General features: G+C 69.7%; 47 protein-coding genes and 6 pseudogenes (1 of these 53 running past the window's edge). 29 read left to right on the forward strand and 24 right to left on the reverse strand.

The window, feature by feature from the left end:
• Positions 1-171: 171 nt before the first annotated feature.
• The 4 genes from ACZ6TU_RS32115 (at position 172) to ACZ6TU_RS32130 (ending at position 4,741) form a co-directional block, all read left to right on the forward strand.
• Positions 172-741 carry a DUF3885 domain-containing protein gene (locus tag ACZ6TU_RS32115; RefSeq protein ID WP_467678653.1) on the forward strand — a complete coding sequence of 190 codons (570 nt, stop codon included), beginning with the start codon at positions 172-174 and terminating at the stop codon, positions 739-741.
• A gap of 253 nt (positions 742-994) precedes the next feature.
• Positions 995-2,287, forward strand: coding sequence for a tyrosine-type recombinase/integrase (locus ACZ6TU_RS32120; RefSeq protein WP_467678651.1), 1,293 nt, complete (start codon positions 995-997; stop codon positions 2,285-2,287).
• 200 nt (positions 2,288-2,487) lie between these two features.
• Positions 2,488-3,600 carry a hypothetical protein gene (locus ACZ6TU_RS32125; protein WP_467678650.1) on the forward strand — a complete coding sequence of 371 codons (1,113 nt, stop codon included), beginning with the start codon at positions 2,488-2,490 and terminating at the stop codon, positions 3,598-3,600.
• Between the two features lie 19 nt (positions 3,601-3,619).
• On the forward strand, positions 3,620-4,741 hold the full coding sequence (locus ACZ6TU_RS32130) for a tyrosine-type recombinase/integrase (protein ID WP_469552623.1): 1,122 nt from the start codon (positions 3,620-3,622) through the stop codon (positions 4,739-4,741).
• A 208-nt stretch (positions 4,742-4,949) separates the two neighbouring features.
• Here ACZ6TU_RS32130 and ACZ6TU_RS32135 read toward each other — a convergent pair whose 3' ends face one another.
• Positions 4,950-5,846: an aminoglycoside phosphotransferase family protein gene (locus ACZ6TU_RS32135; protein ID WP_467678646.1), complete on the reverse strand. Its 897-nt coding sequence runs from the start codon at positions 5,844-5,846 to the stop codon at positions 4,950-4,952.
• 242 nt (positions 5,847-6,088) lie between these two features.
• Between ACZ6TU_RS32135 and ACZ6TU_RS32140 the strand changes: the two genes are divergently transcribed.
• The gene (locus ACZ6TU_RS32140; protein ID WP_469552476.1) at positions 6,089-7,372 is read left to right on the forward strand and encodes a pentapeptide repeat-containing protein; all 1,284 of its coding nucleotides are present in this window, start codon (positions 6,089-6,091) and stop codon (positions 7,370-7,372) included.
• A gap of 268 nt (positions 7,373-7,640) precedes the next feature.
• On the opposite strand, the gene ACZ6TU_RS32145 is transcribed toward ACZ6TU_RS32140, so the two are convergent.
• Positions 7,641-7,841: a hypothetical protein gene (locus ACZ6TU_RS32145; protein ID WP_467678642.1), complete on the reverse strand. Its 201-nt coding sequence runs from the start codon at positions 7,839-7,841 to the stop codon at positions 7,641-7,643.
• Between the two features lie 172 nt (positions 7,842-8,013).
• Between ACZ6TU_RS32145 and ACZ6TU_RS32150 the strand changes: the two genes are divergently transcribed.
• From ACZ6TU_RS32150 to ACZ6TU_RS32170, 5 genes are all read left to right on the forward strand, one after another.
• Positions 8,014-8,922 carry a hypothetical protein gene (locus ACZ6TU_RS32150; RefSeq protein ID WP_467678640.1) on the forward strand — a complete coding sequence of 303 codons (909 nt, stop codon included), beginning with the start codon at positions 8,014-8,016 and terminating at the stop codon, positions 8,920-8,922.
• Positions 8,923-9,533: 611 nt separating this feature from the next.
• Positions 9,534-10,154, forward strand: coding sequence for an ArsR/SmtB family transcription factor (locus ACZ6TU_RS32155; protein ID WP_467678638.1), 621 nt, complete (start codon positions 9,534-9,536; stop codon positions 10,152-10,154).
• Complete coding sequence (locus tag ACZ6TU_RS32160; protein ID WP_467678637.1) at positions 10,151-11,404, forward strand: MFS transporter; 1,254 nt, start codon at positions 10,151-10,153, stop codon at positions 11,402-11,404. Before ACZ6TU_RS32155 ends, ACZ6TU_RS32160 begins: the two co-directional genes overlap by 4 nt.
• Positions 11,405-11,634: 230 nt before the next feature.
• Positions 11,635-11,979 carry a hypothetical protein gene (locus ACZ6TU_RS32165; RefSeq protein ID WP_467678635.1) on the forward strand — a complete coding sequence of 115 codons (345 nt, stop codon included), beginning with the start codon at positions 11,635-11,637 and terminating at the stop codon, positions 11,977-11,979.
• Between the two features lie 213 nt (positions 11,980-12,192).
• Entirely contained in the window at positions 12,193-12,660 is a 468-nt protein-coding gene (locus tag ACZ6TU_RS32170; RefSeq protein WP_467678633.1) for a hypothetical protein, read from the forward strand.
• Positions 12,661-12,710: 50 nt separating this feature from the next.
• Here the strand turns inward: ACZ6TU_RS32170 and ACZ6TU_RS32175 are convergent, their stop codons facing one another.
• Positions 12,711-13,631 (reverse strand): NucA/NucB deoxyribonuclease domain-containing protein, encoded by a 921-nt coding sequence (locus ACZ6TU_RS32175; RefSeq protein ID WP_467678632.1) that lies wholly within the window; start codon positions 13,629-13,631, stop codon positions 12,711-12,713.
• A gap of 390 nt (positions 13,632-14,021) precedes the next feature.
• Positions 14,022-14,576 (reverse strand): DUF3592 domain-containing protein, encoded by a 555-nt coding sequence (locus ACZ6TU_RS32180; protein WP_467678630.1) that lies wholly within the window; start codon positions 14,574-14,576, stop codon positions 14,022-14,024.
• A 661-nt stretch (positions 14,577-15,237) separates the two neighbouring features.
• On the opposite strand from ACZ6TU_RS32180, the gene ACZ6TU_RS32185 reads away from it, so the two are divergent.
• Both ACZ6TU_RS32185 and ACZ6TU_RS32190 read left to right on the forward strand, forming a co-directional pair.
• A complete protein-coding gene (locus ACZ6TU_RS32185; RefSeq protein WP_467678629.1) occupies positions 15,238-15,417 on the forward strand; it encodes a hypothetical protein in 180 nt (59 codons plus the stop codon).
• 115 nt (positions 15,418-15,532) lie between these two features.
• Positions 15,533-15,694: a hypothetical protein gene (locus tag ACZ6TU_RS32190; RefSeq protein WP_467678628.1), complete on the forward strand. Its 162-nt coding sequence runs from the start codon at positions 15,533-15,535 to the stop codon at positions 15,692-15,694.
• A gap of 92 nt (positions 15,695-15,786) precedes the next feature.
• Here ACZ6TU_RS32190 and ACZ6TU_RS32195 read toward each other — a convergent pair whose 3' ends face one another.
• Positions 15,787-16,266: a hypothetical protein gene (locus tag ACZ6TU_RS32195; RefSeq protein ID WP_467678626.1), complete on the reverse strand. Its 480-nt coding sequence runs from the start codon at positions 16,264-16,266 to the stop codon at positions 15,787-15,789.
• Between the two features lie 622 nt (positions 16,267-16,888).
• Between ACZ6TU_RS32195 and ACZ6TU_RS32200 the strand changes: the two genes are divergently transcribed.
• Positions 16,889-17,488 (forward strand): NUDIX domain-containing protein, encoded by a 600-nt coding sequence (locus ACZ6TU_RS32200; protein ID WP_469552480.1) that lies wholly within the window; start codon positions 16,889-16,891, stop codon positions 17,486-17,488.
• A gap of 331 nt (positions 17,489-17,819) precedes the next feature.
• On the opposite strand, the gene ACZ6TU_RS32205 is transcribed toward ACZ6TU_RS32200, so the two are convergent.
• The 7 genes and pseudogenes from ACZ6TU_RS32205 to ACZ6TU_RS32235 all read right to left on the reverse strand — a co-directional run bounded on the left by ACZ6TU_RS32205 (position 17,820) and on the right by ACZ6TU_RS32235 (position 24,724).
• Positions 17,820-18,572: an SDR family NAD(P)-dependent oxidoreductase gene (locus ACZ6TU_RS32205; protein ID WP_467678622.1), complete on the reverse strand. Its 753-nt coding sequence runs from the start codon at positions 18,570-18,572 to the stop codon at positions 17,820-17,822.
• Positions 18,569-19,546, reverse strand: a pseudogene (locus ACZ6TU_RS32210) (fumarylacetoacetate hydrolase family protein). The gene ACZ6TU_RS32205 and the pseudogene ACZ6TU_RS32210 overlap by 4 nt, the downstream one beginning before the upstream one ends.
• Before the next feature lie 105 nt (positions 19,547-19,651).
• Positions 19,652-20,590, reverse strand: coding sequence for a VOC family protein (locus ACZ6TU_RS32215; protein ID WP_469552482.1), 939 nt, complete (start codon positions 20,588-20,590; stop codon positions 19,652-19,654).
• 24 nt (positions 20,591-20,614) lie between these two features.
• Positions 20,615-21,613: an amidohydrolase family protein gene (locus ACZ6TU_RS32220; protein ID WP_469552483.1), complete on the reverse strand. Its 999-nt coding sequence runs from the start codon at positions 21,611-21,613 to the stop codon at positions 20,615-20,617.
• Positions 21,610-22,734: an FAD-dependent oxidoreductase gene (locus tag ACZ6TU_RS32225; RefSeq protein WP_469552485.1), complete on the reverse strand. Its 1,125-nt coding sequence runs from the start codon at positions 22,732-22,734 to the stop codon at positions 21,610-21,612. Before ACZ6TU_RS32225 ends, ACZ6TU_RS32220 begins: the two co-directional genes overlap by 4 nt.
• Before the next feature lie 23 nt (positions 22,735-22,757).
• Positions 22,758-23,726: a cyclase family protein gene (locus ACZ6TU_RS32230; RefSeq protein WP_467678616.1), complete on the reverse strand. Its 969-nt coding sequence runs from the start codon at positions 23,724-23,726 to the stop codon at positions 22,758-22,760.
• Positions 23,723-24,724: a fumarylacetoacetate hydrolase family protein gene (locus ACZ6TU_RS32235; protein WP_469552487.1), complete on the reverse strand. Its 1,002-nt coding sequence runs from the start codon at positions 24,722-24,724 to the stop codon at positions 23,723-23,725. Before ACZ6TU_RS32235 ends, ACZ6TU_RS32230 begins: the two co-directional genes overlap by 4 nt.
• Before the next feature lie 130 nt (positions 24,725-24,854).
• On the opposite strand from ACZ6TU_RS32235, the gene ACZ6TU_RS32240 reads away from it, so the two are divergent.
• The 3 genes and pseudogenes from ACZ6TU_RS32240 to ACZ6TU_RS32250 all read left to right on the forward strand — a co-directional run bounded on the left by ACZ6TU_RS32240 (position 24,855) and on the right by ACZ6TU_RS32250 (position 26,712).
• Complete coding sequence (locus ACZ6TU_RS32240) at positions 24,855-25,808, forward strand: LysR family transcriptional regulator (RefSeq protein ID WP_467678612.1); 954 nt, start codon at positions 24,855-24,857, stop codon at positions 25,806-25,808.
• A gap of 172 nt (positions 25,809-25,980) precedes the next feature.
• Positions 25,981-26,274: pseudogene (locus ACZ6TU_RS32245) on the forward strand (transposase); the annotation flags it as partial.
• Between the two features lie 75 nt (positions 26,275-26,349).
• Positions 26,350-26,712: a hypothetical protein gene (locus ACZ6TU_RS32250; protein WP_469552489.1), complete on the forward strand. Its 363-nt coding sequence runs from the start codon at positions 26,350-26,352 to the stop codon at positions 26,710-26,712.
• Between the two features lie 106 nt (positions 26,713-26,818).
• Here ACZ6TU_RS32250 and ACZ6TU_RS32255 read toward each other — a convergent pair whose 3' ends face one another.
• Positions 26,819-28,114, reverse strand: a complete 1,296-nt coding sequence (locus ACZ6TU_RS32255) for a phosphatase PAP2 family protein (protein WP_467678608.1) — start codon at positions 28,112-28,114, stop codon at positions 26,819-26,821.
• Between the two features lie 535 nt (positions 28,115-28,649).
• Positions 28,650-28,972, reverse strand: a pseudogene (locus ACZ6TU_RS32260) (transposase); the annotation flags it as partial.
• Positions 28,973-29,425: 453 nt separating this feature from the next.
• Between ACZ6TU_RS32260 and ACZ6TU_RS32265 the strand changes: the two are divergent.
• The 4 genes and pseudogenes from ACZ6TU_RS32265 to ACZ6TU_RS32280 form a co-directional block, all read left to right on the forward strand.
• Entirely contained in the window at positions 29,426-29,764 is a 339-nt protein-coding gene (locus ACZ6TU_RS32265) for a trypco2 family protein (protein ID WP_467678606.1), read from the forward strand.
• Positions 29,761-33,024, forward strand: coding sequence for an NACHT domain-containing protein (locus tag ACZ6TU_RS32270; protein WP_469552491.1), 3,264 nt, complete (start codon positions 29,761-29,763; stop codon positions 33,022-33,024). The genes ACZ6TU_RS32265 and ACZ6TU_RS32270 overlap by 4 nt, the downstream gene beginning before the upstream one ends.
• Before the next feature lie 213 nt (positions 33,025-33,237).
• Positions 33,238-33,453: pseudogene (locus tag ACZ6TU_RS32275) on the forward strand (IS5/IS1182 family transposase); the annotation flags it as partial.
• A 278-nt stretch (positions 33,454-33,731) separates the two neighbouring features.
• Positions 33,732-33,934, forward strand: a pseudogene (locus ACZ6TU_RS32280) (transposase family protein); the annotation flags it as partial.
• 703 nt (positions 33,935-34,637) lie between these two features.
• Here ACZ6TU_RS32280 and ACZ6TU_RS32285 read toward each other — a convergent pair.
• Positions 34,638-35,574: pseudogene (locus tag ACZ6TU_RS32285) on the reverse strand (TerC family protein); the annotation flags it as partial.
• A gap of 559 nt (positions 35,575-36,133) precedes the next feature.
• Positions 36,134-36,289, reverse strand: a complete 156-nt coding sequence (locus ACZ6TU_RS32290) for a DUF6131 family protein (protein WP_086173352.1) — start codon at positions 36,287-36,289, stop codon at positions 36,134-36,136.
• Positions 36,290-36,943: 654 nt separating this feature from the next.
• On the opposite strand from ACZ6TU_RS32290, the gene ACZ6TU_RS32295 reads away from it, so the two are divergent.
• The gene (locus tag ACZ6TU_RS32295; RefSeq protein WP_467678602.1) at positions 36,944-38,329 is read left to right on the forward strand and encodes an MFS transporter; all 1,386 of its coding nucleotides are present in this window, start codon (positions 36,944-36,946) and stop codon (positions 38,327-38,329) included.
• Positions 38,330-38,389: 60 nt separating this feature from the next.
• Here the strand turns inward: ACZ6TU_RS32295 and ACZ6TU_RS32300 are convergent, their stop codons facing one another.
• The 4 genes from ACZ6TU_RS32300 to lnt all read right to left on the reverse strand — a co-directional run bounded on the left by ACZ6TU_RS32300 (position 38,390) and on the right by lnt (position 43,423).
• Positions 38,390-40,330 (reverse strand): helix-turn-helix domain-containing protein, encoded by a 1,941-nt coding sequence (locus ACZ6TU_RS32300; RefSeq protein ID WP_467678600.1) that lies wholly within the window; start codon positions 40,328-40,330, stop codon positions 38,390-38,392.
• A gap of 73 nt (positions 40,331-40,403) precedes the next feature.
• Positions 40,404-41,204, reverse strand: a complete 801-nt coding sequence (locus ACZ6TU_RS32305; protein ID WP_467678598.1) for a 3-hydroxybutyrate dehydrogenase — start codon at positions 41,202-41,204, stop codon at positions 40,404-40,406.
• Between the two features lie 54 nt (positions 41,205-41,258).
• Complete coding sequence (locus ACZ6TU_RS32310; protein WP_467678596.1) at positions 41,259-41,738, reverse strand: NUDIX hydrolase; 480 nt, start codon at positions 41,736-41,738, stop codon at positions 41,259-41,261.
• A 68-nt stretch (positions 41,739-41,806) separates the two neighbouring features.
• Positions 41,807-43,423 (reverse strand): apolipoprotein N-acyltransferase, encoded by a 1,617-nt coding sequence (gene lnt / locus ACZ6TU_RS32315; RefSeq protein ID WP_467678594.1) that lies wholly within the window; start codon positions 43,421-43,423, stop codon positions 41,807-41,809.
• A gap of 378 nt (positions 43,424-43,801) precedes the next feature.
• On the opposite strand from lnt, the gene ACZ6TU_RS32320 reads away from it, so the two are divergent.
• On the forward strand, positions 43,802-44,827 hold the full coding sequence (locus ACZ6TU_RS32320) for an O-antigen ligase family protein (protein WP_469552625.1): 1,026 nt from the start codon (positions 43,802-43,804) through the stop codon (positions 44,825-44,827).
• 12 nt (positions 44,828-44,839) lie between these two features.
• Here ACZ6TU_RS32320 and ACZ6TU_RS32325 read toward each other — a convergent pair whose 3' ends face one another.
• Both ACZ6TU_RS32325 and ACZ6TU_RS32330 read right to left on the reverse strand, forming a co-directional pair.
• Positions 44,840-45,394 (reverse strand): hypothetical protein, encoded by a 555-nt coding sequence (locus ACZ6TU_RS32325; protein WP_467678592.1) that lies wholly within the window; start codon positions 45,392-45,394, stop codon positions 44,840-44,842.
• A gap of 116 nt (positions 45,395-45,510) precedes the next feature.
• A complete protein-coding gene (locus ACZ6TU_RS32330) occupies positions 45,511-46,296 on the reverse strand; it encodes a glutamate racemase (RefSeq protein ID WP_469552494.1) in 786 nt (261 codons plus the stop codon).
• 39 nt (positions 46,297-46,335) lie between these two features.
• On the opposite strand from ACZ6TU_RS32330, the gene ACZ6TU_RS32335 reads away from it, so the two are divergent.
• Entirely contained in the window at positions 46,336-47,529 is a 1,194-nt protein-coding gene (locus ACZ6TU_RS32335) for a glycosyltransferase (RefSeq protein WP_467678588.1), read from the forward strand.
• Positions 47,530-47,544: 15 nt separating this feature from the next.
• Here the strand turns inward: ACZ6TU_RS32335 and ACZ6TU_RS32340 are convergent, their stop codons facing one another.
• Positions 47,545-48,816 carry a TerD family protein gene (locus tag ACZ6TU_RS32340; protein ID WP_469552627.1) on the reverse strand — a complete coding sequence of 424 codons (1,272 nt, stop codon included), beginning with the start codon at positions 48,814-48,816 and terminating at the stop codon, positions 47,545-47,547.
• Positions 48,817-49,114: 298 nt separating this feature from the next.
• Here ACZ6TU_RS32340 and ACZ6TU_RS32345 point away from each other — a divergent pair, with 298 nt between their 5' ends.
• The 4 genes from ACZ6TU_RS32345 (at position 49,115) to ACZ6TU_RS32360 (ending at position 53,870) form a co-directional block, all read left to right on the forward strand.
• Positions 49,115-49,546 (forward strand): DUF6643 family protein, encoded by a 432-nt coding sequence (locus ACZ6TU_RS32345; protein ID WP_467678586.1) that lies wholly within the window; start codon positions 49,115-49,117, stop codon positions 49,544-49,546.
• Between the two features lie 45 nt (positions 49,547-49,591).
• Entirely contained in the window at positions 49,592-50,419 is an 828-nt protein-coding gene (locus ACZ6TU_RS32350) for an MOSC domain-containing protein (protein WP_469552497.1), read from the forward strand.
• A 175-nt stretch (positions 50,420-50,594) separates the two neighbouring features.
• The gene (locus ACZ6TU_RS32355; protein ID WP_467678582.1) at positions 50,595-51,200 is read left to right on the forward strand and encodes an Rv1733c family protein; all 606 of its coding nucleotides are present in this window, start codon (positions 50,595-50,597) and stop codon (positions 51,198-51,200) included.
• A 228-nt stretch (positions 51,201-51,428) separates the two neighbouring features.
• Positions 51,429-53,870 (forward strand): right-handed parallel beta-helix repeat-containing protein, encoded by a 2,442-nt coding sequence (locus tag ACZ6TU_RS32360; RefSeq protein ID WP_469552499.1) that lies wholly within the window; start codon positions 51,429-51,431, stop codon positions 53,868-53,870.
• Here the strand turns inward: ACZ6TU_RS32360 and ACZ6TU_RS32365 are convergent.
• Complete coding sequence (locus ACZ6TU_RS32365; protein ID WP_469552501.1) at positions 53,840-56,233, reverse strand: hypothetical protein; 2,394 nt, start codon at positions 56,231-56,233, stop codon at positions 53,840-53,842. The two genes, ACZ6TU_RS32360 and ACZ6TU_RS32365, sit on opposite strands and share 31 nt — an antisense overlap.
• Positions 56,234-56,525: 292 nt before the next feature.
• Here ACZ6TU_RS32365 and ACZ6TU_RS32370 point away from each other — a divergent pair, with 292 nt between their 5' ends.
• Both ACZ6TU_RS32370 and ACZ6TU_RS32375 read left to right on the forward strand, forming a co-directional pair.
• Positions 56,526-57,356 carry a DeoR/GlpR family DNA-binding transcription regulator gene (locus ACZ6TU_RS32370; protein ID WP_467678576.1) on the forward strand — a complete coding sequence of 277 codons (831 nt, stop codon included), beginning with the start codon at positions 56,526-56,528 and terminating at the stop codon, positions 57,354-57,356.
• A 63-nt stretch (positions 57,357-57,419) separates the two neighbouring features.
• A protein-coding gene (locus tag ACZ6TU_RS32375) for an SRPBCC family protein (RefSeq protein ID WP_469552503.1) crosses the window boundary here: on the forward strand, positions 57,420-57,671 show its 5' portion. It continues 219 nt past the right edge of the window; 252 of the gene's 471 nt are visible here — the first part of the coding sequence; its start codon is at positions 57,420-57,422; its stop codon lies off the right edge, out of view.

Genomic DNA, 57,671 nt, shown 5'->3' on the forward strand with positions numbered 1-57,671 from the left:
TACGAACGCAAAGCCGAGCACTTCCTCGCCTTCACCAGCATCGCCTGCACCCTCATCTGCTACCGCCGACTCACCAAATGAGATGGTGTCTAAGAAGTCGGTTTCTCTCGTGAGGGAGCCCAGACATCATGGTCGTCGGTAGGTTCACATGCGAGAGGACGAGTGCGGCGGGTGTCTGGAGACGGGCAGACAGATCTGACGGAGCTGTGGCCGCAGCGTTGGCCCAGTTGCCCTCCAGTCGGGTACAAGCTCCGCGACCCGTATCGGGATGTCTGGGTACGTTTTCACAGCCTGCCGGAGTCGAAGCGGTATGCGGAGGACGAGAGCGAGTACACCATCGTCCTGGAGCGTTACAACACCGTCCTCGATGAGTTGTTCGCTGATGCGGACGTCTATGTCATCACTCCGCTCTGGACGACCGAAGCCGAGGTTCCGTCAGTGGAACCCAGAACGGGGTATTGGCAGAGCCTGCTGGTGGAGGACGATCCTGACCCTGAGTTCCGCACGTACTGCCACCTCTTTGCCGTCCGCCGGCCCTGGCAGCGCGGCTGTATCGACGACCTGCTCCGAGATGCCGCCGACGACAAGGTGGCGGGAATCCTCATCACCGACACCCGCATGCAGCGCATCCACCACCCCTACGACGGTGGCGCCGACGTCTTCCTCGCCACACCCGACGAGCGGGACCAGATGCGCGATCGGCACGCCGACTGGCTTTCCAGTCATCCCTCGGGTCTCTGACCGGCTCGGATCGCCGCCCCGCTCAGGACGGTCTTCACCGCAAGTACCGGGTTTGAGAGGCTCCACGAGTTCCCTGGTGGCGACGGCCACGAGGCGGGCGGGTGCATCACCCTCCAGCAACGCGCTCACGTACTCGAGGCCTCCGCAGGCGAAAGCACAGGTTATCCAGGGTCCGATCAGAGCATCAGGTGTGTTGACCGAACTAACTCATGTGTTATCGCAGGTCAGTTGGGGTTTCTGCTAGCTTCCCGCCATGCCCGGTGAACAGCGTCCCGGAAGGGATCTGAAGAACTTCGTCCTGCCCGAAATAGGCAAGTTGCTAGAGACGGGAGATCCCTGGGAGCCGTACCAGGTGCTGGACCCGTTCGGAAGGCCGATCGAGCCGGCCGCGGTGTACCTCAAGGATTTGATGGCAGGGGACAGTTCGCCGCTGACACCGCGCTCGTACGGCATGGATCTGTTGCGCTGGTGGCGCTACCTGTGGGCATTTGAAATCGAGTGGGATCGCGCGGTTCGGGAGGATGCCCGGGACTTCATGCTGTGGATGAGGCTGGCGGACAAGCCGGTGCGCGTTCACTGGCGCCACCGCGGCAAGGACCCCGCCGAGATACCTCAGCCCTCTCGGGCCGGCAGGCCGGCGCCGGGAACGCCGAATCCGGTGACCGGGAAGCCCACCGTCGGCAAGAAGTACGCGCCGAACACCCGGGCACACTGCGAGACAGTACTGCGGTCGTTCTACGACTTCCACCTGGATCGAAACACTGGATCGCTGCTGGTCAACCCCTTCCCCCTCGTCCGCAATCGGCGCTCGGCGCGAGCCAACGCGCACCACAACCCCGAGAAGGAACACAAGCAGCAGCACACCGGCCTCTATCGGCCCAAGGTCCCCAAGCGGATCCCGCGCCGTATCCCCGACGAGAAGTTCACCGAGGTCTTCGCAGGTCTCCGCTCGCATCGCGACCGGGCCCTGCTGGCCTTCTGGGTCGCCACCGGTGCTCGCGCCGAGGAACTGCTCACGGCCAAGCAGCGCGATGCGGTCGTCGGCCAGCAGACCATCGGCGTGATCCGAAAGGGTACGCGCGACTACCAGGAGTTGCCCGCCACGCCCGACGCGTTCGTCTGGCTGCGGCTCTACCAAGAGGAAGCCTGGAAGAAGGGCGTTCCTCGCGGCCGTTCGCAGCCGCTGTGGTGGACTCTGCGCCGCCCTTGGCGACCGTTGGAGTACGACGCGGCTCGCATGATGTTCAACCGCGCCAATGAGCTCCTAGGCGCCAATTGGACCCTTCACGACCTGCGGCACACCGCGACTTTCTTGATGCTCGACGACCCGAGCATGCCGCCGGTCTACGTCCAGCACATCCTCGGCCATAAGCATCTGTCCACCTTGGACATCTACAACCGACCCACCAGGGACGACGTGATCTCGGCAGGTCTCGCACACCATGCCCGCCAGGAGCACAAGCGCAACAACCCGCCTCCGGCCCCGCCCGCACCGGCCTACAACCGCGACTCCCTCGACATCCTCTTCGGCGGGAGGCCCAGGTGACGACTACAGCTGTCCCTCTCATCTCCCCGCATGCCCGGGCTGCGAGGAGCCTGGCTGGCGGAGAGATCGACGCCTATCTGCAGAAGTTTCCCCCACGTAGCCCGGGAACCGACTGGGCCACTACGCGATCTACCGGCGCCGAGGTTCTCCACAGGCTGGAGCAGCCGCCGTTCAAGAACGGCAAGGACTCCACCCACTCAATGCGTACCGTCGGTGCGCGTCTGCTGCTGCGATGGCTGGAAACCTTCGAGGGGGAAACCTGGCAGCAACGCTGGAACGCCAGCCCGGGAGCCGCCACCTCGGTCGGCTGGACCGAGGCACCCCTTGCCTGGGGGATCGCCCACGGCAGGAAACCGCAGAAGGCAGGGCTCGGTTCCGGGCTGCTGGCACTGGTCTGCGCTGATGTCATCCGCCCGAGCATGGCGTGGCTCGCCAGCAGCCTGTCGCCCCACCTGCGCGAAGCCATCGAAGCCGCCCGCGATCCCAGGGGATTTACCGAACTGCGTAACGTCCGCATGCCCGGACAGCCGGACCAGCGTCGCACCTCGAAGGCGCTCAAGGCTCTGGCCCGCATCCTGGCGGCGAAGGGCGGCGGCATCGTGGTCGGCGATGTCCTCGAACTGCTGTTGGAGGCCACGCCGAACTCCACAAGCCATACTCGACTCGCCTACGCCCTGCTCCAGAGCCGCGGCCAGTTTCCCCCTGACGCACCCAAGACCCTGCGCAGCATCGAGAAGCGTGCCGGACAGGTGAGCCCGGCCCAGCTCGTCGACCGATTCGACCTGAAGTGCAAGCCGATCCGTGACCTGCTCGTCAGCTACCTGACCGAACGGCAGCCCTCAATCGACTACGTCACGTTGATGAACCTGTCCGGGAATCTGGCCGGCTACTTCTGGGCCGACCTGGAGCGGCACCACCCAGGGATCGACAGCCTTCACCTTGCCCCGGAGGTGCGCGACGCCTGGAAGGCCCGAATCGCGGTCAAGACCGCCAGGCACCGCCTGCCGGACGGCACGGTCGCGACGACAACGGAGCCACGCATTGGAGCCTTGATGATCAGGATGGCGGTGCGGGGCTTCTACCTGGACATCGCCGAATGGGCTCTGGACGAGCCCGAACGCTGGGGACCGTGGGCCGGCCCCGACCCCAGTGACCGAAGCCGACTGCTCCGCCAAGAAGGCCGCGCAGGAGGTCCGCGCCAGATCCGACGCCCGCACCCGGGAGAGGCTGCCAGTCCTGCCCGCGCTGGTGCAGGCAGCTGCCCGTCGGCTGAAAGAAGCCCGGGAGCGCCTGGAGGCACTGGAAGCGGCTGACCTGGGAGCCACCATCACGGTGCAGGGCGAGAGCTTCACCCTGCCCCGATCCACCGAGCGAGCCGACGGCAAACCTTCAAAGGTCGTTGACGCCACAGGAACACAGCACGACTTCCGAACAGAGGAAAAGCTGGCCTTCTACGGCTGGGCAACCGTGGAGATCCTCCGGCATACCGGGATGCGCATCGAAGAACTCAAGGAACTCGGCCACCACAGCATCATCAGCTACAAGCTGCCGACCACCGGAGAAGTGATCCCGCTCCTGCAGATCGCCCCGTCCAAGACGGATCAAGAACGCCTCCTGCTGGTCAGCCCGGAGCTCGCCGACGTTCTCAGCGCCGTGATCAGCCGAGTTCGCGGCCGGGATGGCAGGGTGCCGAGCATCCCATCCTACGACCTGCACGAGAAGCTCTGGAACCCTCCCATGCCGCTGCTCTACCAGTGGCCTGTGGGCGGTGAGAACAGGGCGATCTCCATTGCCACGATCCGCCAGTCGCTCAACACACTGCTGGCCGACACCGGCATCACCGACGCCAGCGGACAGCCGCTGACCTTCCAGCCGCACGACTTCCGCCGAATCTTCATCACCGACGCCATTCTTAACGGCTTGCCTCCGCACATCGCGCAGGTCATCGCAGGTCACGACAGCATCAACACCACGATGGGCTATGCGGCGATCTATCCCGCAGACGCCATCGAAGCCCACCGAGCCTTCATCGCCCGCCGTCGCGGCCTTCGACCCGCCGCGGAGTACCGGGCGGTGACCGACGAGGAGTGGCAGGAGTTCCTCGGGCACTTCGAGCGGCGCAAGCTGGCCCTGGGGCAGTGCGGCCGAGCATACGGAAGCAACTGCGTGCACGAACACGCATGTGTTCGATGCCCGGTACTGATCGTGGGGCCAGGCGAGCGGCCCCGCCTGGAAGAGATCCGCGAGAACCTCCACGCCAGGATCACAGAGGCCAAACGCGAAGGATGGCTGGGCGACGTCGAGCAGCTGACCGTCAGCCTCGCGGCCACCGAGGACAAGATCGTCCAGATTGACGCCAATGAGCGACGAAGGAACTCACCGGTGCTCCTCGGCATGCCACCGATCAGCCAACTCGTAGTTCGGGACGCCGAGAACCGGGACAAGACAGACTGACACGGAAGGCTGGCTCGGCGAGGTCGAAGGTCTCCGGGTCAGCCTGGCTGGCGCCGAGGAGAAGCTCCGCCAGCTCGATCAGGGCCACGGACAGCACACGGCCGTAGACCTTGGCATGCCCACTACGCGTGGTGATCGATGAACCCACGGAGGTGGAGTGCCGCACGGCCCTCGACCAGGATCGAGAACATGTGCAAAGAAGCGTGCGTCAAACGCCCTTCAGAACACGATCAAGTGCCGCCCGGCCTGCAGGTCCCCAGTGCGGCTTGCCGCCGGGAAGGCCCCGATCTCCGTTCTGCCCCATGAGCATCAGGAAGAGGCTCTTCATAGCGGCCAGCCCGCGGGCGCGCCGGATCGCCGCCTCGTCTACATGCGCGTACATGTCGAAGAACCGTGAGGCCGTGCCCGCGGGTAGCAGCACCCATGCGGAGGCGAGGTCCCAGGCCGGGTCGCCGGCGAACAGGGCACCGAAGTCGACGATGCCCGAGAGCGTTCCGTCCGAGACGACGACGTTCGCGGGATGAAGGTCACCATGCACCCATACCGGCGGGCCAGCCCACTCAGGGGCCGCGACGGCATCGTCCCAGACGGCCCGGGTGTCGGCAGCGATGTCGTCGGGGGCAACGGCCTGGAAGAAGTTCTCGAAGCCGCCGGTGCACTTCTTGGGGTGAGCACCGAAGTCCGAGCTGATCGGCGCCTCGGCGGGCGCCTCCACATGGAGCGCCCGGAGGAAGCCCGCCAACGTGTCGGCCGCGTGGTCGCCGCGGCTGATCGAGCCGTGGTCCAGCGGCTCGCCGGGAACCCACGTCATCACGGTCCAGTGCTTGGGGAAGCGCGCGGACGGTTCACCGAACCGCACCGGGGTCGGCACCGGGAGCGGCAGGCGCGGGGCCAGGACGGGTAGCCACCGCCGCTCCTTGAGCTGGAGCTCCGGGGTGGGGTCCATGCGCTGCATGCGCACGGCCAACTCGTCCCCGAGGCGCCACATTTGGTTGCCCCAGCCGCCCGCCACCTCACGGATGGCCAGCCCCGCAAGGTCCGGATGCTGCTCCTGCAGCAGGTCGCGGACCAGGTCTGCGGTGATCTCGATCTCGGTGTCGGTCATGCGAAGTCACAGTACTGAGGCGGCGGTCGAAGCGGCTCTCGCTCTCCGGAACATCGTGTCACCAGCCGCAAACGGCATCAGTCCTTGGGACCGGCAGGCCGAGGCCACCCGGTCATGACAGCCCCCAGCCGCCCGGCGGCATTCCACTCCGGCCCGCGATCCAATCCGGGCGGGGGCAGAACCGGTCCTCATATCCCGAGCCCCGCTGCAACCGTGGCTCTCCGAGCCTTGTCTCCGCCTTCATGACAGCCAACCGACGGCCGCGATCGGCCCCAGATGCCCGGGAGCTGCGCCTGTGGAAGGTCGGCCGGGCTCTGACCATTACCTTCGTCGCCGCAGTCCTGGTCGCGGGAGGTATCTTCTACAGCTTGGTGGTCCTTCTGGACTTCCAGGGGATCGACCGCACCACGAAGCTCGACGCGAAGACGCTCTTCGACTTGGTGAAGCTCTCCTTCGGGGTGGTCGCCGGGGCCGGTGCGCTCGTCGCCCTGGTCGTGGCCTACCGGCGCCAGCGCGTCGACGAGGCCGCCGCCCACCGCGAGGCCACCCGGCTTCACACCGAGCGTTTCTCCCAGGCCGTTGACAAGCTCGGCTCGGACTCGCCGGCCGTCAGGCTCGGTGGCGTCCACGCCCTGGCCGGCCTCGCCGACGACGCCCCCACACAGGACCTGCGTCAGACCTGCATCGACGTCCTGTGCGCCTACCTCCGCCTGCCGTTCCCTGCCGATCCCGGCGATCTGCCCGACCCCATGCCCGACAGCACCACAGCCACCGATGAACAACGCGACGCCCACCAAGACAAGAAAGACCGCTACCACGCACTTCGCGAGGTGCGACACACGATCTTGCGCCTTATCGGAGAGCACTACCGCATCCCTGAGGGCGATCACCGCTCCTGGCACGGCTGCAACCTCGATCTCACCGGGCTCACCATCGACGGCAACATGGACTTCACCGGTGCGGTGTTCTCCGGCGGCCGCGTGGACTTCACCGGTGCGACGTTCTCCGGCGGCACCGTGTACTTCGCCGACGCGACGTTCTCCGGCGGCCGCGTGGACTTCGACGGCGCAACGTTCTCCGGCGGCACCGTGGACTTCGCCCGCGCGACGTTCTCTGACGGCACCGTGGACTTCGCCCGCGCGACGTTCTCCGGCGGCCGCGTGGCCTTCGGCGGCGCGACGTTCTCCGGCGGCATCCTGTACTTCGCCGACGCGACGTTCTCCGGCGGCACCCTGTACTTCGGCGGCGCGACGTTCTCCGGCGGCATCCTGTACCTCAGCAACGCGACGTTCTCCGACGGCCTCGTGGACTTCGACCACGCGACGTTCTCCGGCGGCACCCTGTACTTCGGCGGCGCAACGTTCTCCGGCGGCATCCTGTACTTCGACCACGCGACGTACTCCGGCGGCCGCATTGACTTCGAGGTAACGAATGGCCCTGTTCCGGTGGGGCTCCTCACGGCAGTCGGTACTCCGGTGCCATCTGAGGTCCGCCTGCGCGCCGAGTGGCTTCCTCCTGGTCCATAAACGTGAGGGAGCAAAAGACGGTCGTCGCACCCGGTAGCCGATCCAGATCCGCTGAATCGCCCACGCGGGTGCGAACTCACCCACACTGGTGACGCCATGTTCAATCACCGCCACTTACGGCTGGTGACACGGTTCTTACCGGCACCCGAACCGGAACATCAACTTCTTAGTTCGGAGAAGGCATGCGAGGTATGAGGCAGTTTCCCTACGTGCCTAACGGCTATCCGATGGGTCGTCAGGCACGTTGGCTGCGTGAGGGAAGTCCCGGTCATGGGGGGTTCGGTGCGACGGCCTGAGCCAGGTCTGCGGTGAGATCCGGTTTCTCCCGGCGCCACTTTGCGCAGTCGGCCTCCCAGTCGGCCCGGGTGCGCTGGAGCGCTTGGTGAACGCGCTCGGCCGGCACTCCGAAGATGGCCTCGTGTGCCGGGTTCCCGTACTCGTACGGCCCGTAGACCGGGGGCCTGCTCACGCCGTTGACCATCGAACCGCGCTGGCCCATGGGGCGGGTGGTGGCCTGCAGCGAGCGCTACCCGAAGCTGCTGATGGGGCAGGAAACCACCCCCGACGGAGATGGCGTTCGCCGGGGGTGGTTTCCTGCTCGTTCCGGGTGAGGCCGTTTCACATGTTCATCGGGAGGATCTGTGCGTTCGGCGCTGGTATGGCTCGTACGGCTGTGCTCGCTCGCGGCGTGGGTCGCGGCCGGCGTCGCCTGCACGTGGCTGTTGGGGGCCACCGCCATGGCCCGGCCCTGGCACGAACCCTTCGTGTGGGGTGCCGTCGCCGTAGGGTGTGCGGTGGTGCGGGTTGTGGCGCTGTGGGTGCTGCGCGGCGAGCCCAAGGGCGACGGGTTCACGGACGAGTTCTGGGTCAAGCTTCGCACCGGTGTCCTCTGGGTCCTCGTCGCGTTCTCCTCCGCCGTGTTCGCCGTCGCTCTCCTTACCTCGTCCAACGCGGGCGACAAGCTCGACGCCCTGCGAGACGCGGGCGCGGAGGTGAGCACCGCGGCGGTCGTGGAACGGCAGTCGACACGACAGGAGTTGAGCGACGGCGTCGTGAAGGGATACGCGTCCCGGCTCGTGGTCTCCGTGCCCGGCGGTGCCGAACGGCTCACCGTGCGCGGTGCTTTCACGCACGACAAGCCCGGCAAAGGAACCGAGGTCGACGTCCTGTGGGCCCGGTCGGACCCCGGTCTCGGCGGTTACGTCAATGAGAGCAAGGACCTGCCCACGCTGGCCGAGAACCGCTGGAAGGCCTTCCAGGACGACGAGTTGGGCATGGGCTCGTTGATCGCCTTCATCGTCGTCGCGCTCATCGGCGCGATCCTGACCCCGGTGTTCGCCCTCGTGCCCGACGCCGACGACCTTCAGGAGGTGGCCTGGTCGGCGCCGTTCCAGACCGTGCGCACGGCGCTGACCGTGCTGGTGTTCTGGGGCTGGAGTCCCCTGATGCTGGGGAGCCAGCCGAGCCTTCCGCAGATGCTCGTCGCCGTCGGCAGCTCCTGCCTCGTCCTGCTGGGGTACGTCGCCACCTCGCTCCGCGGCTTCGGCTGACGTACGACGACGCCCTTGCGAATGAGGCGAGCCCACCAGTACCACCCCGAAGACATGAGTCTCACGTGCCGCCGACTACTTGCCTCACGTGCCAGAAGCGCAGTAACCCATGTTGAGCTGCAAAGAAGAGTTGACAACCCTAGATAACGGGCGCAGCCTCTGGCGCGATGTCCGCACAGCATGCATGCGTCCGCGCGTAGGCGCGATTTCGCGGAGCACATCGTGCAGATCGTCCACCGCGGTGCGAACCGGCGGCCCACGTATACGGGCTCGGCAGTCGTCCTCCCACGCCCCGGTCATCGCGGAGACGACGCCGACCTGATGCAGTCCCCCGTCGACACGTTCGACCAGGTACGGCCCGTTGCCCGCCGGCATGAACTCCGGATCCCGAGTGCGCACGAACCTCTCGGACGTCCAGTACGCCTCCGCAACATCGGCCTTCCTCCCGAAGCCGGGCGATGCGCGGCCTTGCTTGACCTCTGCACACAGATGCCCGCAGCCGTCCTTCAGCGCCTGCTTGGGATCATCCCATCGGCTGCCGCGCGATGGGCGGCCGGGTCCGTTAGGACGACCAACGCGGCGGAGGTGACCCGCCGATCCTGAGAAATCACGTGAAGAGCATTGAGAAGAAGTCTTTGCATAGATACCTTCTCATCATGCCTGAATCACGACCACGCGTGCTGTCTGACATCGACGCACTCAAGGCCCTCGCTCACCCGCTGCGCCAACAACTGGTGACCTGGCTTCAGCGCCATGGTCCGGCTACGTCCGCCGACCTGGCCGCAGAGTTCGGTGAGGACCGCGGCGCGACCAGCTATCACCTGCGGCAACTGGCCCGGTTCGGGTTCATCGAAGAGGACACGGACCGCTCATCCGGGCGTCGCAAGTACTGGCGAGCCATCCCACAGGACGTGCGGCTGCCGCGCCGACCGACGGAACCCGAGGTTGCTCTCGCCGCCGAGGAAATCGGCCGGCAATGGATGGAGCGTGCTGATCGTGACCTGACCGCCTACCTGTCCAACAGAGAAACGTTCGGCGAGTTTGCAGTCAGCGCCATGCACTCCTTCGGCAGCACCATGCTCACCGCTGAGGAACTGGCCGAGTTCGGTGAGGAGTACATCGCCTTCCTCAAACGCTGGGACCGGGAACCCGGTCAGGCGCCCCCCGGCGGTCGGCACATCTCCGTGGTGTTCCATGCCTTCCCCACCCCTGACAGCGGGGACGCATCGTGACCGCCCCGACCGCCGAAGGAACCACCGAACGACCCTCGTTATGGCGCAACCGCGAGTTCGTCGCTCTGTGGAGCGGTCAGGTCGTCTCGACCCTGGGCGCCCAGATCAGCGGGACGGCGATGCCGCTGCTCGTGCTTGCGACCACTGGATCGCCCTCCGACGCCGGGATCGTCGGAGCCGCTGGCACGCTCCCCTTCCTCATCGCTCACCTGCCGGCCGGAGCGCTGGTGGACCGGTGGGACCGCCGCAAGATCCTGCTGATCAGCGAACTCGTCGCGGGACTGGCACTCTCCACCGTCCCGATTGCCATGTGGTGGGGCAAACTCACGGTCACGCACCTCGCCGTGATCGCCTTCGTGCAGGGACTGTGCTTCGTCTTCTTCGGGCTGGCCGAGCGCGCCGCACTCCCGAAGATCGTCCCCATCGCACTCCTGTCCACTGCAGTGGCCCATAACGAGGCCAGGAGCCGCGGTGCGGCTCTGGCAGGTCCTCCCCTGGGCGGCATGCTTTTCGGCATCGACCGCGCCATGCCATTCCTGGCCGACGCGGTCTCCTACATCGTTGCCTCCATCGTGCTGCTGTTCATCCGAAGCGACCTGCAGAACCAGACAAAGCCTCCCTCGGAGCCTCTGTGGCAGGCGACCACCGCAGGTTTGCGCTGGGTCTGGCGCCACCCCCTCATCCGCGCAGCGATCCTGTTGATCGCCGTCAGCAACCTGGTCTTCCAGGCCCTCGTATTGATCCTGGTCGTCCTCGCCCAGCGCCAGGGCGCCACATCCACCACCATCGGGATGATGCTCGGCATCTACAGCGGTGGCGGTCTCATCGGCGCACTCGCGGCGAGCAGGCTCCATCGTCACTTCAAGCCCAAGACCGTCATCCTTGGCGTCAATTGGATCTGGGCTGCGCTTCTGCCTCTGTTCGCACTCACGTCGAGCCCTCTGCTGATAGGTGCTATCGGTGCTGCCAGCGCGTTCATCGGACCGTTGTGGAACGTTGTGATCATCACCTGCACAACCGTCCTGGTTCCCAACGAGCTACTGGGCCGTGTCACCAGCGCGGCCATGACCCTGTCCTGGGGGGTCATGCCGCTGGGCTCCCTCGGTGCCGGATACCTGCTCACCATCATCGGACCCATCGGCTCCGTGTTCGTGCTTGCCACGGTGATGCTTGTTACCGCGGTCATCGCCAGCGTCAGTCCGGCTGTCCGTCATGCCCCGCCGATCCCCGCGCACGACAAGTCGGCCTAACCTCGACCGCCAACTGCGGAGTCCGCCGCCCGGTGCCTGGCTCTATTCCGCACCCTCGAATATCCGAACCTGCCGATACTCCTGGAGAAGCTCGCCAACAAGACCGGCAAAACCAACTTCTACAAGCTCGCCGACTTCGGCATGAACGGCGCCTTCCCCCTCGACTCCGCCTGGCACCACGGCCGGAAGACGGTCGCCGCCCTCATCGCCACCACCGAGGCCACCACCCAATGACCATCCGGTCCCGCACCCGCCTGGACCGCGTGCGCGCCTCGTTCGGCATCACCCAGCCCGCCCTCCAGCAGATCGAGGACGACCTGAACGCCGTCGGCAGCGACCGCCTGGAGCTCGCCGCGATCCTGCGCGGGCTCCAGGAGGACATCGACGTCCCCGGCGGCCTCTTCCCGGTGCTCGCGCAACTGGTCAGCACCGCCGCACGCCGAGCGGGGCAAATCGAGCCCGACCGCGACGCCTCCTGCCCGCTGCATGAGGCCGCCGCCCTGATCACCGACAACGCCGGGCAGCGCCTGAACTGGGCTGTCCGCGCCCTGGGCTCGCAAGGAGACGACGCCTGACCTCGGTGCTGTACCAGGACCTGCCGGATGTTGGTAGGTGCGGCTATGGGGACCTGCGGAATTCGTGGCAGTCCTGCCATCTGATGAGACCAGCCATCTCGGCGGGTCAGGGACGGCTGCCATCGGCCCGGAAGCCTATGCCAATGTGCTCTCGGGAGGGCCGACTTAGGATCACGGGGTTGACCAGTCGCTTGTCATGCCAAAGGAGCTCTTATGGCCGGGCTTGTCCGGCAGCAAGACATTGATGCGGATGTGGGGTATCACGGCTTCGGGTTTCAGGAGTCCGATGACGGTGATCTGCCCGTCCCGTTCCCTGACGACTTCATGCGGGGCTTGTTCCTGAACGCCTTCCCGGGGCGTCTCGACATCTACAGTGGCGGCCACACGCACACCGCTGCGGTCACCGTGGAGGTGTGGGACGGGGAGCCGCCCATGCAGGATTCTTCGCGGTGGGACGAGCAGGCTGAGGCCGACTTCGAGTCGACCAGTGGTGAAGTGGCTGTGTGGTCCATGGGCTTGGGGCGCGCCGATGACGTGATCACGCTTGCCGACTCGGGGGGCTTCTGGCGGGTGCGGGTGAACTGTGCTGGGCGCAGGGAGGCTGCGGCATTGTCGGAGCAGGAGGGTACGGGCGTCGGCGTGGAGAAGTACCTTGTGCAGTTCTGGCCCGCGACGGCCTGAACACGTCAGGGTGGGGGCACCGACCGCTCGGCACCCCCGCCGTCGGCACGTCAGGAGACGATCTTCACGATGAAGCCGTCTTCCATTCCGTCGATGATCCGGTTCTTGGCGTAGAAGCTGATGGGCAGGTTGCCGCCCGCACCGTTGTCTTCCTCTGCGATCGGTTTCACGGAGAAGTTGAACTTCTTCGCGTCCGCGTCGTAGTCGTGATCCGCGGCGCCCTCATAGGTGGTGGCGAAGGGGTACTCGTCGCACTCCCCAGTGCCACCGTGCGTGTAGTTGGCGCCCCAGTATCGCTTGCACTGCTTGACCGCCGCCTTGCGGTTGTCGTCCTTGCGATTCTTGTTGACCGTTCGGTGCGGCGGCTGGTCGGGCGTCAGACCAGGCACCTTCTTCGCCGACATGTACGGCTTCGTGTCCGCCGGCTTCGTGAAGGCCGTCTTGATGTGCTCAAGGTACTTCGCGGCGTCCCAGCGCGGCGGCAGGAAGAACCGGTCGCCCTTGAGATCGCCGGTGAGCGTGACGTTGGGTGGCGGTGCGATGGTGATGGACGGCTGGTAGATCGCGGAGATCAGGTCTGTGGTGCCGCCACTGCCCTGCCCTGGCCTGGCGTTGATGGTTTCGTTGAACGCGCGCAGCACCTTGAGTTCGGCGAAGGTCTTCGTTCCTGGCATGCTGCCGCCCCGGGTGTAGCGAACCGTGGACGGCCAACTGTTGGGAATCTTCCCCTTGGTATCGATCTTCATCGCGGGTGCCTCGGTGGTGCCCTGCGATTCCATCTCGGTGAAGTTGTACTTGAAGTTGATCGTGCGGCTGTTCTTGGCGATCGTTCCTACGCCCCGGACGTTGAACATGCTCACGCCGGAGGGCCTGCCGTTGACGAGCCAGGTCTGTACGAACGAAGCACCCGAACAGGCCGCGAACCGGGACGAGCAGTAGAAATTGTTGGTGGTTCCCAGCCCTTCTTGCACTCGCCGAGCGTCATCGTTCGGGCCGGTTCCGGAGCCGCGATCACGGGTGCCGTCGCGGCGGTTGAAACGACAGGTGCGGTGCGGGAGGGCTGGGTCGCCAGTCGCGCGTACGACGCCGCAGGCCCCACTGTCTCGTACGGCAACTGCGCGATCGGCTCAACCACCCCGCCGCCAGCGTCCGCAACCGCGCTGCCCGCATTCGCAGCGATCTCACAGAGCTGACCGAGCGCCGCGCCACGACGCTGCCCAACGGGAGGCAGAGGAGCGAGTCGCCAAGGCCAGGGCCGAACTCGAAACCGCGCAGGCCCAACTGCGCAATGGGAAGACCTGCGGCTGCCTCGCCGCCACGGAAGGCCAGAACACTTCCGTGGACCCGGCCCGCAGGCCGTACTAGTTGTCCCGCCGATTCAGCTGTACACAGCCCCACGTGCCTGCAGCGACGGCCAGCGCTGCCAGGCCGCCGATTGTCCCTCTGTACGAGCCGGGGTCCAGGTCCACTTCCGTGTTCTCGTCCTCCAACGGACCGGATGCGCCCTTGGGGTCGTACAGCACGCGCAGTCTGTCGCCTGGCTCAACCAATTTCGGGTCGCAGCCGTCCGTCATCTGAGGTGAGATCCTCCGGCCGTCGCGGGTGCGGAGCGTGCACTCGTCGGTCTTGCCGTTCTCGACGTCGACCACGACGGCCTCGGTCCACCGCCCCCGTTTCTCCAGCCCCCGCTCGTCGCCGGCCTCTTGGGTGATGATCGCCAGCACGACTGCGGCGGGGAGGGCAACGGCGAGCGCCCCGATGCCCAATTTCGGCGTCTTCTTGTGAGTGACGTGGCGGAGCAAGAGGGCCGGCACCAGGATGAGCGCCAGGGGTATCAGCAGCGCAGAGGTGACGAAGACCGGGCCTCGCAGCAGGGCTGGCAGGGGCACCACCGGCGCGCACCACATCAGGGCCACCGAGGCCGCAACGCACGCGCTGTTGAACAGAAACCACAGAAACCAGTGAATGGGGCCCGTACGGCGTCGGGGAGGGGCGTTCTCGGCTGGCTGGGCCGCTCGGTCGCCTCCTGCCGCGAGCCCGCGTATGCCCCTGTCCCCCGCCATGCGCTCCCTCTCCGTCTCCGTCTACGTCGGCCTGTCGACGGACGAGCGTACGGGGTGCGGAATCCAGACTGATCGGCGAGGTCTCGTCAGGTGACTACTGGACGGGCGACCCATCCAGCACGCCGTCCCCGTCCGCAGCCCCGCTCGCGAGACCAGCGAGGGCGACGACGGCACGACGCACGCTGTCGAATGCCTCTGGAGCCCGGCGAGGACGCGGCCGACAACGGGTTCGTCGCCCACCGCGGCCTCTGCGTCGCCGGGATCGTCGCCCCCCCAACGACGACGGCCTCTATCCCGGCGCGTTCCTCGTGCTCGGGCACCACCGGTGGGCCGACATCGTCGAGGGCGCCGCTGCGTACATGGATCGTGTCCACGGCTGGCAGAACATGCACCTGTACCCGGTGGATGCCCCCTCGGAGCTCATCCACCGGATCCCACGCGCCATCCACACGCACGGCGTCTTCTTACGGCACCCGCACCCGGACCACTCATGCGGGTGTGAGTGGGAAGGCACTTGGCGCATGCTCTGGGCACCGCCCACCGAGCACAGCGCCGTCGCGATCACTGCCATGCGGCACCCCGCCGTCCGACCACCGCGGCCGCCCTGATCGACTACCTTGCCGAGCTGCCACCCACCTGGCGCGAGGACCTGTTCACCCGCGGCGCCCTCTCCCCCGACCCACCCGCCCGGTGACACCGGAGCTCCCCGGCCCCGAGACCGCGCCGTACGACGAACCCGTCTGGGAGACACGCCCGGCCTGAACCGAACCCAGGACACCTGCCGCCACCACAAGGACGCCTACGCCACAATGGCGTACCAGGCCGAACTGATCAAAACCCTCCTGCCCGACGACGCGGCCACTGAGTGCATCCGGCAGTGCCACACCGAACTCATCTGCCCGGCCCCGGCCTCCCGGAAGGACAGCGTCAGCGGCGAGTGGCCGGGATCCCACCGCGCCGATCCGGCCTGAGAACGTGCTCCGGACCCACCCAAATGGCTGGAGATCTCCGGGCCATCAAGAAACGGGCCGGGCGGCGGTGCGAGTGCAGGCGCCCGCGACACTCACGTCGCAATGCCGGCCCACCCCTCGGTGTTGCGATGCTTGCCCAGACCCACGCTCGTGAACTCGTCCTCCCGCTCACCGGCACGGGCACCGAGTTCACGCAAAGCCCGGCAGACGGGAGTTCCCTCAGACGAGGGCAGCTCACTTTCCACGAGGTGGAGCGGCCCCAGGACGAGTTGCCCGTCGCGCCAGACCGCCACGTTCTCCTCGCCGGTACCTCCGAAGTACTCGGCTTCCACATAGGCGACGGGGCCGTCCTTCGACCACTCGGCCAGCACATGGTCGAAGCCGGACGGAAGGCTCCAGAAGTCGGTGCGGCGGGGCTGGGCATCATCGGTTACGGCATCCGACAAGGCATCGGACACCGGCAGCAATGCGAGACCTTGCTGAAGATCTACGACGCGAGCGGACGATAGACCGCTCGCCACGGCAGCCAGCAGACGCCTCCTAGCGATCACTGCCTTGAGGTCATAGCTCAATTCACTCCGCCTCCCCATCACTCTTCACCCCGCTGATCCTGGCACCCCGATCGGCGCCGCCTCTGGGCGTTGACACGACCATCGAGGGCGGCGAACTGAGCATCGCGTTCAACCCCGCCTACGTCATCGACGGCGTAATCACTCCCGGTGCGATGCAACAAGGCCCGCCAGGGTGCGCGGTGAACGCGCCGGTCTATTCGCCGGGCGCGCCAACGTCAGCTGGGCAGCACAGGCCCGAACCGCTCGTCGGAGGCTCAAGGAAGAACTGGAGAAGGTCCCGCGGGAGTGGGCGCAGAGGCTTGCAAGCGGACGAGGGACCTCGTCGCCGTCCGGGCATGAACCCGCTCGAGCGGCTACCAGATCACGGCGAGCATCGCCGCGCAGAGGACCTGGCCCACTACGTCCTGCCCACCAGGCCCCTGGAGACGGAGGTGAGCTGAAGCATGGTGACGCGAATAGTTCTGGACGGCGCCGACAGCCGTCAGGAGGGAGACGCACACACTGTTTGCACGCGGCAGAACCTTCACCTCAGAGCGCCGACTTCTGCTGGTTCACCGGCTCGGGCTTCAGGAAGATTGTCAGTGGCCCCTGCCAACATGCGCAGGTGACTTCAACTGACCCCTTGCTCAACGCACCTGACGACCAGCCGCGTGGCCACCTTATGGTGCTGGTCGGTGCGATCGAACCCTGGGACTGTCTGGAGCGCACTCATCTGGACGCCACCAGGCAGTGGATCGCCAGTGGAGCCCCGCTCTACCGAGTGCGCAAGCCGGATGTTCCGGCGATGCACTTGGTGAGTTACTTCGTCGTCCTCGACGACACGCGTGGACAGCTGCTGCTCGTCGCGCACCGCAAGGCGGGCCTGTGGTTGCCGGCCGGAGGACACGTCGAGCCGGGTGAGGCCCCTTGGGCCGCAGTGGTCCGCGAATGCCGCGAGGAACTGGGCATCGAGGCCGTGGCGTCGCCGATCACCGGCGAGCACCCGCTCTTCCTCACCGTCACCCGAACCCAGGGGCAGCACGCGCACACCGACGTCTCGCTCTGGTACCTCCTCAATGCGGACGCCCACACCATCACCTCTTACGACCAAGGCGAGTTCAACGCAATCCGGTGGGTGACCGACGAGCAGGTGCTCAAGGAACCGGGCGATCTGCTCGACCCTCACATGCACCGCTTCACGCGCAAGTTGCGGCATGCCCGGGCCAGGAAGCATCACAAGTAGTCTGCGGCGGTTGTTCGCGGAGCCGCACGGCGTCGCCATGCCGTGGACGACCCGGCCCGCCATCACGGCGCCCTTGGGGCCGAGCGGGCGGCGCGCCGGTTGGTGAGGGAGCCGGTCAGCCCGGCCGTGGAACCCTACGGCTGACGTCCAGCCGACCGGGAGTGAGCGCTGTCCCGCCCGCCTTTGCGATGAGCCGCTGGGTCTCCGGGGCCGCCTCGTGCAGCAGGTCTCCGCCGACCACGATCGCGCCCTCGGCAGCGAAGCGCAGCGCCGCCGCCCGGCCCTGGCCGCGGGCCGTCCCGAGATCGGGGCCACCTTTCGTCGGGGCGTGTCATGACGCCGCCTCACGCAGGGCGTCGGAGATGGACTTGGCGCCGCCGTGCGCGGTCAGCCCACCGTCGACGGGGATTTCGGCGCCGGTGATGAAGGACGCGTCGTCGGAGAGCAGGAACACCACGAGCGGGGCGACCTCGTCCACGGTGCCGGTGCGGCCGAGCGGGGTCTCACGGAGGTTGGCCTCGCGGAAGGCGGGCGCGGCGGAGGAGGTCATCTCGGTCCCGATGAAGCCGGGGTGGATGGTGTTCACGCGGATGCCGCGCGGGCCCAACTCGGTGGCCGCTGCCTTCGACAGGCCGCGCAACGCCCACTTGCTGGCCGTGTACGCCACCGGATAGTGACCGGTGAGCGCGGCCGAGGAACCGACGTTCACGACGGACGAGCCGGGCGGCATCAGCGGGGTGAGATGTTGGATGCCCAGCAGTGGACCCGTGACGTTGATCGCGTGGACACGGTCGAAGTCCTCGGGGTCCACGTCGCCGAGGCGGGCGCGCCAGGTGATGCCCGCGTTGTTGACCAGGCCGTGGACCTGGCCGTAGGACTCCCGCAGTTCGGTGGCCAGTTGGGCCCATTCGATCTCGCTGGTGACGTCGAGGCGGCGACAGTCGCCCTCCGGCTTCACGTCGGTGGCGATGACCCTGGCGCCCTCACGGGTCATCGCCTCGGCCTCGGCGGCGCCCTGACCGCGGGCCGCGCCCGTGACGACCACGACCTTGTCGAGGAGCCTCTTGGGATGCACGTCGTTCACGGTCGCTCCCGGGTGCGGCGGCGGGCGGTCGGCAGCGGCACCGGATCGGCGCCCGCGACCACGGTGTTGGAGACGGAGCCGATGCCCTCGACGGTGAGGGTGACGATGTCGCCGGGCTTCAGCGGAGGCGGTGACTGCTCGCCTCGGACGCCCCACAGCTCGGCGAGTCAGCCGCCGTTGCCACAGGTGCCCGAGCCGAGGACGTCGCCTGGGCGCACGGCGGTGCCGCGGGAGGCGTAGGCGACCATCTCCTCGAAGGTCCAGCTCATGTTGGACAGCAGGTCCTCGCCGACGACCTCGCCGTTGACCGAGGCGGTGAGCCCGAGCCGCAGAAACCCGTCGGGGTCCCGGTGCGGCTCCAGCTCATCGGCGGTCACCAGGTACGGCCCGAGGGTGGCTGCGGTGTCCTTGCCCTTGCAGGGTCCGAGACGGACCTGCATCTCGCGGGCCTGGAGGTCGCGCGCGGACCAGTCGTTGAAGACGGTGTAGCCGATGATGTGGTCGCGGGCCTGCTCGGGGGTGAGGTGGCGGCCCTCGCGGCCGATGACGGCGGCTACTTCGAGTTCGAAGTCGAGGACCTGCGAGCCCGGGGGCACGGGTACGTCGTCGTGGGGGCCGATGACGGCGTACGGGTTGGTGAAGTAGAAGGTCGGGGCGTCGTACCAGGCTTCGGGCACCCCGCCGACACCGTCCACGGACCGCCGTACGCCCTCGACGTGCTCCTCGAAGGTGACGAAGTCGCGGACAGTGGGCGGCTCCAGCGGCGGTAGCAGGCGCACCGGCGACACATGCAGGGCCGCCGAGGTGCCGAGGGCGGCGGCGCCCGCTTCGAGCAGAGCGGCGAGGCCGTCGCAGATTCGGATCAGCTCGTTGAGTGACCGTGCGCCGGGGACGGGAACCGGATGGAGGGTGCCGTCCTTGTCGACGACGGCGACCCCGCGCCGTTGCTGGTGTTCATAGGCGGCGAAACGCATGGGTGCGGCTCCAGGCTCCGGACTTCTCCGGATGTGAGGGGGCCGGGGGCGCGGCAGAGGAGTCAGGGCGGCTGACAGGGCACCGCTCCCCCGGAACTTGAGGGGTCAGACCGGCGGGGCGACGAAGCAGCCGCGGTCGACGTCGTTGAACGACTCCTTCGCGACGATTTCGTTCATCGGGTTGGCCGTGCCCCACTGGTCGGCGACCTCGGGCTGGGAGAAGTCGTAGATGTGCGGGTGCCAGGTGTCCTCGTCGAGGACCTCCAGCTCGGTCGTGTACTCGATGGTGTTGCCGTGCGGGTCGAGGAAGTAGCTGAAGGTGTTGTCGCCCGCCATGTGCCGCCCGGGGCCCCAGACCTTCTTGGCGCCCGACCGGATGACGCGGCCGGAGCCGCGCATGTACTCGTCGATGCCGCGCATCTCGAAGGAGACGTGGTGCAGGGCGGTGTGCGGGCCCTGCGCGATCGCCATGGAGTGGTGCTGGTTGGAGATCCGCATGAAGTGCATGACCTCGCCCATGTGCGGCGACTGGAGGGTGTCACTCAGACGGAAGCCGAGGTGGGTCTCGTACCACTCACGGGTCTTGTTCAGGTCCGGTGAGTTGAGGACGACGTGGCTCAGCTTGACCGGGATCGACTCCTTCTCCTCGATCTTGCGGTGTTGCCGGGCCTCGACGTCGGCGGAGACCTCGACGGTGCGCCCGTCGACGTCGAAGAAGCGGAAGCCGTAGCCGCCTCCGGGGGTGTCGACCTTGCCCGGCTGGGATATCAACTGCACTCCGCGCGCAAGGAGTTGCTCGGCGAGGGTGTCCACGTCGGCCGGGCTCGCAGCGCCGTAGGAGACGAGGTCGAGACGCTTCTCCTCGGCCTTGCGCAGCCGGACGACATACTGTTCCGGGCTGCCCTCGGCGGCCAGGAAGGAGATGCCGGAGTCCTCGGCCACCTTGGTCAGGCCCCAGACGCCGGCGTAGAAGTCGAGCTGCTTGTCGTAGTCGGGCACGGCGAGGTCGACGTGCCTCAGGTGGGTCAGCAGGCGTGCGCTCATGGTGGGTTTCCTCCTGTGTGGGGGTCAGGTGAGCCGCAGCAGGGCGGCCGCGTTGCCGCCCCGCACGGCGTGGAAGTCGGCACCGGGCAGGCGGACCGCGCGCAGTGCGCCGACGGGGTCGTCGGTGCCCATGTCGAAGGGGAAGTCGGAGCCGAGCAGCACCCGGTCCGCACCGGAGGCTCGGATCAACTCCCGGAGTATGTGCGGGTCGTGGACGAGGGAGTCGAAGTGGATCCGCTTGAGGTAGCTGCTGGGCAGGTGGGCGCAGCCCGCACCCGCGTCGGAGCGGGTGGTCCAGGCGTGGTCGGAGCGGCCGATGTGAGTGGGCAGATAGCCACCCCCGTGCGCGGCGATCAGCTTCAGCTCCGGGTGGCGGTCCAGTACGCCGGAGAAGATCAGATGGGACAGCGCGACGGCGTTCTCGGTGGGCTGACCGACGGTGTTGGACAGATACCACCGGTCCAGGCGCTCGTCGAGGGTGCAGCCGAAGGGGTGCAGGAAGAGGAGCGCGCCCGTCTCCTCGGCTCGCGACCAGAAGGATTCGTACGCCGGGTCGGACAGCTCGCGGCCGGGTGCGTGGGACGAGATCTCGACGCCCGACAAGCCCTGGTCCAGGGCGTGTTCCAGGGCGGGCACGGCCAGGTCCGGGTGTTGCAGGGGGACGAGTCCGAGTCCGTGCAGCCGGTCGGGTGCCTGGACGCAGTGCGCGGCCGTCGCCTCGTTGGCGAGCCGGTACACCTCCTCGGCCGTCTCCTCGTCCGCCCAGTAATGGTAGTGCGAGGGGGACGGGCTGACGAGCTGGACGTCCACGCCCTGCGCGTCCATCGCGGCCAGCCGCACGGTGACGTCGGTCAGCTTCGGGATGCGCTCGCGCACCATGGGGCCATTGACGGCCAGGGCGGCGGGACCGTTGCGGCGGGCGTCGAGCGCCCTGGCTTCGGCCAGGCCGGGGTGGTCGGCCACCAGGGCATCGACCTCGGGCAGCAGGACGTGCGCGTGCACGTCGACGGTGGGTGTCGTCACGGCAGTTCCTTGAGTACGGTCATGGCGGTGCCCATCAGTCCGGGCACGTCACCGCGTACGCCGTCGAGCTGCCACTGCCCGATCTGCACGGAGGCGTCGACGACCGTCCGGACCCTGTCGATCCGTCGCTCGTAGTACCGCGTGAGCAGTTCCTCGTCCCACGCCGAACCGCTGGTCAGCAGCTGGGTGAGCACCCAGGCGTCCTCCAGGGACATGGCCGCGCCCTGGGCCATCGTGGGCGGGCAGCAGTGGGCCGCGTCCCCGACGAGGACGACCCGGCCCCGGTGCCAGGAGCCCTCGACGAGCAGCCGGTCGAAGTAGGTGTAGTTCACCTGGGCGGGGTCGGTGATCGAGGCGCGGATCTCGTCCCAGGCACCGCCGTAGCCCTCGGCGAGACGGCGCATCTCCTGCGCGTAGGACTCGGGCGGGATCGTCGCGCGGTCGCGGCTGGGCTCCACCAGGTAGGCGTAGATGGTGTCCTTGCTGGTGGGCGTGTATCCGGCGATGAAGCAGGGCCCGCCGTGGGCGAGGTCGCTGCGCTCCACGCCGGCCGGGCGGGGCGCCGGGGCACGCCAGATGGCCATGCCGGTCGGCTCGGGTTTGTCGTCGATGCCGATGGCGGCGCGGGTCGCGGAGTTCAGTCCGTCGGCGGCCACGACGAGGTCGTAACGGCCCTCGGTGCCGTCGCTGAAGGAGACCTCCACGCCGTCGTCGTCCTGGGTGAGGCACTCGGCGGTGGTGCCGAGCCGGACGCGGGCGCCGGATGCCTGGACGGCGTCGGTGAGGATGCGCTGGAGCACCGGGCGTTGCATGCCCAGGGTGGCAGGCAGGTCGTCCCCGCCGGTGCGGATGTCGTCATTGACGTGGAGCACGGTGCCGTCGGGCGCGGTCAGACCCAGGGAGCCGAAGCCGAAGCCGTGCTCGCGGACCTCGTCCCATACACCGATCTCGCGCAGCACGCGCAGGGCGTTGCCCTGGAGGGTGATGCCGGAGCCGCGCACGTTCCAGTCCGGCTTGACCTCGACGAGGTCCACCGCGATCCCCGCCTGCCGCAGCAGGACGGTCATGGCGTTGCCGGAGGTGCCCCCTCCGACGACCAGGACGGTTCTCTCTCTTGTCATGGCCAACTCCTTCGTTGGGCGGGTCATTTGACGGCGATCGGGTTGACCGGGGAGCCGACGGCTCCGGTGATGGGCAGGGGTGCGGCGGTGAGCCAGAACTCGTACACGCCGTCGGCCGCGCAGTCGGCGGCGAGTGCGTCGGGGTCCCACATCTCGCCGATGAGCAGCCCGATGTGGGGGATGGCGACCTGGTGCAGCGGCTGGAAGGCGTGCTCGAACTCGTTGGGCCGCACCTCGAAGCCCCAGGTGTCGGTGGCGATCGCCGCTATCTCGGTGCGGTGCAGCCAGCCGGCCGTGGTGAACGACAGCCCGGGCGAGTCACCGCCCGCGTAGTCGCCCCAGCCCTCGCGGCGGGCCCGGGCCAGCCGCCCGGTCCGTACGACGACGATGTCGCCGCGTCCGACGGTCACGCCATGGGCCTCGGCGGTAGCGGCGAGGTGTTCTTCGGTGATGGCGAAGCCGTCGGGCAGTGCACCGTGGGATCCGACCACTCGGCCCACGTCCAGGAGCACCCCGCGACCGGCCACGTGCGGGGCCATGTGCTCGATGCCGGTGACCAGGTCGCCGTCGGAGGTGACGACCTTCTCGGCCCGGCGTCCGTTCCAGGCGTTGCCGTGGTCGAAGATGTGACCGAGCCCGTCCCACTGGGTGGAGCACTGCAACGGCATGCTGATCACGTCGTCGGCGCCGCCGATGCCGTGCGGGAAGCCCTGGTTGCCCAGCGCCGCGTCCGTGCCGGTGTCCAGCATCGTGTGCACGGGGTTGGTCCGGCGCCGCCAGCCCTTCTGCGGGCCGTTCATGTCGAAGCTCTGCGACAGCGAGAAACTCACACCTCGCCGGACGAGCGCGGCTCCTTCTCGGCGCTTGGCCTCGTCGAGGAAGTTGAGGGTGCCGAGGACATCGTTCTCGCCCCAACGTCCCCAGTTGGAGAGGCGCTTGGCGGCTTCGGCGATCGCGCCCTCGGGGTCCGTACGGTCAAGAGGGGCGGTCATGACGCGCCGCCCTCGCCGACACAACGGGTGCGCTGGCCACCGAGCCCCGTGATCGAGCCGTCCATGACGTCTCCGTCGCGCAGCAGCCGCCCCCAGTGCATGCCGTTGCCGGCCGGGGACCCCGTCAACACCAGGTCACCGGGCAGCAGCTGGGAGGTCTGCGAGACGTACGAGACCAGCCGCGCGATGCCGAAGATCAGGTCCTTGGTCGACTCGTCCTGCATCGTCTCGCCGTTCAGCTTCAGCGTGACCCGCAGGTCACCGGGGTCGGCGATCGACTCGGCGGGGACGATCCAGGGGCCGAGCGGGGTGAACCCGGGCGCGTTCTTGCTGCGCAGCCAGTCGGTGCCTATGGCCTTCATGTCCCGGCGGAAGACGGTGGCCCGGTCGGTGAGGTCGTTGGCGATGGTGTACCCGGCGACGTGCTCCAGCGCCTCCGCCACGGAGACCCGGTAGGCGGGCCGGGAGATCACGGCCGCCAACTCCAGCTCCCAGTCCGGCTGTTCGGCCCACGCGGGCAGGACCACATCGTCGTACGGGCCCGTGATCGCGCTCGGCAGCCCGATGAACACGTATGGCAGGTCCTCGGCGGCCCGCCGGTCCATGACCGCGGCGATCTCGGCCCGCGCCTCCTCGACCGTGCGCGGGTCGTCCGGGGCACGGTGAGCCACCTCCAGGTCGATCACGTGCTGCCGGTAGTTGGCGCCGGACTGGAAGACCTGGCGGGGTTCGACGGGGGCGTGCACCCGCAGACCGGCGAGCGGCTGCCAGGCGTCACCGGTCGCGTCCGCCGCGAGGGCCCGCAGGCGAGGCAGCTCCTCGTCCCAGCACGCGAAGATCTCCCTGGTCGTCAGGGCAGGCTCACCGAGGGCCGTACGAAGGTCCAGCACGCGCCCTTCGGGGATCACCAGACCAGGGAAAGGCGCCTGGTCAGGGGCTGCGAGGGTGCCGAGGGCGAAGGGACCGGCGAAGGGCGTGGAAGGGGCGGCGGGTTTCACGAGCGTGTCCTCCAGATTGCGGTGTGACCAATCTGACCCGCCCCGGATAATCTGGGAAATCGATTCTTCTGATGTTGATCATCTGCCGCACAAATAGAGCTGCCGTCGGCGGCTTCGTTCTGGAGGCGTCGTGTCCCTGTCCGGCCTGGATCTGAATCTCGTTCTTTCCTTGCGCGCCCTGCTGGAGGAACGCAACGTCACCCGCGCCGGGCAGCGCGTCGGGCTCAGCCAGCCCGCGATGAGCGCGGCCCTCGCCCGCCTCCGCCGCCACTTCGACGACGAGCTGCTCTCGCGCGTCGGCGGACAGTACGAACTGACGGCTCTCGGGCGCGCCCTGCTGGACCGCACAGCCACCGCATGCGACCTGCTGGACCGGGTCTTCAGCAGCAGGGCCGACTTCGTGCCGGGCAGCGAGGAGCACGAGTTCACCCTGCTCTCCTCCGACTACGCTGTCGCCGTCTTCGGTGCCGAACTCGCCCGTACCGTGCACGCCCAGGCACCAGGTGTGCGGCTGCGCTTCCAGCGCCCGCCCGATGTCACCGAGGACACCGCGACGCTGCTCAGCACCGCGGACGGCCTGTTGATACCGCACGGCATCATCAGCGGGTACCCCGCCGTCGAACTGTTCGCCGACCAGTGGGCCTTCCTCGTCGCCGAAACCAATGACGAGGTCGGCGACCGGCTGACCATGGAGGACCTGGCACGGCTGCCCTGGGTCACCTACCAGCGCACCTACGACGCGCCTGCCGCCCGGCAGCTGAGCATGCTCGGCATCGACCCCCACGTCGAGGTCTCCGTCGACAGCTTCCAACTGCTGCCCTTCCTGGTCGCGGGCACCCCTCGGATCGCCCTGGTGCAGCGGCGCCTGGCAGAACGGCTGAGCGGGGTGGCCGCCGTGCGCGTCATGGAACCGCCCTACGAGGCTGTACCTCTGCAGGAGGCGCTGTGGTGGCACCCGGTCCACACCCACGACGCGGCCCACATCTGGCTGCGCGAGACCGCCGCCCGTGTGGGAGCGGAGCTGACCGCGTCTGAGCCCGGCCGTATCGCCGCGGCCAGGGAAACGGAGCAGGCGCCCGGCTGACGAAGCAGAACACGCTCCGACCCGGCGGCATCCCAGACATGAATGATCCACATCTTCGATCTCGATCGGACGAGGGCTAGGCAGGACCTACGCGGTCCCCTTAGTCGTCTCAACCCGGCACCGGAGCCGCACCACCCACCGTTGCCGGGCCGCCGCAGGCGCCCGGCGAGCCGGCCCGATCGTCCTGGTCTGGGACAACGTCCGCCTGCACCTGACCAAGTCCCTGTGCGCGTTCATCGAAGCGAACTCGGACTGGCTCACGGTCTTCCAACTGCCCACCTACGCGCCCGACCTGAACCCGCAAGAAGGCAGCTGGTCGCTGGTCAAACGCGACATCGGCAACCTCGCCGCAGCCGGCCTCAGCCAGATCACCCGTGCCGTGCAACGCAAGCTCAAGATGGTTCAGTACCGGCCAGAGGCCATCAATGGCTGCCTCGCTGGCACCGGCCTGGTGCTGGAAGCGTAAATACGCTGGCTGGCCGATTGACGATGGGGCCTGCGCGGTCAGAGTCTAAAGTTGCTGGTCAGATACGGTAACGGGATGAACGAGAGCCTGCCTGCCGACGTAGCCGATGTGCTTGCGGCAGTCCTGAACGGGGACACCCCGGTTCATATCGCGCTCCGAAGGCAGGTTCCGCACCTCAGCGTGCGAGCGCGCTGTACATGTGGGTGTGGCACCGCCTGCTTCGAGCTCGCCACCAGCGAGGTGGAACCTGCGCCCATCAGCCCCAGCACGGTAGTGGCAGCCGCAGCACAGCTCGTCACCGAAGCCGGCGAGTGTCCCGGTGAGGTCCTGGTCTTCACCCAGGGCGGTTACCTCTCATGGCTGGAAGTCTGTTCATGGAGCGACGACATCGAAGTGACATTGGCCGCCGCGCGTCGCTGGCTCCGGACACGATCTTGACCCCGAACGACCAACGCGCCCTGAGCTCCGCGACACCGCCGACCTCAAGTTCAAGTCCAGTAGCCCCACCCGCAGCGAAACCGACATGATGCCGCTGCAGCGCGGCTCAAACTGGTTCGGGTTGCGGTTCCGGCTGCCGCGCGACCACAGCCGTCGGTGCCCACAGTCTGGCGGTCCGTACGTAGCTGTAGACCACTGAGGTCATCGCCAGAATGAGAAGTGATCCGGACACCACCTGGTGTCTGGCCATCTCCATCGGAAGATAGCGGTAAGACACCAACAGCGCGGCGAAGACCGTAGCGCCGTGGACGAGCATCTCGATCCCTGGCCGGTCCCAGCCACGGTCGAGCGAACGCAGCGCCGCCTCGACAGTGAGCGCGAACACCACTCCGGCGATGAGATCCACGCCGTAGTGGTAGCCGAAACCCAGCGTCGCGGCGAGCGTGGCAATCAGCCAGAACGCACCGGCGAACCGCAGGATTCGTGGGCCCTGGCGGGTATGAATGAAGATCGCGGTGGCCCATGCTGTGTGGAGGCTGGGCATGCAGTTTCGGGGGGTGATCTCGTCGTATGGCATCGGATGCGGCGTGGTGACCGGCAGCGGCGTGTGCGGCCACAGGTTGGCCATCGCCCATTCCACGCCGCCGGTTCCGGAGGCGCCCGGGCCGTAGGCGAAGACCGGTCCGACCACCGGGAAGATCATGTAGATGCCCGGCCCGAGGAGGCCGATCACCAGGAACGTGCGCACCAGATGATGCCTCGGGAAGCGGCGATCGACCGCTACATGACGCAGCTGGTACAGCGCGACGACAATCGCGGCCACCGCAAGCTTTGCGTAGACCAAGTCGAGAAGATGGATCCCGATCGGGCCTGTGGCCTGGAGAACGCGGCCTGCCAGCCACGAAGGGTTGCCCAGCGCGTGATCGGCGGTTGCCACGTACTGGTCGAGCACCACCGGGCGGGTCTTCGACGAGATCAGTAGCCAAGTGTCGCCGGTCTTGCGGCCGGCCACCAGCAGCAGGCCCAGCCCGACGCCCTTCAACAGGAGGACGCGTTCCCGGCCGGTGCGGCGCGTAACAGCGATGACTGCATAGCCCAACATCACCAATAATGCGCCATTGCCGAAGAAATGGCCATCGGCCACTTTGATGTCGGCCGCCCACCGCACCAGCAGGAAGACGCCGTCCATGCCGATCGCGACACCAGCCGCGATGATCCGTTGCGGCCAAGTGAGCACCACCGACATCAACGCCAAACCACCGTACAGCGGCCCCGGTTTCGGGGCGAATATCGCCCCTTTCAGCTGGTCGGCGACCGGCCCCGCTTGACCGTAGCGGCGTGCGGCGATCTCCAGCGCGACAAGGAGTCCAAGAGCCGCCACACCCGCTGTGGCCCACAGCATCAGCCGCCACTGACGCCGAGCAGTCAACGCACTTCTACTGTTTATTCGCGATAACACCCGAAACGCCCTAGATATGAATTTTTCGACTGATTTGCTTGATATAGGTTCAATGGTCGAACAGCGATGGGATCGATCATCGCGAGTTCGAAGATGCCATGAACTCGCAACACCTTCATGATCGGTGCTTGTTGAATCGCCTTCAACAGAGTTCGCAAGCCGGCGATAGGGACGCTTCATAAAGTTCGGTGTGGCGTTCCCATCACACGGCGAGCCGCTTGAACGGGTGGAGCAGCGCGAAGGCTCGTTCGACGACGCGGCGGAGCTTGCCCATGCCTGCCCTGGTCGACGAGCAGGGCCTCCGGGCTGCTGCGGGGCCGGCCAGAGCAGGCCGCCCAGGCCACAGGCGGCGCCACCCCCGCCGCCGTCCGCGCCCTGGTCGAGCAGACCGAGTGATTCGCCCGTTGACCATGTCGGCCGACTGAAGGCGCAGCATCCGTACAGTCCCCTTCAGAGGTCCTGACAAAGGCGTTGGACGGCGCTCGACCACACAACGGAAGATGCCTGGTCCGCTGCCGTGTTCTTCTCCCCGTTCGGCGATGACTGGGCGGATGCCGCGCTGCCACAGTAGGCGGCGGTACTTGTCGTGGTCGTATCCGCGGTCGGTGAGGAGCGCGTCGGGTCTGCGTCAGGGCCCGCCTACAGCACCAGCGACGGCCGGAACCCCGTCCAGCGGGGCAGCAACTGCGTGACGTCATTGCGGTTTCCGCCGGTCTGCGACACCGCGAGCGGGATGCCCTGCCCGTCGGTGAGGACATGGTGCTCGCTGCCCGGCCGTGCGCGGTCGACCGGGCGCACACCGTGTCCGCGCTGCTATTGGCGCCGCGTCCAGCGTGACCTGAGGCGGCCGGGGGTGCCGAGCCGGGGCGGCACGTCGCCGGAAGGGCGAAACCCGTGCGTCGTGGTCTACCCGATGCCCCACGAGGCGGTACTGAGCGGAGGCGCACCCGGGCTCCGCTCCCTGAACGCCCTCCTCGGCCGCACTCGTGCCGGGATCCTGGAACAGGTCGCGGAGCGCGGGGTCACGACGACCGAACTCGCCAACGACGCGGGCTCTCGCCGTCCACGGCGAGCCATCACGTCGGCATCCTGCGCAAAGCGGGGCTGCTCAGCACGTGCGGGGCGGGGAAGACCGCCCCGCACTCGGTCACGCCGCTGGGGCCGACGTTGCTGGACGGGCGTGCGGCCACGTGGTCACGGCGCTCGGCGTGAATGGATGGCGGCGGTGCCCAACGCCTCTCTAGCCTTGCCCACATGACCGACAACCGGATCGAACTGGCCGACGCCGTGCAGGCGGTACGGGATGAACTGATCACTGCGGCGGCTCGTTCGACCGGGCAGGACGTGACCTTCGAAGTGGGCGACATCGAGCTGGAGTTCGGAGTCGAGCTGCGCAAGGAGATCGCGGGCGGGCTCAAGGTGAAGGCCTGGGTGGTGGAGGCCGGGGCCGATGGCGGCGGGGGTGCGACACGGACCCATCGCGTGGCGGTCACGCTCAGGGCCCTTGATGCCCGGACCGGGCAGCCTTGGAAGGTGCGGAACGAGAGCCGGGGCAGCATCGGGCGGTTCGGCGGAGGTGTTGACGCGCGGTGATCGGGGGGAGGGCCCTGGAACGGGCCGTGGTGGTGTGGGGGAACGGGCAGGGCAGCGGGGTGTTGCTCAACCGGCGGACCGTGCTCACTGCGTGGCACGTGGTGGCGGGCGCCGCGCTCATCGAGGTGGCCCACCCTTCGTCGGGCGAGCCGGTGCCCTGTCAACTCGGCTGGACGGACGAGGGACGTGACACGGCACTGCTGCTCGCGCTGTCGGACGTGATCAGCCCCGAGCGCGCCGCACCCATGGGCCGCATCAGATTCGGCAGGGTCGGCACCGCGACCCCGCTGCCGCACTGCCAGATCGTCGGTTTCCCACAGATCCAGCGCTACGGGGAGCACGGCGAGGACCTGGAATACGACCAGTACCGCGTGAGTGTGCTGCCAATGGCCGGACGGATGAAGGGTGCGCTCACCTGCGAACTCGAACAGCCGGCAGCCGATGAGAGGCGCTACGGGAACTCACCCCTGCGCGGGCTCTCCGGTGCTCCGGTCTTCGCCGGCCCCGTGCTGCTCGGTGTGGTGACACAGGTGCCTCAGGGCCGCGGTCATCTCAGGATCGAAGCGGCACCAGTGGAGAACGCCCCCGAACTGGCGGCCCTGGGGCCGCCTCGCGTCCTGGAGAAAATCACCGAAGTCCATCCACAGGACGAGCGCTTCGAGACGCGGTACGCGGAAGACCTGAGCTCCCAGTACCGCAAGACGGAGATCTTCGGGATCGAGGAGCTCGGCCGCAGCGAGTCCCGCTGGGACCTCGACACCGCCTATCTGAGCCTGAGGGCCGAGGCCGCCACGTACTCGTATGCCGCGTACTCGTACTCAGGGGGCGAGCCCCCGGACTCGGAGTCGTACTGGACCACGTTCCAGGAGGCGCGGCCTCATGGTGGTATCTCCTGGCACGGTGCCCAGCGCATCGAGACCCTTCTGACCAACCGGCCCCGCGCGCTGCTGCGCGGCGAGGCCGGCGCGGGCAAGACGACCCTTGTCTGGTGGCTCGCCGCACATGCCGCGAACGGCACCCTGAGCGACGATCTCGCCGAGCTGAACGGCCTCGTGCCCTTCGTCATCCCGATGCGGGAGGTACACACACGCGGTGGACGCTTTCCCACGGTGTCCGAGCTCCTCTCCGCCGGGCGCGGCAGCACGGACGGTCAGCCCGACGGCTGGGCCCACCGGGTACTGGACGCACAGCGCGGGCTCCTCTTGGTGGACGGCCTGGACGAGGTGCCGGCAGAGGAACGGGAGGCGGCCCGACAGGGGCTGTGTGCCCTCCTCGACCGCTATCCCGGCACTCGGTGCGTCGCGACCGTGCGCCCCAACGCGGTCGGCAACCATTGGCTCAGCGACGACGGCTTCTCCGAGCTGACCCTCCTGCCCATGAGCGACGACGACATCCGCGCCTTCGTGCACGCCTGGCACAATGCCGCCCGTCTCGAATCCGGCCACTTCTACGACACACGGCGCGGCGGCGAGGAGCACGACCTCCTCACTTCCCTGCAACAGGATCTGACGCACCAGCTGGAACAGAACACCGCGCTGCGCGGCCTCGCCCGCACACCGCTGTTGTGCGCCGTGATCTGCGCCCTGCACCGGCGCCGCCGCGGTCTGCTGCCCACCACCCGCTGGCAGCTCTACCGGGCCGCTCTCGCCATGCTCCTCGGCGGGCGGGACGCGGGCCGGGGTGTCCGCAACGCCGACCACGTCAGGCTGGACTCCGAAGAGCAGCACGCACTGCTCCAGCGGCTGGCCATCTGGTTGGTCCGTATGGGGCAGCAACAGCTGACGCATGCGCAGGCCGTCCAGCAACTGGACCGCGCCATGCGGGACATGCCCCACGTCCAGGAACAGGGGCCGCCCGAGAAGATCCTGCGCTTCCTGCTCGACCGCAGTGGACTGCTCCAGGAACGGACGGACGACGCGATCCAGTTCATCCACCGTACGTTTCAGGACTTCCTGGCGGCCAAGGAGTTCCACGAGAGCGGCTATATCGAGGAACTGCCGCAGCATGCCCGCAGCGAGGCCTGGCAGGACGTGATCGTACTGGCCGCCGGTCACGCGGCACGTCCGGACTCCCGCCATCTCATCACCGAACTGCTCGGCCTCGGGGACAGTGCCGACGACCGCGGCGAGCAGTACCGCCTCTACGCACTGGCGGCGCGGTGCGCGCTCAACGTCCAGTCGTTGAACTCCGGCCTGATGGAGATGGTGAAGAACCGGGTGTCCGCCCTGATGCCGCCACGGGACCATGAAGAGGTCGAGGAACTCGCGGGTCTGGGCGACTGGGTCGTGGGCGTGCTGCCGGACGCGGAACAGTTGCGCGACCGCGTGGCCCTGAACACGGTGCGGCTCCTCGCCCGGGTACGCAGCGCGAAGGCGCGCCAGAAGCTGAGGCAGTGCGTGTCGCATCCGGAGCCGCTCATCCGGAGTGAGGTCGCGAAGGCCTGGGACTTCCACCCCTTGGAGGAGTACGTCAGTGAGGTCCTGGAAGGGGCTCACCTGCCCGATCTTCTGGTCGACAAGCAGGCACAACTTGTACGACTGCCTCGTCTGGGGTCCGTCGCCAGGCTCACGGTGAGGGGCCCGTACCCGTCACAGGAACTGGACGCCCACCTCCCGGTACGGCGCACCGAATCTCTCACTCTCTGGAGCAACGGCACGATCGAGAGCCTCGAGTTCCTGCGGAGCCGAGTGGATCTGATCCGCCTCGAACTGCAGGAGTGTCCATCGGTACGGGATCTCTCCATCCTGCCGGACCTCGGCCTGACGGCACTCCGGCTGAGCGGAGGCATGGCCGGAGACCTCAAGCCGCACCCTGGCGTCCGCCATCTGGAGGTGGGGATCGAGAACGCCGAATGGCTCGAAGACCTGGAGGCATGGACGAGTCTGCGGGCGCTGACCGTCGAGGGGCACACCACGAACCCGTCCCGGATTCTCTGGGCGGCACTGCACGCGCCCCGGCTCACCCGAATCGCGCTGGGGACCGACTCGCTCACCGACCTGACCCTCTCGGATCCGCTCCCACGCATCGAGCGACTGATGATCACCGGCTTGTGGGACGTCACCGACATCGGACAGCTGAGCCGCGTCTTCCCCAACCTGCGAAAGCTGGCATTGGGATTGGTGGACGGCAGCACACCCGAGCTGGATCTGCGCGAACTCCATGGCATGCCCAACCTGCAACTCGACCTTTGGAGTTCGCTCCCGGCTCAGCCCGACATCGTGGGAGCGGAAGCCTTCGGTAACCGGCTGCGAGTCCACTAGGGCGGCTGGAGCTACTGAGCACTCCGTCGGGCGTGGGTGAGACAGTCGGCCCAGGCGGTGGGAGAGGGTGAGGTTGGGCCCTGCATGTCCTTGGAACCGCGTACATGGATGGCGGCGGGGTTGAGGGCGACACCAACTGGCCCTGGCCAGAGATCACCGCGCCCTCGCCGAACCGGTGTGGCGTGTCGAGGGTGCCTGGGTGCCGGCACGGAGTGCGGCGTGGGCATGCATGGTCGGGCTGGTGTACCGCACCGGCACGACACCCTCGCGCAGATCGCGGCCGACTACCCGACGGCCGTCATCGGCCTGCTCGCCGACCGCTCACCCGGCCTGCTGCGCATTTCGCGCGAGGCCGACCCCGACTACGTCCTGCCCGATGGCACCCTCGCGGAATGCGACCGGGTCGGCGACAGCCGGGCCGGCTACTCTCACGGTGAGGATGGTGGCTGTGTCGTTCTGGCCGCGGCTCGACTCGTACTCTCACTGGCCGCTTGTGCCTTGTGTTTGATCTGTCCGTCCCGCCGGAGCGACACGTACCGGCACTGGGCCGGCGGAGCGTGCCCCGATAGGGGCCTTGGCCTCGAAGGCACCGTCACAGTTCTGACCGCTCCACCGACCGGCGCTGACTATCGGTACGTCGTCGAACCAGGAGCACCGTGACCACCTTCGGCATGCCTGCTGTCCTTCCTGTTGGGGCGTCCACGCTGAAGCACCGGCGGCACGGCGTGAACGTGCAGGTGGTGACCGATCCGGCGGGACAGCTGCTGTGGCTCTCGCCCGCGCTGCCCGGCCGTGCCCACGACCTGACCGCGGCCCGCACCCATCGGATCATCCGGATCTGTGAGCGGCACGGGCACCGGTGGAACGGGGCGTGGCCCGCCTGAAGTCCTGGCGCATCTTCCGCAAAGCGTGTCAAGGACACGGCTGTGACCAGCCGCATGAGAAGCCGGTCGTGCCTGGTCGGTAGGGGCGCTGACACCAACGCCGGTGGCGCAGCAGCAAGCGTGGGGGGCGCGGGCGAGCCAGGCGGGGTCGGGCGGCATGGCCTGGAGATCACGATGGCGGTGTGCCGCAGTCAAGGTGCGGCGTGAGCCGGTGGACAAGCGCGTGAAAGCCGCGATCGTGCCGGCCGTCGACCCGGCCGTGATCCGGCGAGCCGCCTGTTGTGACGGCAGGGGCACCCCCGCCGGTCCAGGCCGGCAGTCCATCGTCGCGCTGCCGGTTTCGTTACCCGGTCGAAGAGTGCTTTCGGGTGGGATCCAACCGGTAGTCGGGGCATTCGCGGTTTTGACATGCGCCCGGACCCCACACGGGAACGAATACGCCGAGGGTCTTGTGGCGGTGGACTGCCGCTGGCACGGATTTCTTGCAGGTCGGGCACGCGTACGCAACGGGCTTAAGCTTCGTTTTGACCATTTTTTTACGATATGCCCGTACTGGCGGGTCGGGAAGTGCCCTGCTTGTGCGCCGACCCGAGCGCGGGCTGGCTCCACCGTCCTCGCCCGGTGAACCGGCTGGAGGCTCAGGGGGATCCGTCACGGGCAGTGCGCTGGGCGTCTCGGGGTGCTCTGTGGCCGCGGAGGCGTCCTGTTCGTCGGTCTGTTCCAGGACGCCTATCGGGGCGGGCCTTTTGAGGCTGAGCACCACGGAACCTGTCAGGACGACGACGATGACCGCGAGGCTGATCGGTGAGGGGATTTCCGGGATGCTGGGGCTGATCAGCTTGTGGGATGCCTGGAGGATGAGCTTGACCCCGATGAAGGCGAGGATGATCGCCAGTCCCTTGTTCAGGTAGTGGAAGCGGTCCAGCAGGCCGGCGAGCATGAAGTAGAGGGCCCGCAGGCCGAGGATGGCGAAGGCGTTGCTGGTGTAGACGATGAAGGCGTCGTCGCTGACCGCGAGGACGGCGGGCACACTGTCGACGGCGAAGATCAGGTCGGCGGTCTCGATCGCGGCGACCACCGCGAGCAGCGGGGTCGCCATCCGTATGCCGGCTTCCTTGACGAAGAACTTCGCCCCGGCGTACTCGTCGCGCACCGGGATGAGCTTGCGGAGCATCCGTACGGCGAAGCTCTTGCCCGGGTCGAAGCTTTCCTGCTCGTCCTTGAGGAGCTTGTAGGTGCTGTAGAAGAGGACCGCGGCGAAGGCGAACAGCACCGCGGTGAAGCGGCTGACCACGGCCACGCCGAGGGAGAGGAAGATCCCGCGGAAGACGAGCGCGCCGATGACGCCGAAGAACAGCACGCGGTGCTGGTAGGCGCGGGGCACCTTGAAGTACGCGAAGATCACGGCGAAGACGAACAGGTTGTCCACCGACAGACTCTTCTCCAGCAGCCACGCCGTCGTGTACTCGGTGCCCGCCGTCGTGCCGAGGACGAGGAAGACGACCGCGCCGAAGATCAGGGCGAGACTCACCCACAGGCCGCTCCAGGCGGCAGCCTCCTTGAAGCCGATGACGTGCGCGGTGCGGTGGGACAGCAGGTCCACCGCCAGCGACACGACCACCGTCGCGGCGAACGCCCCCCACAGCCAGAGCGGGACCTCAAGCACGCCGAACACCCTCACTATGGCCCGCGCGAAATACGCCAGCCCTATACAGGAGTGTCGGGCATTGCGCCCCCGGAGGCATGCGGAGCGGGTGAGGCCGACCGGAGGCATGATCCTCACGAGGCAGTGATGGCGGGCGCGCTACGGGTCTACGGGTTCGACGCCACGCACGACCAGGAAGGACCGCAGGCGGAGAACTGACCGGCGTGACCACAGCGCCCCGCAAGGACGGATCGGCCCCGGGGGTGTGACACTCTCCCGGTCACCGGTGCGCTGCGGGTGCTGCACACCTGGGGTCCCTCCGGTGCCCGCCCCGACTCCTCCTCGTTCCCCGGCCGCCGCGGCGGCCGCCTTCACGGCCGCCGTGGTCTGCGCGGTGCCCGCAGTCATCGTGACCATCGAACGCGTGGAATCCGGAGCCAGCCATCCCAGCGATGTCGCCACCGGGCGGCGATCGGCCCGGCCAGTGCCTGGCTTACCCGGCACGTCCCGCACTTGCTCCCGCACCGCCGCTGGACCAGCTACGCGGGGACGTCGGTTCGGTGCCGGGTATGCAGGCAGGTCACCAGTAGTGTCGGCGGCCGGCGACTGCGTGTCCCATGGACCCCATGATCCACAGGATGGCGCCGATGACCGCGAGGATGATCCCGATCGTCCACAGGATCGATATGCCGGTAACGAAACCGACAACCAGCAGAATGATGCCGAGCAGGAGCATGACCGCCTCCGTTCCGCAGTGGTGCTGCTTTCACTGTGGACCTCCCCACGGCACTAGGGAAGCCCTGGTGTCTTCTGAGCTCGCTGCGTGGTGCGACACGGCCAGCTCCTACGCATCCAGCACGGTTGCGGTCGGCGTCAAGAGCCTGGTGGTGGCCTGCCCTAGATTCCGATAATGGCCTGTCTCACGAACCTTCGGGGCGCCCGGACGGGTGCGGCCAGGGGCGAGCTGCGCGACAGACGGGCTCGGATACGGCGATATCGGCGGCGCAGAGCCGTGGCGTAAGCCGCGGTCGGTGCACGTTCACGGCGGCTGAGCGGCAAGGCCGGGCTCGGTCTCTCAGTGCGGTACCCACCACGCAACGACTCTCAGCCGATCAACCCCGGATGCCCGAGTTCAACGGAGCGTAGTCGGCACCAAGTCAGCTCGGGAGTCAGCACCGCACCACCAAATCACCCTGAACTACGTGTCCCGGACGGCACTCGTTTCGACCACCATCGAGCCCCTGAGCCGCCCTTCCATGAGTCGGCATGGTGGCCACACGCATAGCCAACCCTCGAACTATGTTGCCCCGCCACATGTGCGCCTGACCTGCGGATTCCTACGGTATGGCGACACGAAAACGTCCCCGCCAACCGCTTGGAAGTGGTGCCGATGCCGTCCCCCGCAACCGCTCCCCCACCCCCCGCCAGCCTCAAACGCATCGTCGCCGCCAGCCTCATCGGCACCACCATCGAGTGGTACGACTTCTTCCTCTACGGCTCCGCCGCCGCCCTCGTGTTCAACAAGCTGTTCTTCCCGGACTCCGACCCGCTCGTCGGCACGCTGCTGTCGTTCCTGACGTACGCGGTCGGGTTCGCCGCCCGGCCGCTGGGTGCGCTGGTGTTCGGGCACTACGGCGACCGGCTCGGGCGCAAGAAGCTCCTGGTGCTGAGTCTGCTGCTGATGGGCGGGGCGACCTTCGCGATCGGGCTGCTGCCGACGCACGCCACCATCGGGACGGCCGCGCCGGTCCTGCTCACCGTGCTCCGGCTGGTCCAGGGGTTCGCCCTCGGCGGCGAGTGGGGCGGTGCCGTGCTGCTGGTGTCGGAGCACGGGGACGCGCGGCGGCGTGGGTTCTGGGCATCGTGGCCGCAGACCGGCGCGCCGGCGGGGCAACTCCTCGCCACCGGTGTGCTGTCCCTGCTGACCGCCGTGCTGTCGGATGCCGCGTTCGGCAGCTGGGGGTGGCGGATCCCGTTCCTGCTCTCCGGGGTACTGGTGATCGTCGGTTTGTGGATTCGTCTGTCTGTCGATGAATCGCCGGTCTTCAAGCAGGCGTTGGCGCAGGCCGAGGCCCGCAAGGCGGACCGGCCCGCGGATGCCGAGAAGCTGCCGCTCGTCGCCGTGCTGCGGCATCACTGGCGTGACGTCCTGGTGGCGATGGGGGCGCGCATGGCGGAGAACATCAGCTACTACGTCATCACCGCGTTCATCCTCGTCTACGCCACCACCTCGGCCGGCGTCTCCAAGCAGACCGCGCTCAATGCCGTACTGATCGCCTCGGCCGTGCACTTCGCCGCCATCCCGGCGTGGGGCGCGCTCTCCGACCGGATCGGCCGCCGCCCCGTGTATCTGATGGGTGCTGTCGGGGTCGGGCTGTGGATGTTCCCGTTCTTCTCCCTGATCGACACCGGCGGCTTCGGCAACCTGATCCTCGCCGTCACAGTGGGTCTGGTGCTGCACGGGGCGATGTACGCGCCCCAGGCCGCGTTCTTCTCCGAGATGTTCGCGACGCGGATGCGCTACTCCGGCGCGTCCATCGGCGCCCAGTTCGCCTCGGTCGCGGCGGGCGCGCCCGCGCCGCTGATCGCCACCGCGTTGCTGTCCGACTACGGCAGCTCGACGCCGATCGCCCTGTACGTCATCGCCGCCGCCGTGCTCACGGTCGTCGCGGTGGCGGCGGCCAAGGAGACCCGCCACCGGGATCTGGCAGACGTCGCCCCTCCCGCCGACGCGGACCGGACCACGGCACCGGCGGCGGACGCCCGGACCCTCTGAGATGTCCCGGCACCGGCCCCCGTGCGAGCGTCCCTGCGTGCGGGGGCCCGCCCATGGGGGTCAGTGTCGCGCCGACAGCCGGCGCAGCCGCAGGGCGAGTTGGATCTCCAGGACGCGGGCCGGGCTCTGCCAGTCGTCGCCCAGGAGGCGGCCGACGCGCTCCAGCCGCTGGGCGACCGTGTTCACATGGACGTGCAGTTCGTCCTTGGTGCGGGCGGGGCTCATGCCGCAGGCGAAGTACGCGTCGAGGGTGCGCAGCAGTTCGGTGCCGCGTCGTCGGTCGTACGCGACGACCTGACCGATGGTGCGGTCGACGAAGCCGGGGATGTCCCGGTCACCGGCCAGGAGCAGCCCCAGGAAGCCGAAGTCCTCGGCGGCGGCGCCGTCCCCGGAGCGGCCGAGGAGCCGCAGGGCGTCGAGGCAGCGCCGGGCCTCGGCGTAGGCCGTGGCCACGGAGTCGGGGCGGGTGGCGAGGCTCTCGGCGGGTGCGGAGGCGCCGACGGTGACCGGTGCGTGGACCGCTGTGCCCAGGTGTCCGGCGGCGCGGCGGGCCAGTTCGGTGGCGGTGTCGCCGGGGCCGAGGGGCAGCAGCAGGACGGTGCCGCCGTCGCGTGCGGCGGCCAGGCCGTGCCGGGTCGCGGCGAGGTGGGACGCGGCGGCGGCGAGGCGTCTGCGGGCGTCCGCCTCCTGGTCGGCGTCGGGCGCGTCGCCCTCCAGACGCGCGGCCAGCACGACGTGGACGGCGTCCAGGTCGGCGTGGAGGCGGGCCGCGCGCTCCCGCAGCAGGCGAGGGTCGCGGTCGCGGGCGTCGAGCAGGTCGTCCAGGAGCTCGCCGCGGACGCGTTGTTCGGCCTCGGCGGCGGACCGGCGGGCCAGGAGCAGCAGAGAGGTGACCATGGCGGCACGCTCCAGGGTGCGCTGGTCGACGGGGTCGAGCCCCGGGTGGCCGCGCAGCACGAGCGCGCCGAGGAGTTCTCCGCCGGCGGCGACGGCGGCGATCCAGTCGTCCTCGTGCCGCACCGCGTGTCCCTCCGCGCGGGACGCCTCCAGGGCGTCGGCCGGTGCCGCGGTGGCCTCGGCGAACTCGACCGTGCCGTCGAGGACCTCGGAGACGGCGGCGGCCACGTCGTGGACCCCGCCGCCGCGCAGGACGAGCTCGGCGAGCCGGTCGTGCACATCGGAGGCGCGTTCGATGACGCCGCTGCGGTCCTGGATGATCTCGTTGGCCCGCTCCAGGTCGGAGAGGGCCGACCGGGTCTCGGCGAGCAGGTTGGCGGTGTCGATGGCGGCCGCGGCGAGGGCGGCGAAGGAGCCCAGCAGGGCGATCTGCTCCCGCTCGAAGACCCGGGCACGGCGGTCCGCGGCGAACAGCACGCCGATGACGTGGTGCCCGAGCGTGAGCGGCACGCCGAGGATGGCCACGAGCCCCTCGTCCCGCACGCCGGCGTCGATGGTGAGGGTGTGCTGGAAGCGGTCGTCCTTGAAGTAGTCGTCGGTGACATAGGGGCGTGCGGTCTGTGCGACCAGGCCGCCGAGCCCCTCTCCCATGCCGAGCCGCAGCTGCTGGAACCGGGCCGCGACCGAACCCTCGGTGACCCGCATGTAGGTGTCGCCCCTCGCCGGGTCGTTCAGGCTGAGGTATGCGACATCGGTGCCCAGCAGCGATCGGGCGCGCTGCACGATCGCCTGGAGTACGGCGTCCAGGTCGCGCAGTCCGGCGAGGTCGTGGGCGGTCTCGAACAGTGCGGACAGCTCGGCCTCGCGGCGGCGCCGTCCCTCCAGCTCCGAGCGCACGCGCAGGGCCAGCGGCTTGGCCCGCTGGAGTGCGGCGATCCACTCCGCCGGGCGCCCTTCGGCGCGCGCGAGCAGGACCGGCTGCTCGTAGGCGTCGGCGGACGCGCCCCGGGCCAGGAGCTTGAGATACGGCGTCTCCGCGTCGGCCGGTGGCGGTTCGGAGATGCCGGCGGAGCGCTCGGCGGACTGCACGTGATCGCTGGACATGCTCACAGGATTCACCATGACCGGGCCGTCCCGTCAGCCCTGTGGACAACTCCCCTCGGACGCTCAGGGCCGCTCAGTGGGCGGTCCAGCCGCCGTCGAGCACGAGCGAGGTACCGGTCACGAAGGACGCCTGCGGACCGCACAGGTACGCCACGGCCTCGGCGACCTCCTCCGGCTCGATGAGCCGCTTGACGGCGCTGTCCTGGAGCAGCACCTCGGACAGGACGCGCTCCTCGGGGATGCCATGTGCCCGGGCCTGGTCGGCGAGCTGCTTCTCGACCAGTGGGGTGCGCACATAGGCGGGGTTCACACAGTTGGAAGTGACACCGTGGGGTGCGCCTTCGAGGGCGGTGGTCTTGGAGAGTCCCTCCAGCCCGTGTTTGGCGGCCACATAGGCCGACTTGTAGGCCGAGGCGCGCAGCCCATGGACGGACGACACATTCACGATGCGGCCCCATCCCTGTCCGTACATGTGGGGCAGGGCACCGCGGATGAGCCGGAAGGGTGCCTCCAGCATCACGGTGAGCACCGTGTGGAAGACGTCGGGCGGGAACTCCTCGATGGGGCTCACGAGCTGGATCCCGGCGTTGTTGACGAGGACGTCGGTGCCCGCGGCGGCGAGTTCGGCGGCGTCCAGGTCGGTGAGGTCGAGGACGTGCGGTTCCACAGTGCCCTCGAGGTCACGACCCTGTCCGGCGAGCGCCTCCAGGCCCGCGGCGTCCCGGTCGACCGCTCTCACCTTCGCGCCGGCGGCCGCGAGCCGCAGCGCGCAGGCGCGGCCGATGCCGCCGGCGGCGCCGGTGACGAGCGCGGTGCGGCCGCCGAGGTCGAGCGGGGAGGCGTGGGGAGCCGGGAGGACACGGGGCGCGGTCATGCCTCGACCCTAGGCAGCACCCCTGCCGCACCCCATGTGGTCACGCCCTACAGTTCAGCCGGATGCAGTGGGGTCGAACCATGTGGGGGCGTCCGACAGAGCCTGTTTGATCCGCAACAGTCCGAACTCGTCCAGCTCGGGCAGGTCGTCGACGTCGAACCAGCCCACGTCCAGCGATTCGTCGTCGTTGACCCGCGCCTCGCCGCTGGTGGCACGGCAGCGGATGGTGATGTCCATGAACTGGCAGGTGTCGCCGTTCTCGTAGGTGACGGGGTCCAGTGCCTGGACGAGGACGACCCGTTCGGCGACACAGCGCACGGCCGTCTCCTCGTAGACCTCACGCACGGCGCAGGCCGCCGGCTGCTCTCCCGGGTCCGGGATGCCTCCGATCACGGACCACCTGCGGGTGTCGGAACGGCGGTTGAGCAGCACCCTGCCTTCGTCGTCGAAGACGAGGGCGGTGACTCCGGGGAGCCAGAGCAGCTGACGACCGGCCGAGGCGCGGAGGGTGCGGATGAAGTCGGGAGTAGCCATGCCGTCGACCCTAAAGGGCCGGTCCCAACGGCCCGGCGCGTTTCAGGCGGCGTGCGTCCGGCGTACGGCTACACGTCACCGGCGCGTCGCCCGCGCAGACGGGCGCCGACGGCCCAGCCCAGTCCCCCGGCCGCGACCAGCACGAGGGCGATCTCCGGCAGCACGCCGAGCTGTGTGGCGGGGGTCTGCGAGGAGCGCAGCGGCACCTTCTGCACCAGTGAGTCGGCGACGAACATGCCGGTCTTCTGCGTGATCTTCCCGTCCGGCATGATGATCGCGCTGACGCCGCTGGTCACCGGCACGGTCACGGTCCGGCTGTGCTCGACCGCGCGGACCCGGGACATGGCGAGCTGCTGGTAGGTCATCTCACTGCGGTCGAAGGTGGCGTTGTTGCTCGGCACGGAGATCATCTGGGCGCCGTCGGTGACCTCGGAGCGCACGGTCCAGTCGAAGGCGGCCTCATAGCAGGTGACGAGGCCGACCTTGGCGCCGTCCATGGTGAACACGCCCGGTTTGGAACCGCGGCTGAAGTCCTGGCGGACCATCGCCGTCCAGTTCTCGTTGATCGCGCCGATGAGCGAGCGCAGCGGGAGGTACTCGCCGAACGGCTGGATCTGGCGCTTGTCGTAGGTGTCGACGGGCCCCTTCGCCGGATCCCAAAGGATCTGCTCGTTGTAAAGCCTGCCGTCCCGTTCGACGACGCCGCCGACCGAGATGGGCACGCCGACGGCCTTGGCCGCCGTGTCGATCACGGCGCGGGCGTCGGGGTTGGCGAAGGGGTCGATGTCGGAGGAGTTCTCCGGCCACAGCACGAAGTCGGGCCTCGCGACCTTGCCGGCCTTGACCTCCGCGGCCAGGCGTTCGGTCTCGCGCGCGTGGTAGTCCAGGACGGCCCGCCGCTGGGAGTTGAAGTCGAGGCCCGCGCGGGGGACGTTGCCCTGGACCACCCCGACGGTGACGCTGCCGTCCTCGGCCTTGTCGCTGACCAGCGGCCGGGCGGCGACGGCGCCGACGACCGGGACGGCCACGCTCAGCAGGCCAACGGCCGCCGCGGCCCGCCGCACCGTCCCCGTCCGCCGGGTCTCCAACGCGAGCCGGACGACCTCGTACAGTCCGAAGCCGCAGAGGACCACCGCGAAGCCGAGAACCGGGGTGCCGCCCACCGCGGCGAGCGGCAGGAACACACCGTCCGCCTGCCCGAACGCGATCTTCCCCCAGGGGAAGCCCTCGAACGGCACGCGCGCGCGTGCCGCCTCGCCGGCGATCCACAGAGCAGCCGCCCACACCGGCCATCCGGGCAGCTTCGACACGGCGGTGACACCCGCGCCGACCAGCGCGACGAAAATCGCCTCGATCGCCACGAGGGCGAGCCAGGGGCCGGGACCGACCTCCACTCCGGTCCACACCAGCAGTGGCAGCAGGAAGCCGAGCCCGAAGAGGTAGCCGAGGCCGAGCCCCGCCTTCCAGCCGCGGCCGCGCAGCACCCAGCCGAAGATCGCGAAGGCCGGCAGGGCCAGCCACCACAGGGTGCGGGGCGGGAAGCTGACGTAGAGCAGGAGGCCGGAGAGCGCGGCTGCGGCGGCCGGGAGGAGGCGCACGAGCCGCCGGGCCCCGGTCCGCGCCTCGGGCGCGATCCGCGGCTCCAGCTGGTCCGACTCGCCGACGGAGGTTGCGGTGACGGTCACTCCCGGAGTGTAAGGCGAATGACCTTGACACCGACAGCGCGGTCCATGAGGCAGCGGCGTCACGCGCTGCGGACCCGGCCGGCGATGTTCCCGGTCCTCGTCCCCACCCAGCGGTCGGCACGGCTCTCTTGCCCGACCGCTCAGGGCGTCGCCGCATATCTGCCGCAACGTTCCTGCTCATTTCGTCACGACACATCCACAAACAGCCCACCAGCGGCTACGGTGTCCCGAAGCCTCAGTCGTGCGGCCGGTGGCGGCCCGTACGGCCGGGGTCTTCACAGGTCGGGGGCGACGCGGTACGGGGGGCGGGGCGGGGTGGGTTCCAGTGGGCTGACGTCCGCGTCCGGGCAGGACGCGGACGGTGAGAGACCGATCGCTGTGGACGCGGCCGGCGTCGTGGTGCTGGGGGCCTGCGCCGGCTGGTCCCTGATCACGGCGGCGGTGCACGACGGCCGGCCCGAGGGTGTGCTGCTCGCGGTGCTGGCCGTGGCGGCCGGGTACGCCGCCGGGCGGATCGGCGGGGCGCTGCTGCCGGTCGGCGGGCCCTGTGCCGGGGCGCTGGCGGGTATCGGGCTGACCGTGGCCGTTCCACACCTCGCGCCGGGGCCGCAGATCACCACACCTCTGGGGCATGCCGGGGCGACGACTGCCGTGCTGACGCTGTCGGCCGGTGCCGCGTGCTGCGCGGCCTGGGCCGCTCGTGGTCCGGCCGTGCGGTTCGCCCTGCGGCTGCTGGCCGCCGGGACGGCGGTGCTGGCGGCCGTACTCGGCTCGGCCACCGGCTGCGTCACCTCGGTCGCGGTGCTGTTGTGCTCGCTGGCCGCCGGCCGCACCCGGCACCGCGGCGCCGGCCTCGCCGTACTGGGCGCGGTCGCCGTCCTCGTGACCGGTCTGACCTGGGCGGTCGCGGCGCGGGCCGTACCGGGCGGGCTCGTGACGGCCCTCGAAGAGCGGCTGACGCCGCACCGCGTACAGCTCTGGCAGGACGCCTGGCAGCTGCTGCGCGACGACGCCGCCCTGGGGGGCGGCCCGGGGCGCTTCGGGGAGCTGAGCACGACGTCCACGCAGTCACTGCTCTCCGACGGCAAGCCCCACTCGGCGCCCCTTCAGCAGGCGGCCGAACAGGGGGTCGTCGGTGTGATCCTGCTGGCGGCGGCGTTCGGCTGGGTGCTGTACGCGCTGTGGCGCAGCCCCCGCCCGACCCCGGTGGCGCTGACCGCGGGCGCGACACTGACGGCGCTCGCGGCCATCGCCGCGATCGGCAACGCGCTCAGCTTCACCGCGGTGTCGGTGGGTGCGGGCCTGCTGGCGGGCATGGCCACCGCCCGGCCGCTCACCGTCGAACCGTCGAGCACCGCGCCGGACACACATTCCCGGGGTGCCGGACGCACCCCGGCATGGTGACCGGAAGCCCACTCAGTGCGCGGGAGCGCCCGGCTTGGTCCGCCCCAGCCGCGCCTTGATCACCTGTACGGCCGCCTCCGCGTCATCCACCGTGACCGTGAAGGTGTGTCCGTCCCACAGCTCCAGCACGACGCCCTCACCCCGTCGTACGACCACCGCGGTGCCCATCTCCGGCCGCCATCGATAGCCCCAGCCGCCCCAGTGGCGGGGAGTGACGTGCGAGATGTACGTGGCGCCCGCCACATGGGAGAGCGGGATACGGCGGCGGGGCAGTCCGATGTGGCCGCAGCGCACCTCCAGGTGCTCCTCGTCGACCCGCAGGGCGACGTGCACGAAGGCGAGTGTTCCGAAGAGGACCAGCAGCCCGGCGGCGATGCAGCCGACCACGGCCATGACCAGCGGGACGATGCCGGACGTCCACGCCGAGTCGACGGCCAGTTCGATGCCCAGCGCCATGCACGCGGCGCCGATGAGCGCCAGCAGCCACTGGACCCGGTTGGTGGCCCGGCCGGTCCAGACGTCGGCGTGCGAGTGGGGAGCGTTCTCGCCGTGGCGGTGGTCCCTCATGCCTATGAGGTTACTCAGGTTTCGCTCTGCTGGTACCTCATCGCGGAGCGTGACTGCGCCGCCCGGGCGGCGGGGGCGGATCCAGCACGCCGACGATGGTCGGTGACCGGTGCCGGTCAGCCGGCCGGCGTGACCGCCCGCAACAGCCGCCCTTCGTCGTACGCCAGGGCGGGTGCGGGCAGCGCGCCCTCGCGTCCGCTCAGCAGGACGGTCAGGGTGCCGTGCGGCGTGGCCCCCGGCGCGGGCTGCTCGCCGAGCCTGCGCAGGGCCTGCGCGGCCACGGCGCCCGCGGAGCCGTGCAGCACGAGGGGCGGCCGGCCGGGGCGCTGGACGGCGGCCCGGATGCGCTCGGCGACCAGTTCGTAGTGGGTGCAGCCCAGGACGATGGTGGTCACCTCCTCGGGGGTCAGTGCGGCGGCCGCGGACACGGCGGCGTCGATCGCCGCCTCGTCCGCGCGTTCGACGGCCTCGGCGAGGCCCCAGCAGGGCACCTCGGTGACGGGGACCCCGCCGGCGAAGTCCCGGATCAGGGTGCGCTGGTATGTGCTGCCGGTGGTGGCCGGGGTGGCCCAGATGGCGAGGTGTCCGCCGCCGGCCGCGGCCGGCTTGATCGCCGGGACGGTGCCGATGACCGGGATCTCCGGTTCGAGACGGGCGCGCAGGGCGGTGAGCGCGTGCACGGTCGCGGTGTTGCAGCCGACGATCAGGGCGTCGGGGCGGCGCGCTGCGGCCGCCTCGGCGACGGCCAGGGCGCGCTCGGTCAGGTCTTCCGTGGTCCTCCGGCCCCACGGCATGCCGTCGGGGTCCAGGGAGAGCACGAGATCGGCGTCGGGGCGCAGCCGCCGAACCGCGACGGTGGCCGCCAGCAGACCGATTCCGGAGTCCATGAGCGCGATCTTCACCCGATCACGATAGACGATGAGCGGTCCCTGGCAGTTCCGGTGGGGCAGACTGCGCGCGTGAGCGCCGTTGTGTGGACTGCCGCTGGATCACTTCTCGCCTGGCTGTGGCTGCTGCTCTGTCAGGGCTTCTTCTGGCGCACGGATGTGCGGCTGCCGCCGCGCCGGGAACCGGACGCGTGGCCGTCCGTGTGCGTCGTCGTCCCGGCCCGCGACGAGGCGGCGGTGCTGCCCGCCGCGCTGCCGTCGCTGCTCCGGCAGGACTATCCGGGGCGGGCGGAGGTGTTCCTCGTCGACGACGGCAGTGCGGACGGCACCGGTGACCTGGCGCGGGAACTGGCGCGCCGGCACGGCGGGCTGCCGCTCACCGTGGACTCGCCGGGCGAGCCGCCCGCGGGCTGGACCGGCAAGCTGTGGGCGGTGCGCCACGGCATCGGCCTGGCACGCGCGCGTGATCCCGAGTACCTGCTGCTGACGGACGCCGACATCGCGCACGCGCCGGACAGTCTGCGGGAGCTGGTGGCGGCGGCCCGCTCCGGAGGGTTCGATGTCGTCTCCCAGATGGCCCGGCTGCGGGTGGAGAGCACGTGGGAACGGCTCGTCGTGCCGGCCTTCGTCTACTTCTTCGCGCAGCTCTACCCCTTCCGCCGGATCGGCAAAGAGGGAACGCGCACGGCGGCCGCGGCCGGTGGCTGCGTCCTGCTGAGGGCGGAGGCCGCGGAGCAGGCGCGGATCCCGGACGCGATCCGGCACGCCGTGATCGACGACGTGGCCCTCGCCGGGGCGGTGAAGCGCGGCGGCGGCCGTGTCTGGCTGGGGCTGGCCGACCGGGTGGACAGCGTCCGGCCGTATCCACGGCTGGGCGACCTGTGGCGGATGGTGTCGCGCAGCGCGTACGCCCAACTGCGGCACAACCTCCTGCTGCTGGCCGGGACGGTCGCCGGGCTGGCGCTGGTGTATCTGGTACCGCCGGTGGCGGTCGTGGCGGGGCTGGCAGCGGGGAACGCGGCGGCAGCGGTCGTCGGAGGGCTGGCCTGGCTCGTGATGACGGGGACGTACGTGCCGATGCTCCGCTACTACGGGCAGCCGCTGTGGCTCGCCCCCCTGCTGCCGTTCACCGCGTTCCTCTATCTCCTCATGACGGTCGACTCGGCGGTGCAGCACTACCGGGGGCGCGGTGCGGCCTGGAAGGGCCGCACCTACGCCCGCCCGGACGCCGTGCCCGACGAGGGCTGACGGCCGCGGGAGGCGTCACTTCCTGCCGGGGGTCCAGTTCATGCCCCACCCGTAGGCGTAGTCGACGGTCCGCTGCGGGCTCACCCCGCGCTCGGGCACGAGGTAGCGCGCCTCCCGCTGTACGACCAGGTCGCCGCCCGTGTTGGTGATCAGGGCGAGCGCGCACACGGGCGAGGGAACGGTGCACTCGTCGAGAGAGAAATCGATGGGTGCGCCGTGCTGCGGCTGGAGGGTGACGGTGGCGTTCAGGTCGGCGAACGAGCGGGCGCCTTCGTAGATGGTGACGAAGACGAGGATGCGCCGGAAGGCGTTCTTGTGGTCGAGATTGACAGTGAGGTTCTCACCGGTCGACACAGCGCCGGTGCGGTCGTCGCCGTCGAGGTGGATGTACGGGGGCTGGTGCAGTGCCCCGAAGGCGTTGCCGAGGGCCTGCACGACGCCCTTGCTGCCGTCGGCGAGTTCGTACAGCGCGCACAGGTCGAGGTCGAGGTCGGAGTGCATCGCGGCCGGACGCCCGAACTTGCCGCTCCACCCCGAGAACTGCTTGTGCGTCTGCCAGTTGAGGTTCACGTGCAGGGCACCGGAGGTGCCGCCCTGCTTGGTGAGCGACACGGAGGGGGCCGCCTTGGTGAGCGTCACCTTGGTGAGGCGTACGGGTTCGGGCGGTGCCGCCGGGGGCGCGGCCGGCGGGGGCGGGGCCACCGGCGGGGGCGTGTACGCCGAGGGCGCGGCAACGGGAGCCGGGGCCGGAGTCGGGGCCGCCTGCTGCGGCTCGTCCACCGTGATGCCGTAGTCCGTGGCCAGTCCTTCGAGTCCGCTGCTGTATCCCTGCCCGACGGCGCGGAACTTCCAGGCGCCCTGGCGGCGGTAGAACTCACCGAGTACGAAAGCGGTTTCAGTGGTGGCGCCCGGGTTGTCGAAGCGGGCGGCCTGGGTTCCCTGGGCGGCGTCCTGGACCTCGATGTACAGGCCCGGAACCTGCCCGAATGTGCCGCCGTCGGAGGAGGCGGCGAGGACGATCGTCTCGATCGCGGGCTCCACGCGGGTGAGGTCGACGAGGAGCGTGTCGGTCACCCGGCCGTCGGTGTTGCGCTTGCCCTCGTGCCGGATGGCGCCGGAGGAGTGCGCGGGCTGGTTGTAGAAGACGAAGTCCGCGTCGGAGCGGACCTTTCCGCTTACCAGCAGCAAAGCGGAGGCGTCGGCGTCGGGCATCCCCGGCCCGGCCCGCCAGCCCAATTCCACCCGCAGCGCCGCGGTAGGCACCGGAGTATTTGAACCTTTCATCATTTGCATGTCCGCCCCCATTGCGTGTCACCGTCGCCAGGCACATCCCGGCCGTCCGTCGAGTTCCGTTCGCACAACCTATTCCTCCCCGCGGCGAACTCCCATGCGCCGTCACACCGGAAGACCGGTGCCCAACCCTGGTAACCCGCCCGGAGCTCGGCCTTTACACGATCGGAGCCTCGTCCGGCGCCCCTTTTTGCCGAGTTCGCTCGCATTGGGGATACCGGGTCACTGCGGACACGGAAAACAACCCTCTTATCGGTCTCCCCAACCAGCACATCGTGGGCTTAACTTATGTGCCATGACCTCCCCCCGCTCCACCTATGGCGGCGGCTACTACTCCGCCTCCTTCCCGGACACCCCGATCTACGACAAGCTCGTCGCCGAGCGGGGCACCCCGCAGATCGCCCCGATCCGGGTCCCCGCGCAGTACGACATGCCGGGCGGCAACCTTCCCGCCCTCCCGTCAGCGCTGCCCGCTCTTCCGGCAGCCCCGTCCCAGCCCGCCTACGGTTATCCGCAGGCACAGCAACCCTCCCCGCTCCAGCAGGCGCCCGCGGCGTACATCCCGCAGCAGGCCACCGCACCGCGCGGCTATCCCGGCCACCAGCCGCAGCAGCCGCGCCCGGCGGCACCCGGCGCGGGCTACGAGGCGATGCGCCCCGCGGCTCCCCGGCCCGCCCAGGCTCCCTATCAGGACCCGTACAACAACCAGCAGTACCGCGGTTACTGAGCCTCCTGCCCAGGGGCTGTCGGTGCCGGCTGGCACGATGGCCCCATGGGGAACGCACACCTGCACTCGATCCACGTCCATCCGGTCAAGGCGATCCGGGGCCTCGCGCCCCGGGAGGCCGTCGTGGAGCCCTGGGGGCTGACCGGAGACCGGCGTTGGGCGCTGGTAGACGACGAGGGAAAGGTCGTCACGCAGCGCCGGCAGCCGCGCCTCGCGCTGGCCGCCGCCGAGCTTCTGCCGGACGGCGGCGTCCGCCTGTCCGCACCCAACATGCAGCCCCTGACGGTGCCCGTCCCCCGGCCGTTGGACACGGTGCCGGTGGAGATTTTTTGCGACAAGGTTGACGCGGTCCCGGCCGAGGACGAGGCCGCGCGCGCCTGGTGCAGCGCCTATCTCGGCATCGACGTGCGTCTCGCGTACATGGACGACCCGGCCACGCGCCGTCCCGTCGACCCGGAGTACGCGCGCCCCGGCGAGACCGTCTCCTTTGCCGACGGCTTTCCGCTGCTGCTCACCACCACCGCCTCCCTCGACGCCCTCAACGCCCTGATCGCTCAGGGTGACCACGCGGACGAGGGCCCGCTGCCCATGAACCGTTTCCGGCCGAGCGTGGTCGTGGCGGGCACCGACGCCTGGGCCGAGGACGACTGGTCGCGTCTCGCCATCGGTGACGTGTCGTTCCGCGTCGCCAAGACCTGCGGACGGTGCGTGGTGACCACCACCGACCAGGGCACGGGCGAGCGCGGCCGCGAGCCCCTGTACAGCCTGGGGCGGCACCGGCGGTTCGACGGCAAGCTGGTCTTCGGGCAGAACCTGGTGCCCCTGTCCGGGGGCACGATCCGGGTCGGTGACCCGGTCAGGATCGTCGGGTAGCCCGGGCCGAGGTCGACGCCCCCGGGCGGGAACCGCTCCACGAGCCCTGCCGTTGACCTTGTGTGAGAAGTTCATGAGAGTCGCCGGTGAGAGGTGATTTCGCTCTCTCTTCGCCGGGTTGGCGCGTGGACGGCTCCGCCGGGGGTTATCACGGAGCGGGAAGGGGGTGCAGGCGGTGCGAGCGATCAGCGGACTCTGGCGCTGGCGGCGCAACCCGCTGTGCCGCGCGACCGATCTGGCCGAAGCGTGGGTGGCGCTGGCGGCCCTGGTGCTGATCCTCCTGGCCGCCCCGGTGGCCGGTTCCCTCGTCGGGGGCGCCGCCGAGGACGCCCTCCAGCGCTCCGTCCGCGAGCAGCGCGAAGCGCGGCACCTGGTGACGGCCACGGTGGTCCGCAAGCTCGACCGCTCCCCGCTGGACGCCGACCCGGAGACCTCCACGGGCCGGGATCTGCGCAACCGCGTCCTCGCCGACTGGACGGCACCGGACGGCACCGCGCATCAGGGCCCCGTGCTGGCGAGCCTCAAGAACCCTCAGCACGGCGACGCGTTCCGGATATGGACCGACCGGCACGGCCACATGGTGGCCCGCCCCCTCGACTCCGCGACGGCGTCGACCCACGCGGTCCTCGCCGGCTTCGGCGCGGCCCTGGCGGCCGGCGGCCTCGTCGAGGGCGGCAGACGGCTGATCGTCTGGCGCATGGTCCGCCGCCGGTACGCCCGTTGGGACCAGGCATGGGACAAGGCGGGCCCGGACTGGGGCAGGACGGGCACCGGCAGCTGACAGCCTTCCGGCTCTGGTCAACCCACCACCCGCGCGCACGCTACGGTGGTCCGGCCGAACCGTTCGGCACAACCCGCGCGCGAGCGAGCAGGAGGGGCGCGCCGGTTTCGATGCCGCGTGCGCGCGCAGGCCCGAGGGGCCCGGCACGGTCGCGGTCCCGACACCGGTGGGAGCGTCCCGAAGGCGAACGAGCCATCAGTACGACCGAGGTGGGGGCACAGCTACACCATGGCACAGGGCACGGTCCAGGTGACGCACACCGGCACGTCGCGGTGGCGGCGCCGCACGGGTGAGTACGCATCGCTCGCCGCTGCTCTGGAGGCCGCGGCGGACGGAGATGTTCTCACGGTCGCCTCCGGCACCTACCGGGAGAACCTCGTGGTGCAGCGCGCGGTGACGCTGCGCGGCCCCGAGGGCTCCCCCGGCTCGGTGCGGATCGCTCCCCTGGACGGGGTGCCGCTGACCGTGCGCGCCTCGGCGGTGGTCCAGGACCTGCACGTGGAGGGCCAGGACGCGGCGGCCCCCGCGGTGCTGGTGGAGGAGGGTACTCCGGAGCTGAGCAACGTACGGGTGGTCACGCGGTCGGCGGCCGGGATCGAGGTGCGCGGCAGCGCCCGCCCCACGGTCCGGCGCTGCGCGGTCGACAATCCGGCGGGCATCGGCATCGCCGTACTCGACGGTGCGGGTGGGGTGTTCGAGGAGTGCGAGGTCGTCGCGGCCGGCCAGGCGGGCGTGGCGGTGCGCGGCGGCGCACACCCCCGTCTGGACCGCTGCCGGGTGCACCACACCTCGGGCTCGGGTCTGTCGGCGACCGGGGAGAACTCGGCGCTGGAGGCGGTGGGCTGCGAGATCTACGAGGTCCGGGGCAGCGGTGTGCAGATCACCGGCCGGGCCACCGCGCACCTCACCGACTGCGATGTGCACCGCACGACGGCCGACGGGGTCACGCTCGACACCGACGCCGTGCTGACGCTGGCCGACTGCCGTATCCACGACATCCCGGAGAACGCGGTCGACCTGCGTTCCCGCTCCGTCCTCACGCTGACCCGCACCACGGTGCGGCAGTTCGGGCGCAATGGCCTGTCGGTGTGGGACCCGGGCACGCGCGTGGACGCCAACCAGTGCGAGATCTTCGACAGCACGGGCGACTACCCGGCGGTGTGGGTGAGCGACGGGGCCACCGCGGTGCTCGACTCGTGCCGGGTGCACGACGTGCCGGACGCCCTGTTCGTCCTCGACCGCGGCTCGCGCGCGGACGTCGTCGACAGCGACCTGTCGCAGGTGCGCAACACGGCCGTGTCCGTGAGCGACGGTGCGACCGCGCAGCTCGACGACTGCCGGATCCGGGACGCGGCGACGGGCGCCTGGTTCCGCGACCACGGCAGCGGCGGCACCCTCAGCAACTGCACGCTGGACGGCACCCAGACCGGCGTCATCGTCACCAAGGGCGCCGACCCCACGGTGGAGCGCTGCACGATCGAGTCACCCGCGGAGGCGGGGGTGTACGTCTCGGCCGGCGGCCGCGGCAGCTTCCAGAACTGCCGGGTGACGGGCAGCGGCGGCTACGGCTTCCATGTGATCGACGGCAGCCGTACGACGCTGCGGAAGTGCCGCACGGAGCGGTGCGCGCGCGGCGGCTACGAGTTCGCGGACAGCGGCGCGGACGCGGCGTCCGGGGCGGGCCCCCTGGTCGAGGACTGCACCAGCGACGAGAGCGCGGGACTGCGGGGACCGGCGGCGCGGGAGACGGCCGTGCAGACGGTGAGCCACTCCTCCGGCCTGCTGGGCGCGGTCCCGGGGCAGCGCGCCGAACCGGAGCCCCCGGCCCCGGCCCCGGTCGCGGAGCCCGAGCAGCCGGCCCGCTCCTCCAAGGACGTCCTCGGTGAACTGGACGCCCTGGTCGGCCTGGAGAGCGTCAAGCGCGAGGTACGTGCCCTCACCGACATGATCGAGGTCGGCCGGCGCCGGCAGCAGGCGGGCCTGAAGGCGGCGTCGGTCAAGCGGCACCTGGTCTTCACCGGCTCCCCCGGCACGGGCAAGACGACGGTCGCGCGGCTGTACGGCGAGATCCTCGCGTCCCTCGGTGTGCTGGAGAAGGGCCACCTGGTCGAGGTGTCCCGGGTCGACCTGGTGGGCGAGCACATCGGCTCGACCGCGATCCGCACGCAGGAGGCCTTCGAGAAGGCGCGCGGCGGCGTGCTGTTCATCGACGAGGCGTACGCGCTGTCCCCGGAGGACGCGGGCCGCGACTTCGGCAAGGAGGCCATCGACACGCTGGTGAAGCTGATGGAGGACCACCGGGACGCGGTCGTGGTGATCGTCGCGGGCTACACGGCCGAGATGGAGCGCTTCCTGTCGGTCAACCCCGGTGTGGCGTCCCGGTTCTCGCGGACCATCACCTTCAGCGACTACGGCCCCGAGGACCTGCTGCGGATCGTGGAGCAGCAGGCCGAGGAGCACGAGTACCGGCTGGCGGCGGGGGCGGCACAGGCCCTGCGGCAGTACTTCACGGAGCTCCCGAAGGGCCCGGCGTTCGGCAACGGCCGTACGGCCCGGCAGACCTTCGAGGCGATGGTGGAGCGGCACGCGAGCCGGGTCGCCCAGCTCCCCGAGCCGAGCACGGACGACCTGACGCTGCTCTACGCGGAGGACCTGCCCGAGCTGCTCTGAGGATCCGCTTCGGGACCCGGGCAGGGCGGCTCGGCCGTGTCACGGGGTGCCGGCAGGCCCGGCCGCAGCCGGGCCAGCAGCTTGCGGCGCTCCTCGGCGAACGCCGGGTCCGCCTGGTAGTCGGAGTGGCCGAGGATCGGCGCGGGCAGCGGGTGGAGGGCGGTGCGGCCGTAGGAGAGGGGGTCCGGCAACGGCACGTGGTCGACCCCGAGGTCGTGGTTGCCGGGCAGGCGCACCGGGCCGCCGATGGGGTCGGTGAGCCGGTACAGGTTGCGCCAGCAGTCGACCTCCCGGTGCAGGGCGCCGAGCGCGGCGGGGCCGAAGTGCGCCGGGAACCAGCGGCCGTAGAGCCGCTCCAGCGGGGAGCCGTACGTCAGCAGTGCGACGCGTTTGCGGGTGGACGGCGCGAGTTGCCAGGCCGCGGCGGCGGCGAGCACACTGCCCTGCGAGTGCCCGGAGATGACCAGCCGTCCGCCGGTGGCGCGGGTCCAGGTCGCGATCCGCCAGGTCAGGTCGGGCACCGCGCGCTCGGCGTAACAGGGCGGGGCGAAGGGGTGAGCGGCGCGCGGCCAGAAGGTGCCGACGTCCCACAGGATGCCGATGGTGCGGCGGGCGGCGGCGTCCTTGTAGGCGCGCCTGCCCCAGGTGACGAACAGCAGGAAGCCGAGGCCGATCAGCCAGGAGCCGAGGGCCTGGGCGGTCTCGGCGGCGCCGTGGACGACGGGGTAGGCGCCCTGCGCCGCCTCGCCCGGTGTCTCGTCGGTGGTCAGGGCGCCCACGAGGGCTCCCGCGCCGAGCAGCAGGGTGGCACCGGAGGTGACGGCGACGATCCGGGGCCCCCGGTCGGTGAGGGAGGCCATCGCGCGGGTGTAGGCGATACGGCGCATGCGGGCGCGGTCCTGGGCCTCGTCCGGGTAGTCGCGGGCCACCGCCTCGCGTTCGGCGCGGGCGAGCTGCCAGGCGCGGTGGGCCAGCCAGCCGAAGAGCACCAGGAGCACCACGATCAGGGGCGGGATCACGGACGCCTGCCAGGTCAGCAGGACCGGCGGGCCGTCGATCGACGTCCCGGTGCCGTCCAGCCAGTCGGACACGCGCTGCGACACGCCGCCGGACATCACCCCGCCCAGGGCGCAGGCCAGCATCGCGACGGCCGGTCCGCCGAGGCCCCGCAGCACGGCCCGCCGGTCGGGGGCGGTGCGGTGCAGGGCGTGAGCGACGCCGGCGAGAACGATCACGAGCAGGCCCTGGACCAGGGCGAGACCGCCGAAGGTGGCGTCGCCCGGCAGCCGGCCGGCCGACTCCCAGCCGGGGCGCTCCCAGCCCGCGTACAGCAGCGCGAGGGCGAGCAGGACGAGGGCGGCGAGCGGCAGGCGTCGTACGAAGCGCTCGTCGAGTTCCCGGTCGATGCGTCTCTCGCTGCGGCCCCGGCGGCACACCACCCACACCACGGCGACCGCGCAGGCCACGAGGGCCGCCTCCAGGAGCAGGCCCAGGGTGTTCAGTACGGCGGGACCGCCGGGCTCGCGGTCGTGCCGGGCGGCGGCACTGGCGACCGCGGCGGCGACCGTGACCAGCCCGGCGGCGGTGTGCGCGGCGCGCAGCCGGGCCACCAGCCGGCGTCCGTACCAGAAGCCGGGCCGGCCCAGCGCGGTCGAGCCGTCGCCGTCCTCGTCGGGCTCGGGGCCGCGGGCCGGCGGCTGCTGGGACTCGTAGTCGCTCCAGGTGCGACGGGAGAGGTACCACAGCAGAACGGTCAGCGCCGTCGGGACGAAGGACGCCAGAACGAGCCTGCGGCCGGGGCTGCTCCACCAGCCGCCGTCCGAGACGGTGGGCGAGAGGAAGCCCAGCCAGGAGTGCCGGTCGGCGCACGCGCGCGTGCCCGCGCACTGCCAGGCCGCCAGATCGAGGGCGACCTCGCAGGCCGCCGCCACGAGCAGCACCGTCAGGGTGAGCCCCGCGAGCCGTACCAGGAGGCCGTACAGGCGCACGGTGCGGCGGTGGCCCCGGGCGCTGGGGCGCATCCAGTGAGCGAGGTTGACGACCATGAACGGCAGCAGCAACAGCCACAGGGCCCGGGTGCCGTTGCCGGAGGTCAGGTTGCACCAGACGTAGGCCTCGGGCACCGGTCCGTCGCGGCGGCGGTCGTCGGGGCTGGTCTCCGCGTCGACGTCGTCGGCGCGCCGGAAGACGGCCGCGATGTCGTCGCCGGTGATCCGCACCGTGCGCGGATCGTTGAGCATCTCCTGCGGCGTGGTGCCGCCCACGCCGTGGACCAGGAGTTCCAGGGCGGTCCCGGTCTCACCGGGCCGCTGGGCGGGCTGGTCGGGCCCGCCGGTCGACGCATGTTCCTGCGCACGTTCCACTGATTCGCACTTCCCCCGTGACACGCCGTCGGCTCTGTCCGTGCGGGCACAAGGATCTCCACTTCTGCGGCGCCGCACACCTCCTGTCATGGAATCTCCCCGATCCGTGACATTGCGGAGCGACGAGTGAGACCCAACGTGACATGTGCGCGACGAGTGGTCGGTGGCGCCGTCGGCGCCGCGACATGCAAGGATGGGGCGTCCGCGCACCGGAGCCGGGGGAGAATGTCCTAGTTGCGGCAAGTGCGCAGGGCGTGTCGGACGGCATTGAGGCGAAAGGACCGGAGCGTACGTGAGCGAGAATCAGAACCTCCTCGCGGAGCAGCGGCGATCCCTGATCCTCGACGAGGTCCGCCGCCGAGGCGGGGTCCGGGTCAACGAGCTGACGCGCAGGCTCGGCGTGTCGGACATGACGGTCCGCCGCGACCTCGACGCGCTCGCCCGCCAGGGCGTGCTGGAGAAGGTGCACGGCGGCGCGGTCCCGGTGGTCGAGGCGAGTACGCACGAACCGGGCTTCGAGGCCAAGTCGGGGCTGGAACTGACCGCCAAGGAGGACATCGCACGGGCGGCGGCCAAGCTGGTCGCGCCGGGCGCGGCGATCGCCCTGTCCGGCGGCACGACGACGTACGCCCTGGCACAGCAGCTGCTGGACGTGCCGGACCTCACGGTGGTCACCAACTCGGTGCGGGTGGCCGACGTCTTCCACGCGGCGCAGCGCACCTCGGATCCGCGGCAGGGCGCGGCCACGGTCGTGCTGACCGGCGGTGTGCGCACCCCGTCCGACTCGCTGGTGGGGCCGGTCGCCGACCAGGCGATCGCGGCGCTCCACTTCGACCTGCTGTTCCTCGGGGTGCACGGCATATCGGTCGAGGCCGGTCTGTCGACGCCGAACCTCGCGGAGGCGGAGACGAACCGGCGGCTCGTGCAGTCGGCCCGGCGGGTGGTGGTGGTCGCCGACCACACCAAGTGGGGCAAGGTGGGCCTGAGTTCGTTCGCCTCGCTGGAGCGGATCGACACGCTCGTGACGGACGCCGGTCTGCCGGACGAAGCCCGCGGGGTTGTCGTGGAGCACCTGCGGCGGCTGGTGGTGGCCGGGGAGCCCGAGGAAGGGGCAGACATCTGACGGGCCGCCAGCTAGGGTGACGCTGCCGGTCATCGCCCGCTCCCGTACAGGAGGGCTTCGTCCATGGCTCACCGTCTGCGCCGGGCGGGGCTCGACTTCGTCGGGATCGCGCCCGTACGGCACGTCTCCGCGCGGGAGATCTCCGCTCCGGTGGAGGCCGTCTACCGCACGCTGGAGGACGTGGCCGGCTGGGTCGCCTGGTTCCCCCAGGTGACGGCCGCCCGCCCGATCGCCGACGGGAAAGGGCGCGACATCCGCCTCAGGGGAGGTGTCCGGTTCCGGGAGTCGATCATCGCGGCGGAGGAACCCGAGGTG

This window comes from Streptomyces sp. NPDC052064 (genome assembly GCF_055585925.1).

Coding starts and splice junctions, on each gene's coding strand:
- ACZ6TU_RS32125 (WP_467678650.1), top strand. CDS start 2,488: ATGCGTACCGTCGGTGCGCGTCTGCTGCTGCGATGGCTGGAAACCTTC.
- ACZ6TU_RS32215 (WP_469552482.1), bottom strand. CDS start 20,590: ATGAGCGCACGCCTGCTGACCCACCTGAGGCACGTCGACCTCGCCGTG.
- ACZ6TU_RS32325 (WP_467678592.1), bottom strand. CDS start 45,394: ATGAGGGACCACCGCCACGGCGAGAACGCTCCCCACTCGCACGCCGAC.
- ACZ6TU_RS32360 (WP_469552499.1), top strand. CDS start 51,429: ATGGCACAGGGCACGGTCCAGGTGACGCACACCGGCACGTCGCGGTGG.
- ACZ6TU_RS32170 (WP_467678633.1), top strand. CDS start 12,193: ATGGCCGGGCTTGTCCGGCAGCAAGACATTGATGCGGATGTGGGGTAT.
- ACZ6TU_RS32140 (WP_469552476.1), top strand. CDS start 6,089: ATGACAGCCAACCGACGGCCGCGATCGGCCCCAGATGCCCGGGAGCTG.
- ACZ6TU_RS32310 (WP_467678596.1), bottom strand. CDS start 41,738: ATGGCTACTCCCGACTTCATCCGCACCCTCCGCGCCTCGGCCGGTCGT.
- ACZ6TU_RS32265 (WP_467678606.1), top strand. CDS start 29,426: ATGACCGACAACCGGATCGAACTGGCCGACGCCGTGCAGGCGGTACGG.
- ACZ6TU_RS32230 (WP_467678616.1), bottom strand. CDS start 23,726: ATGACCGCCCCTCTTGACCGTACGGACCCCGAGGGCGCGATCGCCGAA.
- ACZ6TU_RS32255 (WP_467678608.1), bottom strand. CDS start 28,114: ATGCTGTGGGCCACAGCGGGTGTGGCGGCTCTTGGACTCCTTGTCGCG.
- ACZ6TU_RS32300 (WP_467678600.1), bottom strand. CDS start 40,330: ATGTCCAGCGATCACGTGCAGTCCGCCGAGCGCTCCGCCGGCATCTCC.
- ACZ6TU_RS32225 (WP_469552485.1), bottom strand. CDS start 22,734: ATGACAAGAGAGAGAACCGTCCTGGTCGTCGGAGGGGGCACCTCCGGC.
- ACZ6TU_RS32135 (WP_467678646.1), bottom strand. CDS start 5,846: ATGACCGACACCGAGATCGAGATCACCGCAGACCTGGTCCGCGACCTG.
- ACZ6TU_RS32290 (WP_086173352.1), bottom strand. CDS start 36,289: ATGCTCCTGCTCGGCATCATTCTGCTGGTTGTCGGTTTCGTTACCGGC.
- ACZ6TU_RS32350 (WP_469552497.1), top strand. CDS start 49,592: ATGGGGAACGCACACCTGCACTCGATCCACGTCCATCCGGTCAAGGCG.
- ACZ6TU_RS32120 (WP_467678651.1), top strand. CDS start 995: ATGCCCGGTGAACAGCGTCCCGGAAGGGATCTGAAGAACTTCGTCCTG.
- ACZ6TU_RS32295 (WP_467678602.1), top strand. CDS start 36,944: ATGCCGTCCCCCGCAACCGCTCCCCCACCCCCCGCCAGCCTCAAACGC.
- ACZ6TU_RS32305 (WP_467678598.1), bottom strand. CDS start 41,204: ATGACCGCGCCCCGTGTCCTCCCGGCTCCCCACGCCTCCCCGCTCGAC.
- ACZ6TU_RS32190 (WP_467678628.1), top strand. CDS start 15,533: ATGGCGTACCAGGCCGAACTGATCAAAACCCTCCTGCCCGACGACGCG.
- ACZ6TU_RS32165 (WP_467678635.1), top strand. CDS start 11,635: ATGACCATCCGGTCCCGCACCCGCCTGGACCGCGTGCGCGCCTCGTTC.
- ACZ6TU_RS32340 (WP_469552627.1), bottom strand. CDS start 48,816: ATGATGAAAGGTTCAAATACTCCGGTGCCTACCGCGGCGCTGCGGGTG.
- ACZ6TU_RS32345 (WP_467678586.1), top strand. CDS start 49,115: ATGACCTCCCCCCGCTCCACCTATGGCGGCGGCTACTACTCCGCCTCC.
- ACZ6TU_RS32250 (WP_469552489.1), top strand. CDS start 26,350: ATGAACGAGAGCCTGCCTGCCGACGTAGCCGATGTGCTTGCGGCAGTC.